This window comes from Shewanella sp. GutCb, from assembly GCF_002836135.1.
Taxonomy (GTDB): domain Bacteria; phylum Pseudomonadota; class Gammaproteobacteria; order Enterobacterales; family Shewanellaceae; genus Shewanella.
The window spans coordinates 1-57,671 of record NZ_PJBL01000006.1; the positions used below are offsets into that span (position 1 = coordinate 1).

General features: G+C 42.0%; 44 protein-coding genes and 1 pseudogene. 26 read left to right on the forward strand and 19 right to left on the reverse strand.

The window, feature by feature from the left end:
* Positions 1 to 161: 161 nt before the first annotated feature.
* The 13 genes and pseudogenes from CXF86_RS05420 (at position 162) to CXF86_RS05485 (ending at position 16,222) form a co-directional block, all read left to right on the forward strand.
* On the forward strand, positions 162 to 1,256 hold the full coding sequence (locus CXF86_RS05420; RefSeq protein ID WP_102038537.1) for a polysaccharide pyruvyl transferase family protein: 1,095 nt from the start codon (positions 162 to 164) through the stop codon (positions 1,254 to 1,256).
* 430 nt (positions 1,257 to 1,686) lie between these two features.
* Positions 1,687 to 2,808, forward strand: a pseudogene (locus tag CXF86_RS05425) (ISAs1 family transposase).
* Positions 2,809 to 3,541: 733 nt separating this feature from the next.
* Positions 3,542 to 4,309: a glycosyltransferase family 32 protein gene (locus CXF86_RS05435; protein ID WP_102038539.1), complete on the forward strand. Its 768-nt coding sequence runs from the start codon at positions 3,542 to 3,544 to the stop codon at positions 4,307 to 4,309.
* A complete protein-coding gene (locus tag CXF86_RS05440; RefSeq protein ID WP_219622721.1) occupies positions 4,306 to 5,496 on the forward strand; it encodes a glycosyltransferase in 1,191 nt (396 codons plus the stop codon). The genes CXF86_RS05435 and CXF86_RS05440 overlap by 4 nt, the downstream gene beginning before the upstream one ends.
* Positions 5,496 to 6,584 carry an EpsG family protein gene (locus tag CXF86_RS05445; protein ID WP_102038540.1) on the forward strand — a complete coding sequence of 363 codons (1,089 nt, stop codon included), beginning with the start codon at positions 5,496 to 5,498 and terminating at the stop codon, positions 6,582 to 6,584. The genes CXF86_RS05440 and CXF86_RS05445 overlap by 1 nt, the downstream gene beginning before the upstream one ends.
* Positions 6,585 to 6,593: 9 nt before the next feature.
* Entirely contained in the window at positions 6,594 to 7,649 is a 1,056-nt protein-coding gene (locus tag CXF86_RS05450) for a glycosyltransferase family 2 protein (protein WP_102038541.1), read from the forward strand.
* 3 nt (positions 7,650 to 7,652) lie between these two features.
* Positions 7,653 to 8,525 (forward strand): glycosyltransferase family 2 protein, encoded by an 873-nt coding sequence (locus CXF86_RS05455; protein WP_102038542.1) that lies wholly within the window; start codon positions 7,653 to 7,655, stop codon positions 8,523 to 8,525.
* Positions 8,526 to 8,534: 9 nt separating this feature from the next.
* Positions 8,535 to 9,680 carry a glycosyltransferase family 4 protein gene (locus tag CXF86_RS05460; RefSeq protein WP_257985294.1) on the forward strand — a complete coding sequence of 382 codons (1,146 nt, stop codon included), beginning with the start codon at positions 8,535 to 8,537 and terminating at the stop codon, positions 9,678 to 9,680.
* A 32-nt stretch (positions 9,681 to 9,712) separates the two neighbouring features.
* Positions 9,713 to 10,309: a sugar transferase gene (locus CXF86_RS05465; RefSeq protein WP_102038544.1), complete on the forward strand. Its 597-nt coding sequence runs from the start codon at positions 9,713 to 9,715 to the stop codon at positions 10,307 to 10,309.
* On the forward strand, positions 10,302 to 10,922 hold the full coding sequence (locus CXF86_RS05470; RefSeq protein WP_219622722.1) for an acetyltransferase: 621 nt from the start codon (positions 10,302 to 10,304) through the stop codon (positions 10,920 to 10,922). Before CXF86_RS05465 ends, CXF86_RS05470 begins: the two co-directional genes overlap by 8 nt.
* Before the next feature lie 166 nt (positions 10,923 to 11,088).
* Positions 11,089 to 12,270 (forward strand): DegT/DnrJ/EryC1/StrS family aminotransferase, encoded by a 1,182-nt coding sequence (locus tag CXF86_RS05475; RefSeq protein WP_102038545.1) that lies wholly within the window; start codon positions 11,089 to 11,091, stop codon positions 12,268 to 12,270.
* A gap of 229 nt (positions 12,271 to 12,499) precedes the next feature.
* Entirely contained in the window at positions 12,500 to 13,378 is an 879-nt protein-coding gene (gene galU / locus CXF86_RS05480) for a UTP--glucose-1-phosphate uridylyltransferase GalU (RefSeq protein WP_102038546.1), read from the forward strand.
* Between the two features lie 909 nt (positions 13,379 to 14,287).
* Positions 14,288 to 16,222 (forward strand): polysaccharide biosynthesis protein, encoded by a 1,935-nt coding sequence (locus CXF86_RS05485; protein WP_102038547.1) that lies wholly within the window; start codon positions 14,288 to 14,290, stop codon positions 16,220 to 16,222.
* Between the two features lie 453 nt (positions 16,223 to 16,675).
* Here the strand turns inward: CXF86_RS05485 and CXF86_RS05490 are convergent, their stop codons facing one another.
* The 13 genes from CXF86_RS05490 to CXF86_RS05550 all read right to left on the reverse strand — a co-directional run bounded on the left by CXF86_RS05490 (position 16,676) and on the right by CXF86_RS05550 (position 33,839).
* Positions 16,676 to 18,148, reverse strand: a complete 1,473-nt coding sequence (locus CXF86_RS05490) for an MBL fold metallo-hydrolase RNA specificity domain-containing protein (RefSeq protein ID WP_102038548.1) — start codon at positions 18,146 to 18,148, stop codon at positions 16,676 to 16,678.
* Positions 18,149 to 18,608: 460 nt separating this feature from the next.
* Positions 18,609 to 19,880: a CDP-glycerol glycerophosphotransferase family protein gene (locus CXF86_RS05495; protein WP_102038549.1), complete on the reverse strand. Its 1,272-nt coding sequence runs from the start codon at positions 19,878 to 19,880 to the stop codon at positions 18,609 to 18,611.
* A gap of 12 nt (positions 19,881 to 19,892) precedes the next feature.
* On the reverse strand, positions 19,893 to 20,315 hold the full coding sequence (locus tag CXF86_RS05500) for an adenylyltransferase/cytidyltransferase family protein (protein ID WP_101089323.1): 423 nt from the start codon (positions 20,313 to 20,315) through the stop codon (positions 19,893 to 19,895).
* A 93-nt stretch (positions 20,316 to 20,408) separates the two neighbouring features.
* Positions 20,409 to 21,878 carry a sugar phosphate nucleotidyltransferase gene (locus CXF86_RS05505; RefSeq protein ID WP_102038550.1) on the reverse strand — a complete coding sequence of 490 codons (1,470 nt, stop codon included), beginning with the start codon at positions 21,876 to 21,878 and terminating at the stop codon, positions 20,409 to 20,411.
* A gap of 10 nt (positions 21,879 to 21,888) precedes the next feature.
* Positions 21,889 to 23,931, reverse strand: a complete 2,043-nt coding sequence (locus CXF86_RS05510) for a WecB/TagA/CpsF family glycosyltransferase (RefSeq protein ID WP_257985295.1) — start codon at positions 23,929 to 23,931, stop codon at positions 21,889 to 21,891.
* 289 nt (positions 23,932 to 24,220) lie between these two features.
* The gene (locus tag CXF86_RS05515; protein WP_180961020.1) at positions 24,221 to 25,300 is read right to left on the reverse strand and encodes a glycosyltransferase family 2 protein; all 1,080 of its coding nucleotides are present in this window, start codon (positions 25,298 to 25,300) and stop codon (positions 24,221 to 24,223) included.
* Positions 25,287 to 26,816, reverse strand: coding sequence for an oligosaccharide flippase family protein (locus CXF86_RS05520; RefSeq protein ID WP_102038552.1), 1,530 nt, complete (start codon positions 26,814 to 26,816; stop codon positions 25,287 to 25,289). Before CXF86_RS05520 ends, CXF86_RS05515 begins: the two co-directional genes overlap by 14 nt.
* Before the next feature lie 593 nt (positions 26,817 to 27,409).
* On the reverse strand, positions 27,410 to 28,660 hold the full coding sequence (locus CXF86_RS05525) for an O-antigen ligase family protein (protein WP_102038553.1): 1,251 nt from the start codon (positions 28,658 to 28,660) through the stop codon (positions 27,410 to 27,412).
* Complete coding sequence (locus tag CXF86_RS05530; protein WP_180961021.1) at positions 28,615 to 30,027, reverse strand: GumC family protein; 1,413 nt, start codon at positions 30,025 to 30,027, stop codon at positions 28,615 to 28,617. Before CXF86_RS05530 ends, CXF86_RS05525 begins: the two co-directional genes overlap by 46 nt.
* 26 nt (positions 30,028 to 30,053) lie before the next feature.
* Positions 30,054 to 31,388, reverse strand: coding sequence for a polysaccharide biosynthesis/export family protein (locus CXF86_RS05535; protein WP_102038555.1), 1,335 nt, complete (start codon positions 31,386 to 31,388; stop codon positions 30,054 to 30,056).
* A 25-nt stretch (positions 31,389 to 31,413) separates the two neighbouring features.
* Positions 31,414 to 31,764: an STAS domain-containing protein gene (locus tag CXF86_RS05540; RefSeq protein WP_101089316.1), complete on the reverse strand. Its 351-nt coding sequence runs from the start codon at positions 31,762 to 31,764 to the stop codon at positions 31,414 to 31,416.
* A 421-nt stretch (positions 31,765 to 32,185) separates the two neighbouring features.
* Positions 32,186 to 32,578 carry an ATP-binding protein gene (locus tag CXF86_RS05545; RefSeq protein WP_101089315.1) on the reverse strand — a complete coding sequence of 131 codons (393 nt, stop codon included), beginning with the start codon at positions 32,576 to 32,578 and terminating at the stop codon, positions 32,186 to 32,188.
* Between the two features lie 13 nt (positions 32,579 to 32,591).
* A complete protein-coding gene (locus tag CXF86_RS05550) occupies positions 32,592 to 33,839 on the reverse strand; it encodes a SpoIIE family protein phosphatase (protein ID WP_102038556.1) in 1,248 nt (415 codons plus the stop codon).
* A gap of 382 nt (positions 33,840 to 34,221) precedes the next feature.
* Here CXF86_RS05550 and CXF86_RS05555 point away from each other — a divergent pair, with 382 nt between their 5' ends.
* The 5 genes from CXF86_RS05555 to rfbD all read left to right on the forward strand — a co-directional run bounded on the left by CXF86_RS05555 (position 34,222) and on the right by rfbD (position 42,393).
* The gene (locus CXF86_RS05555; RefSeq protein ID WP_374702326.1) at positions 34,222 to 35,052 is read left to right on the forward strand and encodes a phosphate/phosphite/phosphonate ABC transporter substrate-binding protein; all 831 of its coding nucleotides are present in this window, start codon (positions 34,222 to 34,224) and stop codon (positions 35,050 to 35,052) included.
* Positions 35,052 to 38,693, forward strand: a complete 3,642-nt coding sequence (locus CXF86_RS05560) for a PAS domain S-box protein (RefSeq protein ID WP_102038557.1) — start codon at positions 35,052 to 35,054, stop codon at positions 38,691 to 38,693. Before CXF86_RS05555 ends, CXF86_RS05560 begins: the two co-directional genes overlap by 1 nt.
* Before the next feature lie 137 nt (positions 38,694 to 38,830).
* Positions 38,831 to 40,330, forward strand: a complete 1,500-nt coding sequence (locus CXF86_RS05565; RefSeq protein ID WP_102038558.1) for a sigma-54-dependent transcriptional regulator — start codon at positions 38,831 to 38,833, stop codon at positions 40,328 to 40,330.
* Positions 40,331 to 40,421: 91 nt separating this feature from the next.
* The gene (locus CXF86_RS05570; protein ID WP_102038559.1) at positions 40,422 to 41,168 is read left to right on the forward strand and encodes a phosphatase; all 747 of its coding nucleotides are present in this window, start codon (positions 40,422 to 40,424) and stop codon (positions 41,166 to 41,168) included.
* Between the two features lie 151 nt (positions 41,169 to 41,319).
* Entirely contained in the window at positions 41,320 to 42,393 is a 1,074-nt protein-coding gene (gene rfbD / locus CXF86_RS05575; protein ID WP_102038560.1) for a dTDP-4-dehydrorhamnose reductase, read from the forward strand.
* A 163-nt stretch (positions 42,394 to 42,556) separates the two neighbouring features.
* Here rfbD and CXF86_RS05580 read toward each other — a convergent pair whose 3' ends face one another.
* Positions 42,557 to 44,023 carry a capsule assembly Wzi family protein gene (locus CXF86_RS05580; RefSeq protein WP_102038561.1) on the reverse strand — a complete coding sequence of 489 codons (1,467 nt, stop codon included), beginning with the start codon at positions 44,021 to 44,023 and terminating at the stop codon, positions 42,557 to 42,559.
* 654 nt (positions 44,024 to 44,677) lie between these two features.
* Positions 44,678 to 45,802, reverse strand: a complete 1,125-nt coding sequence (locus CXF86_RS05585; protein ID WP_374702325.1) for an alkene reductase — start codon at positions 45,800 to 45,802, stop codon at positions 44,678 to 44,680.
* A gap of 91 nt (positions 45,803 to 45,893) precedes the next feature.
* Between CXF86_RS05585 and CXF86_RS05590 the strand changes: the two genes are divergently transcribed.
* The 5 genes from CXF86_RS05590 to CXF86_RS05610 all read left to right on the forward strand — a co-directional run bounded on the left by CXF86_RS05590 (position 45,894) and on the right by CXF86_RS05610 (position 50,916).
* Positions 45,894 to 46,790: a LysR family transcriptional regulator gene (locus CXF86_RS05590; protein ID WP_102038563.1), complete on the forward strand. Its 897-nt coding sequence runs from the start codon at positions 45,894 to 45,896 to the stop codon at positions 46,788 to 46,790.
* A gap of 502 nt (positions 46,791 to 47,292) precedes the next feature.
* Entirely contained in the window at positions 47,293 to 48,072 is a 780-nt protein-coding gene (gene cysQ, locus CXF86_RS05595; RefSeq protein WP_232775183.1) for a 3'(2'),5'-bisphosphate nucleotidase CysQ, read from the forward strand.
* Between the two features lie 174 nt (positions 48,073 to 48,246).
* A complete protein-coding gene (mak, locus tag CXF86_RS05600; RefSeq protein ID WP_102038565.1) occupies positions 48,247 to 49,152 on the forward strand; it encodes a fructokinase in 906 nt (301 codons plus the stop codon).
* Between the two features lie 183 nt (positions 49,153 to 49,335).
* Positions 49,336 to 50,073, forward strand: coding sequence for a YdcF family protein (locus tag CXF86_RS05605; protein WP_102038566.1), 738 nt, complete (start codon positions 49,336 to 49,338; stop codon positions 50,071 to 50,073).
* 105 nt (positions 50,074 to 50,178) lie between these two features.
* Positions 50,179 to 50,916 (forward strand): DUF2982 domain-containing protein, encoded by a 738-nt coding sequence (locus CXF86_RS05610; RefSeq protein ID WP_180961022.1) that lies wholly within the window; start codon positions 50,179 to 50,181, stop codon positions 50,914 to 50,916.
* 108 nt (positions 50,917 to 51,024) lie between these two features.
* Here CXF86_RS05610 and CXF86_RS05615 read toward each other — a convergent pair whose 3' ends face one another.
* From CXF86_RS05615 to galU (CXF86_RS05630), 4 genes are all read right to left on the reverse strand, one after another.
* Positions 51,025 to 51,441, reverse strand: a complete 417-nt coding sequence (locus tag CXF86_RS05615; protein ID WP_102038567.1) for a bactofilin family protein — start codon at positions 51,439 to 51,441, stop codon at positions 51,025 to 51,027.
* A 185-nt stretch (positions 51,442 to 51,626) separates the two neighbouring features.
* Positions 51,627 to 52,103 (reverse strand): ferredoxin-type protein NapF, encoded by a 477-nt coding sequence (gene napF, locus CXF86_RS05620; RefSeq protein ID WP_102038568.1) that lies wholly within the window; start codon positions 52,101 to 52,103, stop codon positions 51,627 to 51,629.
* 63 nt (positions 52,104 to 52,166) lie between these two features.
* The gene (gene galE / locus CXF86_RS05625; RefSeq protein WP_101089300.1) at positions 52,167 to 53,180 is read right to left on the reverse strand and encodes a UDP-glucose 4-epimerase GalE; all 1,014 of its coding nucleotides are present in this window, start codon (positions 53,178 to 53,180) and stop codon (positions 52,167 to 52,169) included.
* A 50-nt stretch (positions 53,181 to 53,230) separates the two neighbouring features.
* Positions 53,231 to 54,136, reverse strand: coding sequence for a UTP--glucose-1-phosphate uridylyltransferase GalU (galU, locus tag CXF86_RS05630; protein ID WP_101089299.1), 906 nt, complete (start codon positions 54,134 to 54,136; stop codon positions 53,231 to 53,233).
* 456 nt (positions 54,137 to 54,592) lie between these two features.
* Here galU (CXF86_RS05630) and phhA point away from each other — a divergent pair, with 456 nt between their 5' ends.
* The 3 genes from phhA (at position 54,593) to tyrR (ending at position 57,646) form a co-directional block, all read left to right on the forward strand.
* Positions 54,593 to 55,384: a phenylalanine 4-monooxygenase gene (gene phhA, locus CXF86_RS05635; RefSeq protein WP_101089335.1), complete on the forward strand. Its 792-nt coding sequence runs from the start codon at positions 54,593 to 54,595 to the stop codon at positions 55,382 to 55,384.
* Positions 55,385 to 55,418: 34 nt separating this feature from the next.
* Positions 55,419 to 55,760: a 4a-hydroxytetrahydrobiopterin dehydratase gene (locus CXF86_RS05640; protein WP_101089298.1), complete on the forward strand. Its 342-nt coding sequence runs from the start codon at positions 55,419 to 55,421 to the stop codon at positions 55,758 to 55,760.
* A 341-nt stretch (positions 55,761 to 56,101) separates the two neighbouring features.
* A complete protein-coding gene (tyrR, locus tag CXF86_RS05645; protein WP_101089297.1) occupies positions 56,102 to 57,646 on the forward strand; it encodes a transcriptional regulator TyrR in 1,545 nt (514 codons plus the stop codon).
* Positions 57,647 to 57,671: the final 25 nt, after the last annotated feature.

Consider the following 57,671-nt stretch of genomic DNA (forward strand, 5'->3'; position numbering starts at 1 on the left):
ATAGCCTTTTGGATTTCGTTATCAAAGGTAGTATTTTTACATTACTATTTTTTATTACGCTATTGTTTTATATTAGAAATAGGTTTATGGGTTGGTTCAATATAAATAACCAAGTTAAGTTAAGTTAAAGTATAACGTCAAATTAAATATTGTAGGAACACATGAAGATAAAAACTATTACCTGTCACGATGTATATAATCATGGTGCTACTTTGCAGGCATATGCACTCATGACTTACTTAAGTCAGCAGGGGCATGATGTGGAAATTATTGATTATAAGCCAGAGTACCTTTCAAGGAATTATAAACTTACCGTTGTAAACAATCCAAGATTTTCAACAAATTTAGTGATTAAGTGTTTATATTTATCAGCAAAGTTGCCATCGCGCTTGAGGTCTCGAACTAGAAAGTGGGCATTTGATGTATTTAACAAAAAACATTTAAAGCTAACAGAAAGGTACTCAAGTCATCAATGTTTGCAAGCGAAACCACCAAGTGCTGATGCTTATATATGTGGCAGCGACCAGATATGGAATACCCTTCACGCTAATGGTAAAGACCCTGCATTTTATTTGGATTTTGGCTCGCAAGACGTAAAAAAAATTGCCTATGCCGCAAGTTTAGCTACTGATAAAATTCACAATGGGTATGAAGGGTTTGTGTTTTCTAAAGTCAGTAATATAGATCATATCGCATGTAGGGAATCATCTGGCGTAGGGTTAATTAATCAATTAGGTATTAACAATGTAACACATGTTATGGATCCAGCTTTTCTGTTAGACGAAAAACAGTGGAATGAAATAGCAACTAAACAGTTCCCTGACAAGTATTTATTAGTTTACGACTTTGAATCTAGTGATAGAATTAAGGAAAAAGCACTTTCAATTAGTAAGGAAAATAATTGGAAAATATATACTGTAAATCCAGGGAAGTTTGCGTATGCTGATAAACGTTTTGATAATGTGGGGCCTGATGTTTTTTTGTCATTAGTTCGAGATGCCCAGTTAGTTATATCAAACTCCTTCCATGCTGTAGTATTTCCATTGATTTTTAAAATACCATTTATTATCGAGCACCGAAGTGAAGGTATTAACGCAAGGATGGAAGATATATTCAAAACAATAAATGAAGAGAGTAAATACCATTCAGGTGATGTTGTAAATTACACAAATGAAATAAATGAAATATTGTTAAAAAAAATCAAAGTGTCCAGAACTTATTTGTTAGAATCAATTGCTTGTTGTAAAAGAACATGAGCAAACAACAATTTAATCTAATAAAATGAATAGCAATTACCTTTGTGCTGATGCTACACTTATTTAATGCTTATGATTACCATGATATCTATGCGCCCTACCTGTTAATTAACGGTACACCGTTAACGTTTTATATGTCACTATTTACTGATTGTTGTGTATTGTTATTTCTATACTGTAGTGGCGATGGCCTTTATTATTCTTATAAAAAGCAGAATAAACAGAACCATATAAAAATTCCCCAAAAGATTAAAAGGGTCTGTATATAAAGTGTTGGGTGATACTCATATTGTTTTGTTTAATACAGGGGCCGTTATTGGGGGGGCGTTATCCAGGGCAAGATCGTGAACGTATTTTGACCAACTGAATAGATCGATTTGACGCACAAAGCTACCTGTGATCTTATACTCCCTTTTGAAGGAGAGTATTCATGCATATCGAGAGCTTCAAGGCCCATTTTCAACCAATTTCTGACCAACGCCAAAGTGCTAAAGTGACTTACACACTCTTTGAGGTCTTGTTCGGCTCCCTTTGAGCTGTTATTACGGGTGCTAAAGGTTGGTTTGACATTAGAGAGTATATCTTCGGTCACCACCAGTGGTTTAAAGGCAATGGCATGTTTATAAACGATATTCCCGTTGATGACACCATTGCCCGCATTATCTCGACAATTGAACCAGAGCAGTTCCAACAATGCTTTTTAGCCTGGATGCAATCGATTCATACTCTGACAGAAGGTCAAGTGATCGCTATTGATGGGAAAACACTTCGTGGTTCGTATAACCGCGAAGACAGGTCAAGTACTATTCACATGATAAGTGCCTACGCCTCATCAAATAAACTGGTGCTTGGTCAGGTAAAAACTGCCCAGAAAAGCAATGAAATTACAGCTATTCCAGAACTGCTTAGGATGCTCGATTTACGCGGAGCCTTAGTAACAATTGATGCGATGGCTTGTCAGACAAAAATAGCTAAGACGATTGTAGAGCAAGGCGGCGACTATTTACTCGCGGTTAAAAATAATCAAGGAAAGTTGCGACAAGCGATTGAAAAATCATTTAAACCGACACGCTCAGCAGTATTGAATAACGTGGATTTTGAAAAAGGTCATGGTCGAATTGAGTCTCGACAATGCACAGTGTTAAATGTGCAAGAGCTTGACGGCAACTTCACTCGTTGGAAAAACTTAAAAAGTATTATAATGATAGAAAGCTTCCGATACAAACACGATAAGTCCGTAGGGCTTGAGTATCGTTACTACATCAGTTCAAAGGAATTAACAGCTAAGCAGGCAGCGTCAGCAGTACGTGAACACTGGGGTATACGGTCAATGCATTGGGTACTCGATGTCAGTATGCATGAAGATGCGTGCCAGATTTATAAAGAAAACGGTGCAGAAAACTTAGCATGTTTACGACATATGGCGTTGAATATGTTGCGCTCAGAGCCAACCAAACTGAGTATTGTCGGTAAACAGAAGCGGTGTTTAATGAATCCAGCGATGCTTGAAAGCGTTTTAATTGCAGGTTTGAGTGCGACGGTTAAAAACTAAACACTCATGCGGTTGCCCTGGGGCGTTATCCCGGTAGTTGGCAAGTAATACTGTTAAATTTAACGGCACCTGACACTAGTTATAATGGTGCCTGGTGGTTCTTTACCACATATATATTCTGTTTGTTGCTTTCACCAATTTTGTTTAAGTTGATAGATAGTTACATTGTCACAGTTATCATTCTTCTATTTTTGTTATTTATACAATTGGATATATTCAGCGGTTTAAAGCCATTTTAGTGCAGAGCAACCCTATTTAGAGTGGTCTGTTACATAAGCCGCGTTACTAGGTAATAGCTTGCTACTTTTCGTAATAGGTGCATATTTTGTTAAATTTGGCATGTTAATGTAATTAAAAACATGCTTGAAAAAACTCAATCGGTTTGTTATTAATCCGTTAATGCTTGTAAGTTTAGTTTATATGTTTATTGTAAAAACATATGTGCCAACTCTATATGCAGCTGTTTTTACAGGTGTTGGCTTGTTCGTTTGCTATTTGCTTATTGATAAACCCAAAATTGTAAACTCAACTCTAGCTTATTTAGGACATCATTCTTCTAATATATGGCTTTCACACATGTTCCTTTATATGAATTTTGGTGCCTTTAGCCAATCTGTGTATTTAACTAATGACCCAGTAATGATTTTTAGCACGCTGTTATTTATGTGTATTCAATTTTCATATTTCATTAATTTTCTTGAAAGTAAGTTTCAACGTATAGGTTCGAATTCACATGACTAAAATACCTAAAATACCTAAAATACCTAAAATACCTAAAATACTCCATTACTGCTGGTTCGGTAATAATCCTAAACCAAAATCAGTTTTAAAATACATCGAAGGCTGGAAAATAGTTTTACCTGATTACGAAATCAAAGAGTGGAACGAGTCAAACTTCGATATTCACTGTTGTGATTACACTTCACAAGCATATACCGCCAAGAAGTTTGCTTTTGTTGCTGATTATGCACGACTTAAAGCTCTTTACGATTATGGTGGTATCTACCTAGACACTGATGTGGAAGTAGTTAAATCATTAAATGGACTTATAGATAACGCTAAAGCCGATGTTATTCTGGGCTTTGAAGAAGAAAATTGGGTTTGTACTAGTTCGATAATCGCGGTAAAAAAAAATGCATTTATAAAGGAGTTTTTAGATTCTTACCACTCTAAATCCTTTCTTACCGATACAGTTATCAACACTACAACTAATGTGAATATGCTATCTAATTGGTTATTTAGGCTAGGGCTTAAGCAAGTAAATCAAACTCAACTAATATATTATAAACGTTCAACTATTAAAGTACTTGAACAGCAATATTTATCCCCACTGGATTACATTAACCGTATTGATAATAGAACTGAAAAAACGTACACAGTGCATCATTACGATATTACCTGGGGAAATAAAAGAGATTACCTAATCCGTTTTGTTAAATTAGCTTTTGTAAAATTGATTGGAAAAAATTTAGCTACCAAGTTTTGGAGTATGGTGCGATGAAAAAGCGCGTTCTAATAACTAACTACGATATGGAAATTGGCGGAGTTGAACGTAGCCTTGCTAGTATGCTTGCAAATTTCGATTATGGTCACTTTGACCTTGATTTGCATCTACATAGCCACACTGGTCCACTGATGAAGCTTATCGATAATCGTGCAAAGCTGTTACCAGAAAAGGCAGGCTGCAAAACTTTCAGAAAAGGTATTATAGATACTCTACTGTCGGGTTATCCAAGTCTTGCTACTAGAAGGTTTATAGCTCGTTTAGCAGCAAAAAAATTCGCGAAGCGTACACAAACGAATGATGCCGGATACTTTCAGTTTCAATACATTTGGAATACTTGTTACAAATGCGTTGAGCCCATTCAGCAAGAGTATGATATTGCAATCAGCTATTTATGGCCACATCATTTTACGGCATTTAATGTCAATGCAGATATTAAAATTGCTTGGATTCATACAGATTACTCTACTATCGATATTGATGTAGCAAAAGATTTAACTGTTTGGGATAAATTTAATTACATTATTAGTATCTCTGATGCCTGCACTGATTCATTTTTAAAAACGCATCCGAGCTTAAGAAATAAAGTCCATGTGGTTGAAAACCTTACAAGCCCCGATTATGTAAAGGCGATGGCATGCGAACCACTTGAACAACCATTAAGTGATGGCTTTAACCTCGTCAGTGTAGGTCGGCTTTGTGATGCCAAGGCCTTTGATCGAGCGGTTGGTGTGTTAGCCGTACTCAACAACCGTGGTTACAAAGATATCAACTGGTACATTGTGGGTGAAGGAGGTGACAGACCATTGATTGAAGCTAAAATTGCAGAACATGATCTGCATAATCGTTTTATCTTGCTGGGGAGTATGATTAACCCATATCCGTATATGAACGCAGGTGATATTTACGTGCAGCCCTCACGTTATGAAGGCAAGGCTGTTACGGTTAGTGAGGCATTAATATTAGCTAAACCGGTCATTATTACAAATTACCCTACGGCGCCAAGCCAAATAAACAGTGGTGTGAATGGGATGATTTGTGGTCAACCAGTCGATGATATCGCTGATGGGATCGAGGAGCTTTACCATGATGACTTACTAAAGTTGAAACTAGTTGACTATAATAAGCAAAAAGATCATTCAAACAGTGATGAATTATCCAAACTATATAGGCTGTTAAAATAGTGTTCCCATATATTATTGTTGCTTTTATTTCTTGCGTTTCCCTTTTCTTTGCTGTTTATTTAAAAGATAATAAAAGTTCAGGTTATCATTTTTTTATAGCAGTAGCTTTGTTTCCACTTGTTATGCTTGCAGCCTACAGGGGACAGTGGGTTGGAACGGATACGTATACTTACTTGGAGCTTTGGAACAATGTAGAGTTTAGGTCCTTTGAGAACAAATCGATATTATTTTCTGAACCTGCTTTTCATCTATTAGAAGTTATCACTAGATATATTTCAAAAAATACTTTTTTTGGACACGAGGTGTTTCTTGGTTCTATTTCAATATTAGTTTGCAGTCTTTGTTTATCTTCTATTCTAAAGCATGCTAATTTCAAATCATTTTCATGGTTGCTTTTTATACTTTTAGGGGTTTATACGTTTCATTTCAATGGTGCTCGGCAAGCAATCGCTATTGCATTATTTATGTTTTCGCTAAGATTTATCATCAATAGAAATTTTATATTATTTATTTTGGTCGTTCTATTAGGGTTTTTTTTTCATAAATCCATGCTTGTTTGTCTACCTTTTTACTTTTTGTATGGAAAAAAATTAGATTATAAACAGGTGCTCCTTATTGTAGTGTTATCGGTATTAGTCGCCATTTCAATTACTAGTATTGTTGAAGTCGCTTCAGAGTATGATGCTAGGTATAAAAGTTATGCTGATGGTAATAGTTCTGGGGGAGGTTTAGTCACGGTACTGTTTAATTCTGCCTTACTTGTTTGGTTGTGGATGAGTAAAAGATTCTGCTCTATTGAAGACAGGATTTATGACCTTTCATTATTGATGATGTTGATTGCAGTTTGTATAGGTTGGATGTCGGTTATTCTTTCATTGAATCCGTCAGGAATTTTGCGCTTATCTATGTATTTTACACAGTTTGTTATTTTTTCTTTACCATTATCAGTAATGTATTATAAACGTGGAGGAACGAGGGCATTCGTACTCACTTCTGTTTTGCTAGTTTTGTTTGTTTATTTTTATTTGACCACCACTTCTTTTTCAGGTCTAGCCCCATATCGGTTAGGGGTTGAACTCTACTTTTAAGGTTTTAATATGGATACCCCTTTAATTAGTATAATTGTGCCTGTTTATAATGTGGAAGAGTATTTAGATAAATGCTTAACTAGCTTAATTGAGCAAAGCTATCAAAATTTAGAAATCATTTGTATTAATGATGGCAGTCCGGATAATAGCCAGCTTATATTAGACAGATATGCAAAACTCGACAGTCGTATCATCGTTATATCTCAGACTAATCAAGGCGTATCTGCCGCCAGAAATGCTGGTTTATCGAGAGTGACAGGTGATTTTACTATGTTTGTAGACCCTGATGATTGGTTAGATTTAGATTGTTGCCGCATCGTTATAGAGATAGCTTTAAAAAACGACTATGACGTTGTATTTTGGCCATATAATAAATTTTTTTCCGAAAGGATTGAAAAGCAATTTGTTTACAATGAAAATATAGCTTTTGATAATAAGGTTACCGTAAAAAAGGGGGTATTTAAAGATTTGCTTGGCCCCTCCAATTTAGACTTGAAACGTCCTCATATTCTAGATGCTAAAGTTACAGTACATTGTAAACTTTATAAATCAGGTCTCATGGTTGAACGGATTTCATTTGTTGACTTGAATATCATTGGGTCGTCAGAAGATTTACTTTTTAACCTACAGGTTTTTAATAATGTCGAGTCCGCATATTTCTTAAATACCCCTCTATATAATTACCTTAAAACTAATGAAAATTCAATTACGACAGTCTATAAACCTAACCTCCTAAAACAGTGGGAAAAACTCCATGAATATATTCGGAATAGTGTAGATCTCGATGATTTAGTAGATGAATATAAAAATGCGTTTTCTAATCGTATTGCTTGCTCAATTATTGGTTTAGGGCTTAATGAATTGAGTAAAAGGGATTCATTTTTTAATACTCGAAGTCGAATTTTGGCTATTGTGAGTGATAAAAAATATTCAGGAGCGCTAAATAAAATAACCACAGTCAATATGCCACTGCATTGGAAGTTGTTTTTTAGATGTGCAAAATTTAAATTAGTCACTCCCCTTACACTCTTATATTTCGTTATTCACCGTATTATTTTAAGGTAAGTTATGTCCATTACAGTTGCAATCCCAATTTACAATGCAGAACAATATTTGCCGCTTGCAATACAGTCGGTACTTAATCAGTCGTTTGGAGATTTTGAGCTTATTCTACTTGATGATGGCTCTACCGATAATTCTTTAGCAATAGCAAAAAGTTTTGAAGATCCCAGAATTAGAGTGATATCTGATGGTCATAATATGGGGCTGCCGGCAAGATTAAATCAAATCGTAGAACTTGCTAAATTCGATTTGATCGCACGAATGGATGCTGATGATATTATCCCTGATAATAGGTTGAAATTGCAATTTGATTACATAAACGCTCACCCCTGTAAGGACTTAGTTACAACCGGTACAGGTTATATCGATGGTAATTCTTATATGGGTCAATCTCTACCTAGCCCCCCTTCAGAAGTCTCATTGCCCCATATGATAGCTGGTCAACATGGTATTTGTCATGCATCCTTATTAGTCCGTAAATCATGGTATATGCGCAATCAATATGATGGTTCAATGGCGCGAGTAGAGGATTATGAATTATGGATTAGAGCTTTCCTTAATAATGATTTAAAGCTAGGTTACTTAAATGTTATTGGCTATTACTACCGTTCAGATAATACATTAAACCAGCATAAATTTATTACTAGCTATAAAGGAGGGTTGTTAGTAGCGAATAAGTTACCACTACCTTTCTTTATTAAATTTAAATTCAGATTGAAATTGTTAGCAAAAATCGTTTTAACGTTTAGTATTTTTAAACTTGGTTTGCAAAGGAAATATTTTTCTAAAATGAATAAGAGTGATATATCAAAAAGGGAAAAGAAAATTTTCTTACAACAATTAAGAAAAATAAATGACAAATTAGGTATATTCCATTGATATATGCGCATGATTAAATTAGTAATTATTACAACAGTTCCTATTACTTTAACTGGCATCTTAGCAGATCAACCTAAATTTTTAGCTGAACACTTCGATGTTGTTATCATTAGTAGCCCCGAAGAAGAGTTGAAGCAGGTAAGCAGAAATGAATGTTTACCTATTCATTCTGTACCTATGCAGCGTGGTATCAGTCCTTTTAAGGATTTAATATCATTATTTAAAATGATTAAGGCACTCAGGAAGTTAAAGCCAGATATTGTACATTCTTATACACCTAAAGCTGGTTTTATTACCATGCTTGCTGGCTTTCTATGTAGAGTCCCTGTTCGAGTGCATACTTTTACAGGATTAATCTTTCCAACTACTACAGGGATAAAGCAAAAAATATTAATTTGGATGGACAGATTGATTTGTGCTTGTGCAACAACAATTGTGCCTGAAGGAAATGGCGTTAAGCAAGATCTTATAAATTATGGTATTACTAAAAAAGAATTAAAGGTAATAGGCCATGGCAATATAGCAGGTGTTAATACTGATTATTTTAATAGGGATGTTGTTATTAATGAAGGAACAGATTCAGCGCTTCGGACACAATTAAATTTATCCAAAGATGCGTTTTTGTTTTGCTTTGTTGGTCGGTTTACTCAGGATAAAGGTTTCTTTGAATTGCTAGAGGCTTTTAATCGCCTGCCAGAGAATGCACATCTATTGCTTGTCGGTGCAATGGATGAGCGCTTACCTTTACCGAAAGAGATAACACAATCGATAAAAAATCACCCTCGTATTCATGATATAGGTTGGCAAGACGATGTTCGGCCAGCGCTTGCTGTAAGTGATGTACTTGTTTTACCAAGTTATCGAGAAGGTTTTCCAAATACACCATTACAAGCCGGTGCGATGGCACTGCCTTGCATTGTTACTGATATCAACGGTTGTAATGAAATAATAACACCGGGTATTAATGGCTGGCTAGTTGCTGCAAAGAACTGTGATGCACTATTTGATGCAATGCTCAGCAGTATGAAAGCATCTAACCTTACAAAACTTGGGGAAAATGCACGATTAGCCATTGAAAATAAATTTGAAAAAACTGCGCATTGGCAAAAGATGCTCGACTTTTATAATGAGAAATTCAATTCTTTAAACAAATAATGCCATTACTTACTCTTTAGAGAATAATTTAAATGAAACGTACCTTTGATTTTTTTGCAGCTTTCTTTGCTTTATTAATATTATCTCCCGTTATGTTAATTACAGCCATATTAATCCGACAAAGATTGGGTAGTCCCGTGTTGTTTAAACAAGCTCGGCCCGGTCTACATGGCAATACCTTTAATATGCTTAAATTTAGAAGCATGAAAGATGCGGTTGATTCTAAGGGTAACCCTTTGCCTGATTCAGAACGCCTTACACCATTTGGGCAAAAACTACGTTCAACAAGTTTAGATGAACTTCCTGGTTTATGGAGTGTGCTTAAGGGTGATATGAGCTTAGTTGGGCCTCGTCCATTGCTAGTTGAATACCTTCCTTTATATTCACCCGAACAAGCTAAACGGCATAACATTCGCCCCGGCATTACAGGTTGGGCGCAGGTTAATGGTCGTAATGCAATTAGTTGGAAGCATAAGTTTGAATTTGATGCTTGGTATGTTGAAAATCAATCATTATGGTTAGACATAAAAATTTTATTGTTAACGGTTAAAAAGGTTTTTTTAAAAGAGGATATTTCAGCAGAAGGTCACGTTACCATTGAACCTTTTAAGGGAAATAGTAATGATTAAACGTTGCGCTATTTTAGGTGCTAGTGGGCACGGTAAAGTGATTGCTGAAATTGCAGATCTTAATCATTATACAGAAATTAATTTTTATGATGATCGTTGGCCCGAACTACAAAGTATTGAGAATTGGGATGTTTTAGGAAATACTCTAGACCTACTCTCACTAGTTCATCAATATGATTTAGTTGTAGTAGCAATTGGTAACAATAAAATTCGACTTGATAAGGTCGATTTATTAAAATCTGCAGGTGCGAATCTTACTGCTTTAATTCATCCCTCGGCAATAATTAGTCCATACTCCCAATTGGGAGAAGGCAGCGTTGTGATAGCTAATGCTGTTGTTAATCCTTTTTCAGCTATAGGCAATGCTTGCATAATTAATACTAGTGCAACAATTGATCATGATTGCATTATTGGTGACGGTGTTCATATAAGCCCTGGTGCAAACCTTGCTGGCGGTGTAAAAGTAGGAAAGAGTAGTTGGATTGGGATTGGTGCGCAGGTAAAACAATTGATTAGAATTGGCGAGAATGTTGTTGTTGGGGCTGGTGCTACTGTTTTACATGATGTTACGGACTCTAAGACTGTTGTCGGCTGTCCTGCTCGACCTCTATAAAACGACGTTTAAACTCGTTAGCTAAGTCTGATATTAAAGAGGTTTGTTGTAATTAGTATCAGTCGCTATTTCATCTATTGTATCTTCTTTTTGTTAAAAGCTTTTGTAAGAAATTCATTGTTTCATTTTTCAGGCTCACTAGTTATATTTCACTTTGGAATTATTAATGCTTAATACAAAATTCTCTCCTTGGCCTTCCTTTTCACAAGAGGAGGCAGATAAAGTCAGTCGTGTTTTGTTGTCAAATAAAGTCAATTATTGGACTGGTCAAGAAGGACGCGACTTTGAAAAAGAATTTGCGGCTTGGGTTGGCTGTGACCACGCTATTGCTCTAGGTAACGGAACTTTAGCTTTAGACCTAGCTTTAAAAGCTCTAAATGTCGCTGTAGATGACGAAGTTATTACTACTCCACGCACATTTCTAGCTTCTGTCTCTTCAATTGTGACAGCAGGCGCGACGCCTGTTTTTGCTGATGTAGATTTAAATAGTCAAAATATTACAGCAAAATCAATTGAAGCTGTGTTAACGCCACAAACCAAAGCTGTGATTGTTGTTCATCTTGCTGGCATGCCTGCAGAGATGGACGCTATTATGGCGCTGTCTGAGAAGTATGGCTTTAAGGTCATTGAAGACTGTGCTCAAGCCCATGGTGCAAAGTACAAAGGCCGAAGTGTAGGTTCTATTGGTCATATCGGTGCTTGGTCATTCTGTCAGGATAAAATCATGACCACCGGCGGTGAAGGTGGCATGGTTACAACGAATGATAAAGAGTTATGGTCAACAATGTGGTCTTATAAAGATCATGGTAAAAGCTTTGACGCCATATATAATCGTGAACATCCACCTGGGTTTCGTTGGTTACATGAAAGCTTTGGCACTAACTGGCGCATGACCGAAATGCAGGGCGCGATAGGCCGTATTCAGTTAACTCGTATGCTAGATTGGACCGCTAAACGTCAATCCAATGCCAAAGCGATAGACGAAGCTGTTGCTGATATAAATGTAGTTCGAACTGTTCTTGTACCTGATTATATCGAACATGCAGAATACAAGCATTATATGTTTGTTAAGCCTGAGAATTTAGCCAAAGGTTGGTCACGAGACCGTATCGTAGATGAAATAATGGCTCTTGGCGTACCTGCTTTTCAAGGGAGCTGCTCAGAGGTATATCTTGAGAAAGCCTTTGATAATACGCCTTGGCGCCCTGAGGTACGATTACCAAATGCGGTTGAGTTAGGGGAAACCAGTTTAATGTTCTTGGTTCATCCAACATTGACTAAAGCAGAGATAGATAAAACATGTGAAGTCATTCGCAGTGTTTTATTGTCAGCACAACAGCAGGCCTAATTTAGCTATCTATTCGGGTCTATCGCTTAGTGTATTGATTTCATTGTAATGTCAGTTGGTCTTTTCGTCTCAATAACCCATTTAGACGAGATCAACTGACTCACCAAGCTTTTTTCTTCGTTTTTACTTTTAGTTTATTTCCTACTGTATGGGTCTTTATTCAGACCGCCTACAGTGATAGCTAATAGTCAAAACCTACTTAATAATATTACACGTTTTTGGATAATTTATGAAAGTTGTTATTCCGGTTGCAGGTCTGGGGACTCGTATGTTGCCCGCAACAAAAGCTATCCCTAAAGAGATGTTGCCGATAGTTGATAAGCCGCTTATTCAATACATTGTGAATGAGTGTATTTCGGCTGGCGTTACAGAGATCATTTTGGTTACGCACGCGAGTAAAAATGCGATTGAAAACCATTTTGATACATCTTACGAACTTGAGTCGACCTTAGAAAAGCGTGTTAAACGTCAGTTGCTTGATGAGGTGCAGTCTATTTGCCCTAAAGGCGTGACTATCATGCATGTGCGTCAAGGTGAGGCTAAAGGGCTAGGTCACGCGGTTTTGTGTGCTAAGCCTTGTATTGGTGATCATCCGTTCGCCGTGGTATTACCTGATGTTATTCTGGATGAGTATACCGCTGATCAAAAGACTGAAAATTTAGCTGCGATGATGGCGCAGTATAAAGAAAGTTCTGCTAGCCAAATTATGGTCGCTCCAGTTCCAAAGTATGAAGTGAATAAGTACGGTATTGCTGATTGTGGTGGAGTTGATCTTGCCGCAGGTGAGGTGGCTAAAATTACTGCTATGGTTGAAAAACCTGCTGTTGATGTCGCACCTTCTAATCTTGCAGTCGTTGGTCGGTATGTATTATCAGAGAAAATATGGGCTTTGTTAGCTAAAACGCCAGCGGGTGCAGGTGATGAAATACAGTTAACTGACGCTATTGATATGCTTATTGAGCAAGATACAGTAGAAGCATTCCATATGACTGGTGAATCACATGATTGTGGTGACAAATTGGGTTATATGAAGGCATTTGTGTCGTATGGTCTACGTGATAAAAAACTGGGCAGCGAATTTAAAGCACTTGTCCGTGAATTACTCTAGTTAGCTCTTTTTAAACAAAAAACCAACTCTTGATGAGTTGGTTTTTGCTTTATGGTTTTACGTATTAACTAAAGTAGACTGTTAAATTCAATTAGTTGCTGCATAATAGAATCGAAAAATTTGAACTGTGACCAGCTTATACCACTACGCTACACCTTCATTTTGCTTTAAAGTATCAAATGCACTCCCATCTCTTCGTGATGCATTAGCGGCATAGCGAGCATATACCTCAAACAGTAAGTGCGTCTCATTGTGTCCTTGTCTTTGCGAAATATATAGCGGGTTTTCATGTGCTGCGATATAAAGCATGGCTGCAGTGTTACTTGTTTCATAAGGGCGGCGAAGTTGAAGTCCAGCAACTTTGAGTGTTGGATACCATAATTTTAGATTGACATAATCAGTTTACAGTGGTGTGCCTATTGGACCGATAAAGACAAAGTTAGAATCAGCGTGTTCCCATGTCATGTACTTCACAACTGCGCATACCCGTCCAAAATTGAATCATGAAGTCGTATTCCATAGTGTGTCACTTTTGCCGCTAGAATAACTTAAAGCCGCGTGCTGTGTTCTTGCACTAATAGATGAATACCGCGGGCTCTATGACGGTTAAAGGGATATCATATTTTACGGTCGAAATTTAAAAAGTAACACGGCAATACAACAACGCTTCATAACTTACAGCTTGCTGTTTACAAATAATCACGTGTAACTCATAACGCGCTTTATCATCGATTAATTGGCATCATTGCGAATATGTGATATTTACCTCAAATAGACTTAACTGCCAACTATTTAACACTAGTCAATCTCTTGACTTATGGTATTATTCTACCCTAATTAATCTGCTTTTATTCTGTCGAATACTTAGACGGATCTGTAGTTAATGTTTAACCTAAATGGATGTTCTTAATGGATGCTTTACAGTTGTTATTCTCACTAAAAAGAAGCAATAAGCGTATTTTTAGTGTTTGTATGGATATGATTTCATTAGTATTTGCATTTTGGTTCGCAATGTTAGCAAGGTTAGATTCATTCTCTGTTCTAGTGGTACCTGAAAACTGGCTTTTAATTTTGGCATGTCTGCCTATTAGCATATTCGCATTCGTTCGCTTAGGGCTCTATCGAGCGGTGTTGCGTTATATGGGGCTGCAAGCCCTATCGGCCATTATTATTGGGATCTTTATTTCTGCAACCTCGTTAGTTATTTTGTCTTACTACTCCAATTGGGCGATCCCTAGAACGGTTCCTGTCATTTTTGCTTTCTTTGCTTTTGCGATGATAGGTGGTTCGCGCTTTTTTATTCGCTCTGTGATTGGTAATGGAAAGAAGAAACAGGGCGAAGCCGTTATTATTTATGGCGCTGGCGTAAGTGGAAGACAATTGTTAACTTCACTCAATCAAAGCCCTGAGTATTACCCTTTCGCGTTTGTTGATGATGATGAATCTTTGCACGGTATCGTGATCCAAGGCGTGCACGTACACTCGCCGACTATTATCAGGAAGCTGATTAAACAAAAGTCAGCAACTAAAGTATTACTTGCGATGCCGAGTGCGAGTAGGAGCAAGCGACAAAATATCCTTAAAAAACTAGAACCCCTAGCCGTGCAAATATTAACGATCCCAGCTACTGCTGATTTGGTCTGTGGGAATAAGCTTTACTCTGATATCAAGGAAGTCGAGATCGATGATTTGCTAGGCCGCGAATCAGTGTCTCCTCGTCATGATCTTTTGACCAGTAATATTGCTAATAAAGTGGTCATGGTGACGGGTGCTGGCGGCTCAATCGGTTCAGAGCTTTGTCGACAAGTACTGCAGCTAGCGCCAAAGAAGTTAATATTATTTGAACTATCAGAGTATGCACTTTATGCCATTGACAGAGAGCTTTCTAGTCTTGCAGCATCTTTGAACATAGAGTTAGAAATATTGCCATTAATGGGTTCTGTTCAAAAACAAAATCGTGTGCAAGCCGTTATGGAGTCTTTTGGAGTTCAAACTGTTTATCATGCTGCTGCATATAAGCATGTACCATTGGTTGAGCATAATGTGGTAGAAGGTGTGCGTAACAACGTATTTGGTACGCTTTATACCGCAAAAGCGGCGATAGCGGCTAACGTTGAGACGTTTGTACTGATTTCAACGGATAAAGCTGTTAGGCCCACAAATGTGATGGGCACCACTAAGCGTATGGCAGAACTTGTTTTACAAGCATTGGCAAAAGAGTCACACAATACCCGTTTTTGTATGGTGCGCTTTGGTAATGTTTTAGGCTCTTCTGGTTCTGTTGTTCCTTTATTTAAGTCTCAAATCGCAAAAAATGGCCCTGTCACTGTGACTCATCCGGATATCACGCGTTTCTTCATGACGATACCTGAAGCGTCGCAGTTGGTTATTCAGGCTGGCGCTATGGGGAAAGGTGGAGATGTGTTTGTGCTTGATATGGGGCAATCGGTTAAAATTGTCGACCTAGCGGTTAAAATGATCCATTTAAGCGGATTTACAGTCAAAGATGAAAATAATCTGGACGGTGATATCGCTATTTCATATACGGGATTAAGACCGGGTGAGAAATTATATGAAGAGTTACTTATTGGTGATGATGTAGTCGGTACTCACCATGAGCGGATTATGACCGCCAATGAAGTATGTTTACCTTGGAGTGTTTATTCGCTGATTTTGAATCGACTAGATCATGCCTGTCATCGTTTTGACCATCAAGAGATTAGAGATATTTTACTGTCAACCCCGGCTGGATTTGTGCCTAAAGATGGTATTTGTGATTTGTTGTTTAAGCAGTCTAGCCTTAATAAGGCTAACTCTGAAAAAGTCCTGGGTTTTGCGTATTAATTAGAGCGATTAAAAGCCGGTTAAGAGCCGATTAAGAGTCGGGAAAAAAGAGAGTTAAAAGCCGGTAAAAGCAGGTTTAAAGCCGATTAAGAGCCGGGAAATCGAGAGGGTTTAGAGCCGATTAAAAGCAGGTTTAAGGCTGATTAAGAGCCGGAGAAGCTGAGAAGGTTTAGAGCCGATTAAGAGCCGGAGAAGCTGAGAGGGTTAAAAGCCGATTAGAGCAGAGACGGTTAGAAGCAGGTTTAAGGCAGATTAAGAGGCGGACATTCTGAGTTGGTTTGCTTCGTCTTAGCTAGTATCGGCTTGGTTTACTCCGTCTAAGGTTACCTCGTCTTAGCTTACTTCGTTTTAGTTCACTTCGTCTTGGCTCGAACCGTCTTGGTTTGCATCATCTTAGGTCACTTCGTCTTGGCTTACACCGTCTTAGCTTGCCTCGTCTTAGCCCATTCAATCTTAATTTTTACCTATCTCGATTTTCGCATTGGGGAGTAGTTTTTTATATTCCTCGGCGAGTGCTGCTTTAGCGTCGTTATCGCCGTGGACTATGCGGATGAGTGTTGGTTTAACGCGCATGCCTTTTACAAAGTTAATTAGGTTGTGTTGGTCTGCGTGGGCTGAATAGCCACTGACGGTGTGGACTCCTGCTTTAATGGTGATTTTCTTGCCATCTATTATGCTGTAACCTCCGCGAGATCCGTAGGTTTGGATCTCTCGTCCTGTTGTTCCTTGTGCTTGATAACCTGCAAATATGATGTCGGTTGTTGGATCGCCGAGCAGCCTCGCTAAATAGTTTTGAATTCTTCCACCAGTACACATGCCACTCGCGGCAATGACTATCGCCGGTTTATTACGTTTACACAGGTAATCTATTGTTGTTAGGTGCTCTTGATGGCTGCCGACGGTATAAAGCTGCTCGAAGTCTAACGGGTGCCTGTGTTGAGTGAGCTTGCGTTTGGCTTCGTTGTCCCACAGCGCTTTAAACTGTAGGTAGTGCTCGGTAAACTTTGCGGCCATTGGCGAATCAATAATCACTTCAATATGTTGCCACATCTCATTTTTATGCTGATATTGATGGATCAGCTGTTCTAGTTCATAAAGTAACTCTTGTGTTCGGCCAATACTAAAGGCTGGGATAAGTACCACGCCATTATCTGCAACAGACTTTTCTATTACCTTTCTTAAACTTTCACTCCGCTGTTTACGTCCTTGATGGTTCTTATCGCCGTATGTTGACTCTATAACTAAAGTGTCTGCTCTATAAGGGCTTTTGGGACTTGCAAGCAACGGAGTATTAGTCGCCCCTAAATCGCCGGAAAATACCACTCTGTGCTTAGCTTTGTTCTTATTTGTGTGCTTATTTTTAGAGGCAGCACTATTGTATAGATCTATCTCTACATAGGCGGAGCCAAGAATATGACCCGCGGGTTTAAACTTTGCGTTGGCTTGGTTATAGGTATTAGCTTGATGGCCTGGGTTCGCGTTATTCACTGCGTTGTTGCTGAGAGGAGCGTTGAGCTCTAAGGCAAACCATTGATTATATTCAATCGGTGTGATGAGTTGTTGCAGTTTTTTTAAGTAGAGCTTTATCATACGGTGGTTTTGGGTCACACCAATTTTTAGTGCGTCTTCAATAACCATTGGCAGTAGCGCTGCTGTGGCCACGGTGGCGTAGATAGGTTTGTTAAAGCCCGCTGCAAGCAAGTAGGGTATTCTGCCAACATGGTCGATATGGCAGTGAGTCACAATTAGCGCTTGGATATTGCTGAGTTCGAACTCTATCGGCAGTTGTTCAATGGCGCTTTTGCCTGCGGTTTCAGCCCCCTGAAATAATCCACAGTCAATCAGAATGCTTGACTGAGTGTTGATATCAAGTTGGTGGCAAGAGCCTGTAACTCCGTTGACTGCGCCGTGATGGATTATTTGCATTTTTAATCTCCGTATTTATACACAAGCCATTTGGATATACCCTTCCATGGATTAAACTAGAGTAATGCAAATATAATAGGATGCAAATATAACGCTTCGCTTAAGGCAAAACTAGAAAAGCATAAAATCTTAGATGAACGGCCTACGGCCTTACGGCACGCTTCGCTTACGGTACGCGACTGCGTCACTACGGCACGCTTCGCTTACGGTACGCGACTGCGTCACTACGGCACGCTTCGCTTACGGTACGCGACTGCGTCACTACGGCACGCTTCGCTTACGGTACGCGACTGCGTCACTACGGAACGCTTCGCTTACGGTAAAACTAGAAAAGAGACGGTATAAATGCCGACCTTCTCAGCTTGTTCGGCTTTTTCCCTGCTCTTGATCGGCTGTTAACCGGCTTTTAATCAGCTTAAACCTCGGCCTTTACCCTGCTTTTGATCGGCTCTTAACCGGCTTAAACCGTCTTAGCTTGCACCCACTCTTCTAATGCACTAAACGATTCGGTTTCATCTCCCCAAAGCATCTTGTTAGCTGTTTGATAGTTTGCGCTATATTTATTGGTCAGAGCGTTAACTGAAGCAGGTTCTATCTGAAGTAATAACTCGTTGAACGTCAGGCATTCTGGTCCTAGTGTCGGTATTGAACTGGAATACTCATACATTTCGCGGCAGTTTTGTTGATATTGCGCTTTATCAAATCGGTAAAAACAGATGGGTATATTCAGTGGTAGTACATCAATAAACAGTGATGAATAGTCGGTGACCAACAAATCGACTTCATGCAATATGCCATACACGTCTTCCATCGCACTGATGTTCAATATGTTAGGTAGAGTTGCAAGATTATTGCCCAGCTCGGCTTCGTTCGGGTGTAATCTCAGTAAAAACAATTGATTATTTTTCTGCAGGTGTTCTGATAGCGCTTGCCAGTTAAACGCGGCTGTATAGGGCGTTTCATCTTCAAAGCGCTTACTTTCAAAAGCATCACGCCATGACGGGGCATACAAAATGACTTGTTGATAGCCTTGGCGAATACTTTCACTCTCAATTTCAGCGCCTCTTTCGCTACACTTTACATTTTTCAGTAGCACGCCTGTTTTGATGGATTGCGCCTGATGTGGGGTTAATCGATAGTAATCAGTTCTGGGATATCCGCAGCGAAGTAAGTTGCTACTTTTGAGTCTAAATGCGCTGTTAAACAATTTATCAACTAGCGGGCTGGGGCTGAGCATGAGGTCGGGTTTAATCCGTTGTTGATGTGCATGCATGCTCTGCATAAATGTTTGAAATCGTGACGTTGGATTAAATACCTTCGCCATTGGGCCTGACGTAATATCGAACTCAATTTTCTTCATCGGCAGACCATGCCATAAGTTTACTTTTACAGCGCCCTTTGCCAGCCATTGATTGATGTCACCTATATAGCTGTTGTAAAAATAGTATTTGGCGGTTAATGCATGATACGCGCCTTGGATTGACCAGCGGTAATAGACTTCACAACCATCACCTTGGAGCTGCTTGATAATATCTTTGTTAGCAGTGATCCAAATACAGCGGATGAATTGACTCTGTTGCCAGTGTTTATAAAGGTATTTACTGTTATCTGAAAATAGCTCTTTATAGCTGCCAAATAAGGCTTTATTGGCATTTCGAGGCGCAAGCGCTGATAGTTTATAGATCAGCTTTCTTGTCGCTGCTTTAGCCCACTGTAAAGCCGAATTCTGCATTGTTTTTGTACCTTATTTTTGTACCTTATTAATGTCATTGTTTGGCATTTTGGCCGCGAGGCTATTTTTGATCTCGGTTGAGGAGATCTCTCCAGTGCGACTTAGATAAACAACATCGCACAGTATTGACAGTTCATCAAATTCTCCCTGCCAATCATCTCCCATCCCAAAAATGCTGATATCGTGTTTACAGATATCTTTGGCCTTTTGCTGCCAATGGGTTTCAGGCACCACCATGTCGACGTACTTACACGCTTCAACAATTTCAGCCCGCTGCAGGTAACTAAAGAATGCGGCTTTACCTTTTAACGCATTAAATTCATCCGTTGAAACGGCCACTATCAACTTATCACCGAGGGCTCTAAGGCGTTTGAACAGACGTACATGGCCAAAATGAAATAGATCGAAGGTGCCGTAAGTAATAATCGTTTTCATAATGTTCTCTCTTATATTCTCTAGGTGAGCGCTAAATAGGGACTCGTTATCAATCGACATTAGTTTCAGTTGCTGATGACTCGCTAATGATGGTTATTGCTTAACCGTGTTTATTGGTGTTTTGTGTTTAACAGATTTGGTAAATATGGACATGCTGACTAACGACCAATATTTACTGCGCTGGTTAATACAAAGGTATTCGGCTTCAACAAATTCACGCTCTTCTATCGGTGCTGCAGCGTCGATAACTAATTGCAATGGGCCGTATAGCCCTAATGATGTTGCCAAGCCGATTGGGTTATGCTGTTGAGTTGTCTGTACTTTGGCCTCAAATGGTGTCGCGCCAAATAGGGCGAGTCGGCCGGTAAATACCCAATAAAGCTGTGGTAGACGGGCGATAAATAACGGGCTTAGATTCCAACGCCAAGTTGCTTTTTTTCCACCTTTGATAAAAATATATTCTCTGATCAAAGGTTGCTTAGGCTGGGTGATTAGCGATATCAACATTAATAACGGGGCAAAAAATAAGCCGATAGAGAACATGACCAATGCTTGTAATCTATCCAGTGTGGAGACGTGTTGTAACGGCTTCAAACGGTTAGCGAACTTGCTATTGTCAGAGATAATACTCGGGTCTGTGAGCGTTAAGTGACCGCCATTTTCTGGCATTATCAATAAGTCTTCACAGACAATTGCGTTACTGACATTGAGCCCTTGACCAATATAAGTATTATCTAAAATAAGGCAGTTATTTAGGCTGCAAGCTTTCTCAACTAAGCAGTTTTTGCCGACGATAATGCTTTGCTGCAGATCAACACTTTCATCTATCCAGGTATTTTTACCTATTACACCCCATGCGTCGTGCATTCTAAGTTGGCCGGTTTTGGTTTTAGCACCAAGGTAAAAACCCTGTACCTTGGAAGCACTGCTAAAGTATCGTCCTTTAGGGGTTATGCCTGTGAGCTTTGCTGATGCAATCGTTTGGTTGGCACTCATGTAATCTTGCAGAGAATCGAGCATAAAACAGTCGCCGTGCAGAATTTGAGTGACACTTTGCGATTGCTCGGAACTCTGGTTAGTATTTTGGCTATTAGCTAATGGCCAGTTGAGATCTTCAGTAAAATGCTTGGCGCCAGGTAGCATCATTAGGCCTGCATTATTGTTCGCTATTTTTGCGACTACGTGGCTAGTGCTCATCTGTCGACTAAATTGCACAAATGATTTGATGCAAGGGCTTCTCAACATATCGGCTCGCGCCAGTAATATTGCCTCATTTGGGTTAAGCGCTAGCCGTGGCAGAATGTTGGATACTGCTTCTTGCTCACGACTTAAAAAGTACTCAACGTCTAATCCCCATTTCTCGCCATTACCAATGAGCTTTTCTATTGCTGCAGATTGAGCTGAGATAACAATTCTCACTCGGTCAATTTGGGCTTCGGCTAAATCTTCCAAGGTAAATTCAATCACTGCCTTATTACCGACTGGCAAGAGTGCAGGGCAATAATGCGCATGCAAGGGGGCGAGTTCATTACCATTTCGATTAGCGAATATGATTGCTTGCATAGTCAGCTCCTTAATATGCGCCACGAGCAAATAACACGGCTGGAATGGTTTTAATCAATAGCCAAACATCGGCGGTGATTGATTGCTGGTAGATATAGTCAATGTCGAGTTCAACTTGCTGCTCAAAAGGGATATTTGAGCGTCCAGAGACCTGCCAAATACAGGTGATCCCAGGTTTTACCAGCAGTCTGTTTCTATCATGCTGGCTGTATTGCTTCACTTCACTTAACAGCGCGGGGCGCGGACCGACTAACGACATATCGCCTTTTAAGACATTCCAAAGTTGTGGTAGCTCATCGATTGATGCTTTACGAATAAACTTACCTATCAGGGTGATTCTTGGGTCTCGCTTCATCTTAAACAGCACGCCGCCTTGCATTTCATTGTCTGTTGTTATCACTGCGAGTCTTTGCTCTGCGTCCTGATACATGGAGCGTAACTTCCACATGGTGAAAGGTTGGTTATGTTGTCCTGCACGCGTCTGGTAAAACAACACAGCACCTTTCGACTCAATGCGGATACAGAGTGAAATGAGAATGAACAAAGGCATAAGTAACGTAAGCAAGGTGACTGATACTGAAATATCGAGCATACGTTTAGTGCCGCGGTTTAAGCGTCGACCTAAGTTATGTGCTGCGCGACGTGCATTTGCTCGCTTAGCATCAAAATTTGGGGTGTAGTGAGTATTTGTTTTAGCCTTTACCTTTTGCGGCTGCGTCGGCTGCATTTTTCTCAGTTGACGGTTTTCGTTCCAAACACGTCGCAAAAACCTTGGATTGCCGATGATATAACGTTGCCACATTCTGCTAGGCTCTTGCAGCAATCTGTAGGTCCACTCCATTCCCATTTGTCTTAACCATAAAGGGGCTCGTTTGATCCGATTTGAATAGAAATCGAACAAACCACCGACACCGATGCCCACATGGCAGTTGAGTTGGTGCTTGTTCTCTTTAAGCCATTTTTCTTGTAGTGGTGCGCCCATCGCGACCAACAAAATATCTGCTTGAGATTGGTTTATACAATCAACAACGGCCTTGTTTTCACTATTATTAGGCTCTTTGCTATTGGTGGTGTTGCCTCTGGTGTCGGCATGTTTGTTGCTCATATTGAAATAACCGCTATGAGTGCCTGCAATTGTTAGATCTGGGTAGCTTTTTTGCATATTGCTGGCAGCATCAATGGCCACTCCATCAGCTCCCCCCAGTAGAAAAATAGACAACTGCTGCTCGGCTGCGAGCTGGCACAATCTTGGGAACATGTCGGTACCGTTGAGATTGTCTTTCAGCGCATGCCCTTTTGTTAAGCAAGCCAATCTGACACCCATTCCATCAGCAAATACGCGCCCGCTTTGTTGTAAGCACTGACGATAAGCTTCATTTTTCATGCTGATGTTTAAACCGTCCGCATTCACAAAGCTGTATTGTTTCATTACAGATGGAGTATCACTTTGGCACTGTTGCTGTAAATCACTTAAAAGATCCGTCATGGTCCAGTTATCTAACGCTATGCCAAACACAGAGATTGTTGCGGTTGTACGTTTGGTTTTTGGCATAAATATACCGGTGATAATCAACACGAATAGGGCTCTTACTAGTGCTGATATGTAGTTAACCACGCTGCTGTGGGCTTTGTTGAGAGAGCGGTGTGCAGCTTCAAAGCCAAGGCCTGTGGCACAGTTTATCTGCTCAATCGAGGTGATCCCGGGGTTTATGGCGTAATTTTTATCTGTTTGATGGCAAGCTTGTTTAGCATCAAATGCAAATTCGATTTTGCTACCCAGTAGGCTGATGTCACCCTTGAGCAGGTTCAATAGCATAGGCAACGATTTAAAGTGTCCAGCGTAAGTAAACTGATATAGCGCGATAACACTATTGTTAGGTCCAGAAATAAACACCGACTCAAACGTATGGCTCTGCGCGACAGTACTTCTGAGCATGGCATAAGCAAGTAATGGACTGGTGAGTAATATCATCAAGATTGCGGCAAGTGCATCGACAACACGGATGGCGAATGCCGTAGTGCGGGGAGCGCGCGTTTGTGTTTTCGTCATCATCGGCCTCGTTGTCATCAATCGTGGTTATCAATCTAGGTTATAAAGAGTTATTGCAGGTAATAGGCCAACACTCATATACACTTTGTAATCATGTGTTTACGGTGTTTCTTGGTGGGTTTTGTTGTGTGTGTTTTTAAACGATTTGCAACTTGCATCGCGTGCTGCAAACGATTTATGACGCTTGATAGGGCAATTGTTGGGCGCTGAAGAGGGGATATACGGGTATATGGCTATAGATAGACTCTAGCAAGGCTTTTACAAGCCATTACTAGAGGAGAGTCGTTCTGCTTTATAAGCTGTTCATTAGCTCGGGTGTCACGCCGTCTTTAGATATTCGCGCACGTTGCATACGCCCAAGAACGGCTTGAGCAGCTAGCTCAATGCCTTTATAGGCGCTGGGGGGCAATATCTTTAGCAGGTAGGCAGCGGCAAGCGTTGCCAGGGTACGACCGGTTTCATGCTTAAGAATCGACGGTGATGTTTTTAATGCTTGGTTTATGCGTACTACCGCTTCTTTACCATCATTATTACGAATGGCTTGTCTCGCTAAGTATCGCAGTTGATACGCACGGGCGCGATTTTCGTGTTGGGCTAATAACTCAGGAGCGTAGCGACTGGCTTTGTTTATCATGTTTTCCCATGAAGCATATTGTTTATTGGAGTCCGCTGATAAGCCCTGATTATTGAGGCGGTAATAGGTGAGTGGCGCCGGTAGCCCCTCCATTTTCCAATGGGTGGTTGCAAGGATCCTTAACCAGCATTCGATATCTTCTGATTGACGAAAGTTTTCATCAAAATAGCAGCTATGAGGATGGCTTTTGTTCAGTGCTTGGTAACGGATATCAGCTAGCGTTTCTCGGCGCAATACGGGAGCCGAACCGTTACCAACAGGATTGCGACACAGCAGATCACTGGCGCTGATATCGGTTAACTGTGGCATTTGGAACACATTAATGGCATTACCTTGGTAATCAATAAACAGTGAGCGAGAAAAGCTAATGCCCACCTCAGGCGCATTATCCAAGTGCTCTACATGCTGCGCTAACTTCTCAGGGTGCCACATGTCGTCAGAATCAATAAAAGCGACGTAACGGCCAATAGCGTGGCGGATCCCGGTATTTCTGGCGGCAGCCAGCCCTTGATTAACGTCATGACTAATAATACGAATACGTGGGTCGCTAAACGATTGGCACAGGGCAAGGCTGTTGTCGGGTGAACAGTCATTGACCAATATGAGTTCAAAGTGGCTAAATTCTTGTGCCAATACTGAGTTGATAGCGTCTTTTACAAAAGCTTCAACATTGTAGATGGGCATGACAACAGAGACTTTTGCAGTCAAAGGTTTGTGATATGGGTTATGAGAAGTCATAGCGTGTCTCCCGTGAGCCAACGGTTATCGGCTGTGTCGGTTGATTAGGATTATGAATGCTGGATTGCGGGCTGGCTGTCACTTGAGCTGTCACTTCTGTGCTGATGGCCGCTGAAGCTGTATCGGCTTGTTGAACCGTAATCTCGCCGTTGTCAGCTTCAGGCTCAGGTTCGGACTTTTGGGTTAACTGTAAGTAAATAGTGAAACCGGGCATCATGAATAGATGCACCAGCAAAATGCCCAGTGCTACGGTTGTGAGCCCTGAGAAACTGCAGAGGGTGATCGTCACTGCGAGTACTAAGGTAAAAATACTATTGCAGATAAGGTTGAATCGACTTTGTCCTGAGCTAATTAAATATTGGCTAGCGGCTTCACCAAGTGGCCTGACTAAACCACTGAGACAAAGCAAAATAAAAATCGGTAGTGCGCCAGCTTCAAGCCATTTTTGACCGTAAATTAGCGGCAGGTAAAAAGGGGCGAGTGCAGCTTGCACGGTAATGATGGGCACCGTGAGTAACATAATAAATTTGAGTGATTGAAAGTACTTTTGCTGCTGTGAAGTGTTTTTTTGAGCATCGTTGGATTGTTTCTGACATAGATGCGAGTAAAGCGCAGTGCCATAGCTTTGTATCAAACCAAGACTAATGCCTAAACTGGCATTGAAAGCAAAAAAGTAGATCCCCAGTGCTTCTATGCCAAGGAAATAGCCAACAAGTATATAGTCGATGTTCTGGCGCATGGCGATTGCCAAGTCACCTAAACCTACCTGTATACCAAACCTTAAGATCTTAATTGCTTGTGGGTTTAAACCCAGCTTACGCTCTTTGGGACTCGTTTCGCATTGACCGGCGTTAATCGCACTCGATGCTGATTTGAGTGTCTTTGATAAAGCCTCGGGAAGGGGATTGTGATATCGATGAACCCCAATCCAAATAAATATCACAATAATCTTAGGCAAAATAATTGCCCAGATCCCTAGCCCGAGTAAAGCCAATGTTGCGGTGAGTAGTCCATCAAAAACGGTCTGCCAAAGTACCGCTCGTCCTACTACCCTCATTCGGTTGAGGCGTAGGTTCTTTGCGGCGTAAAGCATGCCTAGCGGCAGCAGTAAATAGCTTGTTGCCATGAGTATCATAGGAGGTATGAGCTGCAAGTCATCGTAATAGAAAGCAAGCGGCAAACTGAGTAAGCTCATGGCAACGAAGGCGGTAATCGCAGCTAACCAGTTAACTTGATTAGCACTGGTGAGTGCATTGTTAAACTGTTCATCATCCATCTGTATTAATGCGGCGGATGATATTCTGCGGGTGGGAGTACAGATAACTTCAAAACTGGTGAGAATGATGGCGACCAGACCAAATATTTCAGGTGTGAGTAAGCGAGCAATGATAATGCTAGAACCTAAACGCACAATACGACCGAGTACTTGAGCGGAGCCGAGCCAAAATAGACTCTTGCCCAGCGCACTCCCAAAGAGGGTAGTTAGGGTGCTTTTAAGTTGTGAAATAGCTTGCATGCAACCACCTGTTATTCAATTCGAGAGGCGCTAGGATTAAGCTGTTAATCGCGTCGTCACACTCTGCTTCTGTCATCTGTTATCTACTCTTAGCGTTAGATCTATTGTCTTTGGCTAAGGGTTATTGGAGGTGACTTTTCCTTTTGTCATATACAGAGGGTTACAGATATCGTGCCAACCTTGTGCTTTAACGCTGGAAGAATGTAAGTGTTTGAAGTGTATTGTGATTGATCCGTTGGGATAAAAGAGCTATCGGTGTGCCGCTATGTTAGGACAGGTTATGTCTGTGGATTTTGCATATTGCGAGTCAGAATGGAAGCGGGGTGGAAACGGATGAGAGCCGGTAAGAGCGGGGTGGGGCCGGATCGAAGCAGGGGTGGAGCCGGATGAGAGCCGGAATAGAAAAGGGATAGAGCCGGGGGAGAGCGGGATAGAGCCGGATGAGAGCGGGGTGGAGACGGATTAGAGCCGGAAAGGAAACGGATAGAGCCGGAAAGGTAACGGATAGAGCCGGAAAGGTAACGGATAGAGCCGGATGAGAGCAGGATAGAGACGGGTAAGGGCCGGGGTAAAGCCGAGGTGGAGTCGTCACTTTAGCTTGTTGATTTATTTTGTTTCAGTGCTATGCCAATAATGATCAGTCCTGGCCAGAATAGGTAGGCGAGGATCTCTAAGTTTTCACCAAAAGTGTATAGGAACATCTGCAACAGAATGGCAACGGCGACTGCTGAAATCGCGTTGCTAAAAATAAAACGCAGTAGGCTAATGAAAGTGACTAACATCGCTGAGGCTAGCGCTAAAGCACCCACTAGCCCTTTAACAAACAACAACCCATACCAAGTATGGTGAGAACCAATGACCATGTATTCCACTAAATGCGGACCTTTTTCAACAATGCCATGGCCCCAAATAACGGCTTCGTTAGCCCAACGTTCGAGTGCAATGTTGCCCAACTCTTGTCTAACTCGGGTTGAACCTGCGCGTGCGTTCTTAAATGCGTCGACACTTTGTTGTACTTTTTCAAGCACGCTATAGCCAGAGAATCCGAGAAATAGCAGGGCTGGGCTAGCAACAAAGTACAGCCATGGCGAACGGTACCAACGTATGAACATGAAAAAGCCAATGAGTAACAGGTAAGTCACCAGCGCAAGCCGAGATTGAGACAACAAAATCATGCTTAAGCTGCCAGCGAAACCATAAAACCGATACCGCTTTGATTGCTCTTGGGTGGTAAAGATAAAAAACAGATTTCCCATCATGCCTAATGCTGGTGCCCACGGAGTGAACAGGCGCCATCTGGGGATCCCACTTGCTGGATCGAGTTCATATAAACTGACGCTGAAAATTTCAGGTCCAGGTCCACCAATAATACTCAGCGGTGAGGTATAGAGCGTAGTGGGGAGTTTTAGTAGCCAGGCGAGCATAAAAATAGGCAGTAGAATAAGGGTGTGTTTACAGACGATGCAACAGGCACGATAGATGATTTGTGGGCGAATATTAAGTGAGCCAATTAAAGGGAAAATAGCTAACAGCGCCCAACCTTTGGCCCAACCAATACTCGACTTAATTAATTTGGCAACACCCAAGCCTTCAGTGAGATGCGCAACGACCAGTGCGAGTAACATCAATGACATGGCCACGATCCAGAATTTTTGCGTATTGGAAACAACAAAGTGCTGCTGGTTCACAAGGATTCTTTTGGCAAACCTTAGCAATAAAATCCAGCCAATCACCGGCGCGACTACATACATGGCACCCAATAACCAAAATAGGTAGGTTCCAGTGATGGAGTACCAAACTAGTCGTTCATCAGAATTTTCTGGAGTATAGGCTTGCGGATCCATAACATTCCCATCCCTGCTATTAATGATATCGATGCGGCAAATCCGCCAACCAATGCCAACAATATTGCTAACTTATCTGATGCCTCTGGCATTGTTGGTGCCGACATTAACTGTATCAAAGGAAATGACGAATATATATCAGCTTTACCAACATCCATTTTAGCCAGTGCTGAGGTGAATACGGCGGTGGCCACCTGGTGTTCTCTTTGTAGATCTTCTAGCTTTGCAGCATCATCGTTACTGTCGTATAAACGGTGATCCCAGTCATGGATCTGCTGCGTCAGCGAGGCAATTCGACGATTGAGTCCTTTGGCCTGAGTGTCGAGTGTTATTAGCTGCTGCATTAATTGCGCTCGGCCATCAAGATCATCGACTGATATCATCAACATTAGGCGTTTATCAGCATAACCAAGCAGTACTTTACAGCGCTTTGATATCGCCGCTAGTATCGATTTTTGCTCATTTCTATGGGTAACCACCTGTGGGTGGCGCTTACCATATCGACTTGAATATTCAGTGAGTTTTGCCGTTACATTGGTATAGCTTACCAGTAATTGCTGAAACAACTGGTCATTTTTAAGGGTTAGTAAACCGGCAGCTTGTTTTGGTGACAATGACAGATGTATTTCAAGCATTTTTTGGCTTGCGATAATGCCTTGATACTCAGATACCAAGGTAACTTTACTATGCTTTAGGCGCTCCATTGTCAGTGCTAGCTCTTTAAATTGGTCAAGCGAGACCAGACCATGATCCGACTGAAACTCAAGTAACTTGCTTTGAGTAAAGCTGACTTTATTGGCAAAACTCGCCATACCTACGCGGATAGCATCTTCTCGTTGCTGTACTTCATCGTTACGCAGCAGCGACAACAATGCTTGTAAGCTGTGATAGTGCGCCCATGCTCGTTGTTGTGCGTCTTGAGCCGTGGCTGATTTTATGCTGAACTGCATCAAGCCAGTTTGATTTGGCAATTTTAGCTTTGGCTTGGTAAATGCGCTATTTTTTATGTTCATGGTTTTGGCTGCAGCATTGAGTATGGTTTTGCTGGTGGCGATTGACTGGTAATTGATTCTAGGATCAATAGCAGTGCTTAAATAGGGTGAACTCGCGCTACTATTGGCTTGGCCAACACTGTCTAAGCTCACTACGGCGCCTGCCCCTGCGCCGGGTAAAATGAGAGTCCATTGGCTTACATAGCGGCTAGGGGTCATGAGAATAAACAGCAGCACCAGTAGCCAAATACAAGCGACAAGGGTAAAGGTCAGCTTCAGATAAGCACTTTTTCGCTGCTTAATGGGTATCATGCTACCATTGACGAACAAACGCTTCATCCACAGTAGAGGTCTTATTGATTGTTTTTTTTCCATCATAGCCTCCTTTCCGTTAAGGACGATTAAAGTAATTCAAGTAGCGTTGCAGGGACTAATATTTCGGTCATAGTCCGCGCGATTTCCCGCATATTGGTCACACGTGAGTCATAACAAGCAATGCCGTCACCGGGCATTAATATTGGATTCATGCCCGTTTCCCAAGAGTGTCTAATTAACGAATCCATAGAGCGTTCAATCACATCCATTTCAGATGTTAAAGGATTTTTAGTGATCAGCAGTAAGTGTCGACTGGCATTGGTTGACTGCGCGCCGCCGACACAGTTTGCCGCTATTGCACCACTCAGCAGGCGCGTACCATAGGGAAAACGAGTGGCGTCGGTATCGACTGCAGATTGCGAGTTACTGCTTGCTGGCTGCGTGAGGTTAGATAGAAACACCCGGATCCCAGGCGCTGTTATTTGCGAGGGTCTAGCCAGTGCATCATCAAAATAATCGTGCTGTGGTACATGAATATGGTCACCTGACATGAGGGTCATTGATGGTACTGGGTAACCGTGGATCACCCCCGAAAGATCGAGCTTGAAACTGTGCTGATCACGAATAACAATAATTTCGCTTATATTCGCGTCGGGGCGAACTCCACCAGAGGCTCGAAGCGCAGCAGCAATGCTTCTTTCTACTGCTTGGTCGCCACTGTGGCTGCCGCTATCATCGATAATGACGGTATCGGTTTTCTTGTTGATTTTGTGCTGTCCAGGTTCAAATACGCCACCTGAAACGGTGACCTGCACTGGCGCCCACTTTAATGGGGTAATACTGATCCTTACGCTGTCTTTGAGCATAAAGTCTTGCTCAACCAAATGTTGTGCAATGGCGGCTGATAATTGCTGAACATCAAGCCCTTTAGCATGGATGGGGTGCAGGTAGGGTAGATAGATATAACCGTCGTTGTTGACTTCGATTTTACCACTGAACTCGAGTCCATTTAAGACGTTCACGTTTAAACGATCACCGACCGATAAACGAATATTTTGCGGCAAGTGTAGCGCTTGCTGTGCTTGACCCGTTTGCATTAACCAGGTGGTTCCCATTGGATCATTTGTCCTTTGATTTGTATTTTTAGGCGCTCGTTCGCTGGTTTTGCTGCGCATGTAAGGGGTGTCGTTATCGTAGAAGTGGCATTGGGTCATGTCATCTTCTATGTTGTCACAGATGTCTGCTTCTTCTGGGTGATGGGGCAGAACGCATCCCGATAATACCGTCGCTATGGCGATGATGAGTAGCCCAGATAAAGCACTCAATTGTTTTACCTTACTCACTGGACTCAGCTGTATATTCTGCGGCAATGCTGAGTGTTGGACTGTGGCGGATAAGTTTAAGCAGTGATTGGGGTTCATAGCGTCTTCCTTAATACCTGGCTTGTTAGCTAACAAGTTCATTGCATATATAGTCAATAGCGGCTGTTTCATCTTCATAGATAGAAAAAACGTGATGCAGACGGGTCAGCTCGATCAGTGCCCGCACACCAGCAGTGGGTGACAGTAATACAATTTCGCCACCTTGCTCCTCGACTTTTTTAAGCGCTGAAATCAACACTGAAAGGCCGCTTGAGTCGATGTATTGCACTTGATGTAAGTCGATAACTAATTGAATCATCCCGCTGTTGATTTTCTGCAAAATGGCGGCACGAAGAGTCGGAGTCTGTGTCATCACCATTTCGACAGGTAAGGTGATTTTGCAGGCATTATTCTGTGCTAGTGGAGAGAATTTCATAGGAAGCTCCTTAATATGCTTTGGGCTGGTTGCTAATGAATCGTTGCTAATGAAGACAAAATAACGGTTTGTTTTGTCATTCATCTTTATTGGGTAATATAGATATTTGCAACTCTGGTGCCAACTTTTAAGTGCTTGTTATTAAGGGGGTTAATCTGCTTTGGTGGTTTTGGCTGGGGTATGTTTGGAAGGGAGTCTTAATATGCAAAGCAAAATGAGCAATCTGCGAATAACTCAATGTGATGTAAGAAACAGCTTAATGTCGTTGACTATTTAACAACGAAAAACAATACGTTGTGTTATGCGCGGGACACTGACTTGACTGGTTAGCCAAAACACAAGGTCGTTTTCCAGAACCCTAATATTGGGCTTGAGTTTAAGGCTCAGTTTAAAGCTAAGTTAGCTTGCAAATATGCCAGCGTTATTGGATTGATAAACTCAATTGCAGATGAGTCCCAGCGACAGATTTTTGCACCCTCACGTTATCCATCCAGCTATGCATAATCCACAAACCTCGACCCGACTGAGCATCAGTATCAGGGCATTGCTGTGGTGCTTTACTGCAATGTAATGTGGAGTGGTCCAGCAGGTCGACAATCACTTTATTATCGCGATTGTGTAAAATGAGGGTCATATCTGCGGATCCATTGTTAGCGTGATCCATTACGTTTGCGACAGCTTCGAGTACACAGGTAACAATCTTAAATCGTTGCGAGGAGCTTATGTGGTTCTGCAACATAAACTGCTCTATTTCCAGGCAAAGAGAGTGTTTGGCGAGTACGGATTTATTGAGGTTGATCTGGATGCTATTCATGTTCTTTCCTTGGTTAATTTGATAGGCAAGTGAATGCGTTATTGGTCGCAGATTGTGTGGAGATCAGCATTAATGAAATATCATCCTGAGCTTGTTTCTGTTGCCAAAGATCACAGCTATGGGTTAGGTGATGCAGTAATGAATCTGGCGTTAGTGTTCTGGCATCATTGATTATCTTTAGCAGACGCGGCTGGCCCAAAAAACCATGTTTTGGATGACGGCATTCATATATGCCATCGGAATAGAGTAATAAATGTTCTTGCTGTGCTAATGAAAAATAACTGCTGTTATATTGGACATTCTTGCGGATCCCTACCGGCAGTTGAGTCGCAACGTTGAGCTGAGTTTTATCGACAAAGTAAGCCTGCTGCGAGTTAATCACAATGGGTGCTGGGTGACCCGCGTTAACTAATTCAACTGCGCCAGTGACAGTATTGGCGATGCCTATCACCATCGTCGCGAAGCAGCCGCTATTTTGTGGGTCATCAAACTCATTGTTAAGCGTGTTGATGAGAGTGCACACATCTAATGCTCGCCAGGCATCTTGGTTGTTCGTTAAATGCTGTGCCAAGGTGAAGCTTTGCATAGAAGCCGCTGTACCATGGCCACTGACATCAAGTAGATAAAAGCCAATATGCTGCTCGTCAATATTAAAGCATTGAAAAATATCTCCAGCCAAGTCGTGTGCAGGTTTAAACTCACAGGTCACCTGCCATTGTTGATTGAGCTGACCGTTGTCTGGCAGCAGCGCTTGCTGCAGTTGGGCTGCCAACGCAAGATCTTGTTTGACTAAACGGAGGTATTGTTGCTCTTTTTCAAGCAAGTGGTTGAGTGACTTATTTTTTTGTGCCAGTTGGCGCTGCATCTCTATTATTCGCAGTCCGGCATTGATCCTCGCTTTGAGCACGGCACTATTAAAGGGCTTAGCAACATAATCATCTGCGCCGGAATTTATCCCCTCAACAATATGGCTATTATCACTGTTCCCGGTGAGTAGTATGGTATACGGGTTATTGATTGAGCATTTGAGTATTTTGCAAAACTCGATGCCGTTCATGTTTGGCATCATCCAATCTGTAATAACGAGATCGATATCGTGATCGCTCAGGTAATCAATAGCAGATTCGGCATCGGAGAAATCAACGCTATTGAGTCCCATCGCGGTGATTAAAGCGCTTAACAAGCAGCGTTCGCTATCACAATCTTCGACAAGCATGATTTTAAACGGTTGCTTTGTTTCTGAAGCGGTCAACACTGTCATTACTCAATTCGCAAAATTGCTGGGCTATGCAGTGAGAAAGCAAAGGCTATGCCATCATCGACGATGCTTGGTTATCTCTTTGTATATATAGATTATTTGCATTTTTAAAGGTTTTGGTGGCTGCCTTCAGTGCTATTTTGCAATTGAGATTGTTGCAAATTGCGAATGGCTGTTCCATATTGAGGTCAAGCATTAATAAACAATAAGTCTTTGTCATAGAAAGAGATTTTAAATTCTCTGTTTGATTTCGCTTATTCTTAATCTTGGCGTACTTATTGCTGGTATTAGTAAAATGAAAATAGATTTAGCTCAAGGATGGAACGGCATGTTTTCACTCTTCTATAGAGAACAAAGGCTTTTGATGCATGGCTCAAAAATAGTGATGGTTAGCTTGCTACTATGCTTTGCACAGACCTGTATTGCTGAGGTTGAGAGCCGTCGCTCAACGGACATATTAGTCTTTGGCGTTGTGCCTCAGCAAGCGGCCAGTACACTCGCTAAAGCTTGGGGGCCGCTGTTGGCTGCAGTGTCGCAAAATGCAAAGCTTGATTTGCGTTTTGCAACTGCGCCCGACATTCCTACTTTTGAATCTAGGCTTGCAAGGGGGGAATATGACATCGCTTATATGAATCCTTACCATTATGCGCAGTTTCATCAATCACAGGGTTATCAGGCTCTTGTTAAAGAAAAAGATAAAAAGCTCAAAGGTATTATTGTGGTGGCTAAGGATGGGCCTTATCACACTCTGGATGCCTTAGCAGGAAAGACGATAGCGTTTCCCGCGCCAGGTGCATTTGCGGCCAGTATGATCCCAAGGGCGAACTTAAAGCAGCGAAATATCGACTTTACAGCTAAGTTTGTTGGCTCCCATGATTCTGTCTATTTGGCCGTATCACAGGGATTATTTGAAGCGGGTGGCGGCGTTGGTAGAACATTCAATAATTTACCCGTTGAAATTAAATCTAAGTTACGCATTCTTTGGACCACCCCGAAGTACACGCCTCACGCCATTGCTGTGCATCCGAGAGTGTCTGCAAGCACACGTAAAATATTGACGGCTGAGCTAGAGGCTTTGTCGGCGTCGCCGCAAGGTCAGGCCCTGCTCGACACGCTTGGTTTTAGTGCATTTAAAGCGGCTCAAAATAGTGATTGGGATGATGTTAGAGCATTAAAACTGGGTGAGTTATCCATTCCGCTAAAGGAGGGTAACTAATGTCTTTTAGATTAAAAACTATTCTTGGCATTGCGATTATTGAAGGCTTGCTGTTAATGCTTCTGGTGTATACCAGTATCGACTATTTAAAATCTTCTAATGAATCTGAAATAGAAAAACGTGCTCAATCAACGGCATTATTGTTTGCTGCCGCAGCAAAAGATGCCGTGCTCAGTACCGACTTATCAACGCTGAGTAATTTAGCCAATGAGCTTATTGCAACTAATCAGGTGTTGTATGTGAATGTCTTTAATAGAGATGACCTGTTAGTGACCGCAGGAGTGACTGATGGTGCTCATTTAGCGGCGCGTGATAGCAGCGTGACTTATGTTGATGATGGCATTTTGGATATCGAGGCCATGGTCGCCGAGTCTGGCATTGTTTATGGCAGAGTCGAGCTTGGGGTTGAAATATCAAAGCTTGATATTTTTATTGCTGATGCCACCAAACGATTTCTATTTATTGCCGCGTTGGAAATGCTGCTTGTTGCGCTTTTCTCTTGGTTATTGGGTCACTATTTAACCCGAAATCTACAGCAATTGAAATTGGCCTCAACACGTGTGTTTGCAGGGGAGAAACAAGTCAAAATACCGGTAACATCAGAGGATGAAATAGGCCAAGCTGCCCATGCTTTCAATCAGATGGTTGAACAGATCGATATTAAAACCCATGCGCTAGAGAATGCCAACACACGCCTGAGTACCATTTTAGGCACCGCATTAGATGGCTATATCATCATCAATACGCGTGGTGAGATAAGCGAAGTGAACCCTGCTGTTAGCCGCCTTTTTGGTTATAAAGACAGTGAGTTATTAGGCGAAAATGTATCGTTACTTTTACCTTTATCTGAAAGGCCCATGCATGACGGTTATATCCGTAACTATCTTGAGAGCGGTGACGCTAAAATCATCGGCAAAGGTCGGGAGTTACTGGCGCAACACAAAGAGGGGAAGCTGTTTCCCATTGAGCTATCAATCTCAAAAATGATGCTCGATGGCGAGCTACTGTTTTTAGGATTAGTCAAAGATCTTAGTGATGTAAAACGGGCGCTGGTGGCGGCGCAAAGAACAGAGTCTATTTTGTTAGCCACCTTAGAAGGCAGTAAAGATGCATTAGTCACCATCGATATTGCCGGTAATATTCAAGAGGTAAATGACTCCGCTTGTTTAATGTTTCATGCCCATCAGCTTGATTTGATTGGTGAATCGATGGAGACTCTATTGTTTAGAGGTGAGGCGAAAATCGCGTTTAGGGGCATGTTAGAAGAGTATCGTCGCACGGGTGCCGGCAAGGCCATTAAAAATGCCACCGAAATGCACGCGACGGACTTTAGTGGCAAGCCTATCGCAATTGAGCTGACTTTGATCCCGGTACAGTTAGGCGACGAAATGCTGTTGACCGCGTTTATTCGTGATATTTCAAGACGTATGGAGTACGAAACTCAGCTTAAGCTGGCAAAAGACCAAGCTGAACAGGGCAGTAAAGCAAAATCCCGATTCTTGGCTACCATGAGCCACGAAATTCGCTCTCCTCTTAATGCTGTGCTGGGAAGCGTTGAGCTGATGCTGGATTCACGGCTGAATAAAGAGCAACGTATCTATGCCAATACGGCAAAAGAAGCGGGCACGGCGCTGTTAAGTACCATTAACGATATTTTGGATTTTTCTAAAATTGAAGCTGGGCAGATGTTGTTAGAGAAAAGTGCCTTTTCGGCAGCAAAACTGGTCAGTCAAGTGCTACAGATTTTGTCACCTAAAGCACAAGATAAAGGGGTTACCTTAGCCAGCTTTGTCAATTCTAATATACCCGAAAGTCTGATTGGAGATGGTCAGCGATTACGCCAAGTGCTACAAAACTTAGTTGATAATGCGATTAAATTTTCATCCGGTGGTTGCGTGGCTGTCGAGATGTGGTTGCTTGAAGGTACCTCTAGCAAGGTGCAGTTATGCTGTACTGTATCGGACCAAGGTATTGGTATTCCCCAAGAAGCACAAGGCACGTTATTTAAGGAGTTCAGCCAGGTTCATGATGGCTACAATACCAACTATAGCGGCACGGGGCTGGGCCTCGCCATTTGCGCAGAACTTATCAACCGTATGGAAGGCAATATTGCAGTACGGAGTCAACAAGGACGAGGCAGTTGCTTTAGTTTTGATGTCAAACTTGAGTTGGACAACACCGAAGTGCTGTTAACGCCTCATATACCCGCTCATGCTCGTGTGTTGCTGGTACATCCCAATACGACCTATTGTGAATTGTTTACCAAACAATATAGGCAATATGGGGTAACCGCTATTTGTGTCGATAGCATCGACAACATCTTCAATGTATTAAAGGTGCAAGGTCGTTTTAATTTAGTGTTGATTGATGAACGCTGCTTAGTCGATCTCAAAGTGGAGCAGGCTAAAGAGATTAAACAATCATTTCTTTATGATGAGGCGCTAATGGCGGCACTCATGACGGTGGTTGTGCCTGAAGCGTCAAAATTATTGGCAGAGGTGGGCCTTGAGCAAGTGGTTAATAAACCACTAAGCAGAGACATGATGCTTGGCATGCTCAGTGGTGATCACAGCTTTAATACTGAGTTAAGCAGCGCTGAAGATATGTTGATGAATGAAAGCCAAACTCAATTACCGATTTTGTTAGCAGAAGACAGCCCTGCAAACCAAATTGTGGCCAGCGCGCTATTAAATAAATCAGGCTTTAAAGTTGAAATTGCTAATAATGGTAAAGAAGCCGTGGCTATGGCAGCGAATAAAGAATATGCGTTGATTTTAATGGATATGAGAATGCCTGAAATGGATGGTATTGAAGCCACTGAACATATTTTGCTGCAAAAGCCGCAGCAACGCATCATCGCAATGACGGCGAATGTACAAAAAGAGGATGTAGAATTATGCATGAATGCGGGCATGAAGGACTTTGTCCCTAAACCAGTCAATCGCGCACAATTAATTAAAGCGGTTAATCGGTGGGTGACAAAGGATCCATCGATGACTCGGGTGTCTTACCAAGCTAATCATCAAGTGAACGGTTATGGTCAATCTTTAGCGGCTGAATGGGATGATCCTGTTAGAGCTGAGTCCCCTCTGTATACGGCTTCTCCTCAAGCAGATAAAGATCCAATCGAGTGCGTATCAAAGAGGACTCCATCAATATCGAGTTCTGCGTCTACAATCAGTCAAGAGCCGAATAAAGATGGTTATCAAACTGAGGGACAAAGTTTGACTGAAAAACACGGACGAGATCAGGGTTCAGCAAGTGACGTTGTTGAAGAGATAAATAGTCAATTACTCGATGAAGCCACGCTTAAAGAGTTAACCAGTATGCTCGGTGAAGAGGCGATGACAAGAATGTTCAGCGTATTTATTAACGAGGCCGAGGAGCGACTCGGTATATTAAAATCACTGTTAAAAGCCTATCAGTCACTAGGTGAATGTGATCTAGATGAAGTTGACATACAGGCGCACACATTAAAAAGTAGTGCGGGCAGTTTTGGTGCTCAAGCGTTAAGCGTGGCAGCTAAAGGGCTTGAATTAAGTGCCAAAGAAGGTGATATTAATCAAGTAGTCCAGTTACTTAGTGATGTTATTGATATTGGTGAGAAAACCCTACAGGTGTTTAATGCCCGTTTAACGTAACGTCATCTGCGAGTATGTAAGAAAACTGACTGATAACTGCTAGACTTTACTCACTAACCTTTGTCTCTCTTAGCGTAATTGATACGATGATGACAACATATTAAGGTTTGATAATTTATTAAAGGTTGATTGTTTATATGGATATAACGAGCTCGTTCAGTGCATTACTCGTAGAAGATAGCATGTCGCTCGGAGCGCTATACACGGAGTACTTACGTGCGGACGGTGCGAAGGTTACTCATGTTAATCATGGTGAGGATGCGCTAAATGAGTTAAAGCAGTGGCAACCGGACCTGTTAGTGTTAGACATTAAACTTCCCGATATGTCTGGTATGGATATTCTTGATATTGTTCAAAAACAGTATCCTGATATTACCGTTATTATGATCACCGCTCATGGCACAATTGGTCTCGCGGTTGATGCTATGCGAGCTGGCGCCTTTGACTTCCTGGTTAAACCATTCGATGCCAAGCGTTTATCGATTACCGTTCGAAATGCCCTTAAGCAACGACATCTGGTTAACTTGGTGGCTAAATATGAAAGCAGTTTACCCAAACCTCATTATTTGGGGTTTATTGGTGAGTCGTTGGCGATGCAAACCGTTTATAAAACAATTGACTGCGTTGCCAATAGTAAAGCGTCTGTCTTTATCGTGGGCGAAAGTGGTACTGGTAAGGAAGTCTGCGCCGATGCTATTCATCATGCTGGTAGTCGCCGAGATGAAGCCTTTGTCGCATTAAACTGTGCCTCAATTCCGAAAGACCTGATCGAGAGTGAAATTTTTGGTCACACAAAAGGGGCGTTTACGGGGGCTATAGCACACCGTGATGGTGCGGCAACTCGCGCCCACAAGGGGACACTGTTTCTTGATGAAATCTGCGAAATGGATTTGGATCTGCAAAGTAAGTTATTACGCTTCATCCAGACTGGTGTTTTTCAGCGCGTTGGCGGCACTAAAGAGGAAAAAGTTGACGTCCGTTTTGTGAGTGCGACTAACCGTACTCCTTGGGATGAAGTCAAATCGGGTCGTTTTAGAGAAGACCTGTTTTATCGATTACATGTGATCCCAATTGAACTGCCACCATTAAGAATGCGCGGTAATGATATTTCGCTGCTAGCGAATAAGCTGCTCAAAGAGTACAACAAGGAAGAGGGCAAGCAGTTTAAAGGCTTTAGCGCCGAGACTAAGCAATGCCTTAAAAATTATCAATGGCCGGGCAATGTTAGGCAATTGCAGAATGTCATTAGACAAGTGGTGGTGCTTAATGATGCTGAAATGGTTGAGTTTGATATGTTACCGGTGCAGGTCACCGCGGATATTAATGTGAAACATATCGCGCCTAAAGTTCAGAGCGCTTCGACGACCTTTGCTGATGTTAATGCTGATGCCTCTTCGGTGGTTAAAGGGGCTGCAGAGGTTGAGGGGGATTTCTCTGAGCAAGTAGCAACACCTGCAGTGCCAGTTGATATTGTCCCGCTATGGATCACCGAGAAGCAGACCATTGAAGATGCGATTGCATTTTGTGGCGGCAATGTGCCTAAAGCGGCTGCACTGCTGGATATTAGCGCTTCGACAATCTATAGAAAAAGACAGAGTTGGGAAGAGGTTGAGGGTAGCTTAACTCAAGAGGGCTAGTGACTTTTTATATCGATAGAACATAGAGAAAATACTGCAAAAAGAGTAGACTTTGAGTCTACTCTTTTTGTTTTTTAGAACGAGATTAATCATGAAATTCCTAGTCGATACCCACGCTCATACCATAGCGTCAACTCACGCTTATAGTACTGTGCATGATTATATTCGTGTTGCGAAAGAGAAAGGCATCAAGTTATTTGCCATCACCGATCATGGGCCTGATATGGCAGATGCTCCTCATTTTTGGCATTTTGTTAATATGCGAGTATTACCCCGCATCATTGATGGTGTCGGTGTGTTACGTGGTATTGAAGCGAATATAAAAAATGATGCAGGCGATATCGACTTTTTTGGCGATTACTTACAAACGCTCGATATTGTATTGGCGGGATTTCATGAACCAGTGTTTCCACCATCGACTAAAGAGGTTCACACTCGCGCACTCATCAACTGTATTGAAAGCGGTAATGTCGACATTATTACTCACCCCGGTAACACGGTATATCCAATCGATATTAACAAGGTAGCTGCAGCCGCTGCCAAACATAATGTTGCACTAGAGATTAATAACTCCTCTTTTTTGACCTCAAGAAAAGGCAGTGAAGCAAACTGTACCGCCATTGCCAATGCTGTCAAAGAGGCTGGTGGACTTCTTGTTATGGGCTCTGATTCTCACGTCGCTTTTAGCTTAGGCAACTTTGAAAAAGCCATTGAGATAATAGAGGCGGTGGAGTTTCCAATTGAACGGTTACTTAACCGTAGCCCTGAAGCCTTGTTGTGCTTTCTATCGGCGAGGGGCCATGTATCCCTTGATGAGTACTCTGATTTAATTGAGTAAGCTTTTTTAACAATGCATTTTGTTGTCATGTATTCTCTCATTGAAACTCAAGTTGATATGGTCAATCTGCGCTACACACAGGGCATGATGTCGGTCATCGAGGTATACATGAAAATAGATTTTATGAACGTTATACGATGAACATTGTGCTATGAAAATATTGGTTACAGGCGGCAGAGGGCAATTAGCACATGCATTAGCATTAATCGCGGATCTCAGTGGTGCGCAGGTTAAAGTGAATCCGTTTTATGATCAAAGCACAGGATCTATTAACATTGGCGCGGAGCGTGAATTACTTCGTTTTTTACCTGAAGCGGCGAGCTGTTTAAGTGAACTAGATGAAATATACCTGCTCGCGCATCAAGAGTTAGACATTTGCGATCCCGTTTCAATTGATGCTGCTTTTAAACACATAAAGCCAGATGTGCTGATTAACTGCGCTGCATATAATGCTGTCGATAAAGCGGAGGTAGATGTTGATAATGCCTACCAGATTAATGCACAGGGGCCTAAGTTACTTGCTGAGCAATGTAAGCGAGACGAGGTTACCTTGATCCATATATCAACCGATTTTGTTTTTTCAGGAGATAAAGGCTCGGCTTATGATGAACAGGATCGTCCATCGCCTATTTCTGTGTATGGTAAAAGTAAGCTTGCAGGAGAGCAAGCTGTGCTGCAAATATTAGGCAATCAGGCCTATATCGTTCGAACGGCTTGGCTTTACAGCGCATGGCAACAAAATTTTGTCAAAACGATGCAACAGCTGTTTCGCAGCACAGATAAAATTAGTGTGATTGATACGCAAAGGGGCAGTCCAACCTGGTGTGAACCGTTAGCGGTAGTCATTTTTAAATTAGTTAAAATGGCCGTGAACGAACGCAAGCAAGATAACAAACACTGCTTAAGCGGTGATGCTTTATCTTGTGGCGACAATGTCTATCATTACGCAGGTCATGGACATTGCTCGTGGTTTGATTTTTCCAGACATATTCAGGACTTAATGGGTAAGGCTGGCAGCAAATTGCATTGCACTGTTACCCCTATATCAACGGAGTGTTGGCAAAAGCTGCACCCTAATCCATTGGCTGCCAGGCCGACGAATAGTGGCTTATGTTCTGATAAAATACTCGCTGAAATATCAATGGATCATGACAGTTTAATTCGCGCTTCATGGCAGCAGCAGTTACAAGTGATGTTAGCCATACAGGCATTGAGTGGCAAATAGGTATTATCGCGCTATTGCCACTAGTGTGGTGAAAGCTTGTTGGGTTGTGCTGTAGAGTAAGTTAAGCAATAAAAAAGGAGTAAACCTTAACGGTGTACTCCTTGTTCAGATATTAGCTTAAGGCATCGACATCAGTATCGGTTAAGCTAAAGAGGGTTAGCGCTTAGAAGCTTCGCTCCCAACCTGCATAGAGTGTCGTATCCCAGTCATTGCCGCCAGAGGTAACATATTGACTGTAACTCAAGGTTCCACCCACTTTTAGAGTGCCTTCATAGAAAGGTCTATGGTAGCTGGTGTCATATTGGTAAACACGCTCATATTCACCGGTTGACACTGGATTGCCACCTTCTGGTCGTCCATTATCAATGCCATCGGTATTAAGGCGTAACCAACGCAGTTTATTGGTAATATTTTGCCCGCCACCTAACTGGGTAATACCGCCGATAACGAATGTTTCAGAGTCATTATCATAAGTGCTACCTAGGCTACGGCCATAGTAACGATAGCCACTTTGGTAGAATCCATGCTCGTACAGACAGTTATACTTTTGCGGGTCAATACCGCAAGACACTTTAGTATCAGAGTACTCTAAGAATACGCGAGTGTTTAAGTCAGTTAATACAAAATCAATGCCGCCCATATTGGCCGCGTTGATTAATCGATTCTTCTCTGTATGGAAATCTTCATGGGTGCGCTCGTAATAGATCCCATAAGGAATACCAAAGGCGGTATCTGACCAACGGAAATCATATCCTGCTAACATGTTTTCTTGGCCGTTCTCAAGCTCACTTTCGGTTCCGCCGCCATTAAACAGGCCATCCCACCAATCGCCTAGGCCATTACCATAACCTTCGCCGCCCCATTGCATTGTCCAAGAAAAACCGACCTCGAGTTTTGAGATAGGTCTGAGGGTACCGCGTGCACCCCAGTGTTTAGTTTCTGGTACGTAACGGTCGCTTTCCATCTGACTAAATGCGGTGGTAAAGGTCCAAGGGCCAACCCAGCTGAGCCATGGCGTTTCAAATGCTTGGCTGTTATTACGGCTCAAAGTGACTCCAGGCATAGGTCTGGCGTTAGTGGTCTGAATTAAACCACTGTCCCAGCCAGGCCCCCAGTATTTTTGCTGTGCACCAGCACTGACTATCCAGTTACCCAACATAACAGCGGCAAAACTGTCATCTAAACGGGTACTGTTGCCATCAATAGGATCGGCATGATAGCTGGCTGAAAGTCGGCCACTGAACCAGTCCTGGGTGACTTCGGCGCTAACGGTTCCTTCGCCTTTATCGCGATAATCTTGGCCAAAGCCAATAAATCTGGTGGTGTCAGTAGCGCCTGCAAGTTCAACTTTGGTGCTAAATGCACGATGATCTTTATCGTAGGCACGATTAACTCTGTCAAAAGCACTGCGCTGATGATCTGAAAGTTGAGTTGGTTCGGCTTTATCTAAATCTTGTTTTAGACCATCCCACATCAATGGGTAGGTGGTAATGGGTTGGACAATAACCCCGGTATCAGAAAGTAGTTGAATGTCGGCTCTAAGTGCCAAATCTGTCGGTTCAACCCACCATGCTGCTTGCACTGAGCTACAACCGAAAAGAAAAAGTCCTGCTAATAATTTGAGTTTCATTGGGATCCCTTATGTCAATGAAGCGCATTCTAGTGTATTTCGCTAAAGGCTAACAGTGTAGAGTGATTTGTTATTCAATATAAGCGCTAATAACGATCAATTAGTTACTAAATTATTCATAATGTTGATTGTTATTACATAAGCAGTGAATAGGACGTTGATGATGAGGTAGACGAAAGGATTACGTCGCTGGATTTATGTGCAGAGGTAAAGGTTGTTAATCGCTCTAGCATTAACAACATTCAATATCTATTCTGAAGGGAGTTAATTGCTTGGATATATTCGGCTTACGTTTGAGGTTAACCTCTGGCGCTGATGGATATGTGCTTCTACTTTCCTTAGAGTTCGTTTCAATACTTTTAGTCTTTTATGACTAGAATGCGTTAAGAGTTTTTCGCTTAGATGGCTAAATCATCGCTCAAGCCTTGACCGAAAATCATTATTCTTTACGGGAAAGAGTCGAGCAAAAACTAAGTTCGAAAGATCAACAGCCCCTAGTATCAATATGTTTTTATATTAAGCTTTATTTTAAAATAACCGATAAACCCTCAATATTATCAGTAATATTGAGGGTTATGATCTGTCCGCAGCATGGTTCAAGTATTCTTAAACGATCGGCTTTAGGCTCATTTAGCAGATTGTTTTGATTTGGGGTTAAGCTGAGTATTCAGTGTAATCGGCATAGCCCACTTCTGTACCACCGTACATGGTTGTCGAGTCCGCATCATTGAATGACCACTCATTCTTGATGCGAGCGGGCAAATCAGGGTTAGCAATAAAGGGACGACCAAAACCAAATATATCACCGTAACCAAGATTAAGGATGTGCTTGGCTTTTTCTACCGAGTACTTACCTGCATACATGATGATGCCCGAAAATGTGTCACGAACGTCTTTATAGAAAGCGTCAGGTAAATCAGGTGCATTTTCCCAATCAGCTTCTGCCAAGGACAGGTAACCAATACCGATACTTTCGATAGTTTTAATGGCTTCGATATAAGTTTTATGTGGATTTTCTTCAACTAAACCAAGATAAACACGCACATCGTCAGTAGTGGCAAACAGTGGTGCAAATCGAACGCCTACATGCTCTTTACCCACTTCATCTGCAACTGCCTGAGTGATTTCTTTTAAGAATCGTAAACGGTTTTCTAAACTTCCGCCGTATTCATCAGATCGTTTATTACTGTGCTCAGAAATAAATTGATTCACTAAATAACCGTTGGCACAGTGTAATTCAACACCATCAAAACCGGCAGCCATGGCATTGCGAGCAGCTTGAGCATAAAGGGCGACAAGTTCTTTTACTTCAGGAGTTGATAGTTCACGTGGCATGCTTGGATCTGCTAATGCCCCTTCACCAGGACCTGTTTCAATGAACACTTTTACATTATCCGCTCTGATTGCAGAGGGGGCGATTGGTGCTGCGCCATCGGGTTGCAAGCTGGTATGTGAAACACGGCCAACGTGCCAAAGCTGAGCAAAGATAATACCGCCGGCATCATGCACCGATTTAGTGACTATTTTCCAACCTTCGATTTGTTCATCTGAGTAAATCCCCGGTGTCCATGCATAACCTTGACCACGAGGTTCAATTTGAGTGCCTTCGGTGACCATAAACCCCGCAGAAGCGCGTTGCGTATAGTACTTAGCCATTAATTCATTTGGAATATTGTGAGGCTGGGTACTACGTGAACGGGTTAATGGTGGCATTACAATACGGTTTTTTAAAACGTGATCGCCGAGTTTAGTTGGCGTGAATAAAATGTCATTGTTCATTAGGGTCTTTATCATGGTGTGGCGAATGAGTTGAACTATATCCTTGCTTAGGTACAATGAAAATCAAGTAAAGTGTGTATGAGAAACAAGTATGGCTGATATCAGTAAGCTGGAAATAAAACAATTAAGGGTGTTAGCGGCACTATTACAATTACATAGCTTAACTAAGGCAGCGGTTAAGTTAGGGATCACCCAGCAAGCGGTGAGTGAACAACTGAAAAAACTCCGCGATATATTCCAAGATCGGTTATTCATTCGTAGCAGTCATGGTGTTGTTCCAACCCCAAAAGCGCAAGAGTTAGCCCCTAAAGTTCAACAGATATTAATGGCCATTGGTGAATTAACTGAAGTGGCTGAGTTTGACCCACAACGCTTAAATGGGGTCTATAAAATCAGTGCCTCAGATTATGCGATGCGCGCTGTTTTACCGTCTTTACTGGTGGAAATTAGACTGCAGGCCCCGCATTTAAAAATAATCATTCGTCGATTTGAATCTGATAATTTAAATCAGCTAATGGCCACAGGTGAGATTGATTTAGCATTAACCTTCCCAGCGTTTATTCCGATAACTTGCCCTTCAATGTTACTGTATGAAGAACGTCATGTTTGTGTTGCCGCTAAGGGCATTGCTGATAAGTATCAGGGGCTTAGTTTAAAAGAAATCGCTGCAGCGCCACAATTAGTTATTTCACCTTCACGCGCAAGCCTAAAGGGCTCCGCAGACGAATGGTTCGCTGCCAAGGGTTTCCAGCGTAATATAATTATGTCATTACCGAGTTTTTCAGCCGCGCCAGATTGCATCGAGGCAATGGGGATTTTGGCATTTTTACCATCACGTATGTTACCAAATGATAAATTAGTTGAAGTCGCATTACCTGAGCCATTACCCCATTTTGAGGTTGTGGCCGCATGGCATCAACGTTCAAGCCAAACTCAGACTCATCAATGGATCACCGGTTTACTGTGCGAGTTATATCCGCAAGAATAAATTTACTTTAGTGTAAAAGTAGATCGCAAATGAATGTCGTCCAAACTAGAGCCCAGTAAGGCGTCAAACGCTAATCAATTATTTGATTTATCGCCCCCAAAAGCGAGGTCTCGATAATTCAGTTGTATGCTAACTTGCTGATTTTCATGGTGGCAGCTCAATTTATGATGGCATTGAGTTACAAGTATCAAAAGCGGGTGGCAAAATGATGCTAAGTCCAACAGGCGAGTTTGCTATTAAGCTTGATGTGGCGATAAATGGCAGGTATCGCGAGATGTAATTTGAATAAAGCGATTGAATACGAATGCAACATAGCGCTAACACTTTTTTTGTTTATGAGACTGGCTTAGTATCTTTTAGACCGAGATTGAGCAATTGGTTATTAAATTTTGTTTTGGGTCGATGGCATAATGGTCGGCTGGGAATATTAAGCATAAGAGAGAGCACCTTGAGTCGGATTGAAACAGAAACGTCAGCAGAACAACGCAACCGTAAAACAGCTATTTTCAATCCCGTTTGGTTGGAATCAATAGTCGATATTGCTGTCGCTGCAGGTGATGCAATTATGACGGTTTATGCGACAGATGATTTTACTATTGATGTTAAATCGGATGATAGCCCTGTTACCGCCGCCGATCTAGCAAGTCATAACGTTATCGTTGCCGCACTTGCTAAGCTAACGCCGAATATTCCGGTTATGTCTGAAGAGTCAACTACCATAGCATGGGATGAAAGAAAGCAATGGCAGTCTTACTGGTTAATAGATCCATTGGATGGTACCAAAGAATTTATAAAACGAAATGGTGAGTTTACCGTTAACATCGCCTTTATTCATCAAGGGCGAGCGATAGCAGGTGTTGTTTATGCTCCTGTTTTAGATAAATGTTACTTTGGCAGTCATGATGGTGGTGCTTGGTTGAAACAAGCAGGCACACAACGACCACTGGTTAAAATAGACTTGGATAAACAAACCGTGCCACGGGTTGTCGGCAGCCGCTCGCATATTAGTCCAGGTTTACAGACTTATTTGCAAGCACTTGGCGAGCATGAAATGAAGAGTGTGGGCAGTTCACTTAAGTTCTGTTTACTGGCTGAAGGCGAAGCTGATATATATCCACGATTAGGTCTGACGAGCGAGTGGGATACTGCAGCGGCCCAAGCCGTGTTAGAGAGTGCTGGTGGAAAAGTGCTGCAATATGGCAGTGAAACCGCACTGGATTACAACCAAAAGTCAGATATTTTGAATCCATACTTTATTGCTTATGCGCCGCACTGGGTCTAGGTAATATGATTTAAACATGAGTGTTTAAGTCATATGTTTGAGGGTTAGCTTTTAAGTATTAGAGTGTAAACAATAGCGTTCAATAAGATAGGCTTAAGGGTTTTGTGCACTAATGCATGTTGCCTCAATATCATCATTAGAATGATGATCACTACGATTATGAGAGAGGGTTAAATGTTACGGATTGGCGTCGATCTTGGTGGTACAAAAATTGAGTTGGTTGCATTGAACCACGAAGGCGAAGAGCTTTTTCGTAAACGTGTCCCTACGCCCAAAGAGTATGTGGCGACCTTAGATGCGATAGAAGCCTTGATTAATGAAGCCGAGTCTCAACTTGGCGAAACTGGCACTGTTGGTGTGGGGATCCCAGGTGTGGTATCACCTTATTCTGGTTTAGTAAAAAATGCCAATTCAACTTGGATCAATGGCCATCCACTGGATGCCGATTTAGGTCAACGCCTCGACCGAGAGGTGCGAGTTGCTAATGATGCTAATTGCTTTGCTGTGTCTGAAGCTATGGATGGCGCAGCAGCCGGTAAAGGTGTTGTTTTTGGCGTAATTATTGGTACTGGTTGCGGAGGAGGGCTTGCCATCAATGGTAAAGTTCATGGTGGCGGTAATGGCATTGGTGGTGAATGGGGGCATAATCCTCTGCCATGGATGAGTGCTGATGAGTTTAATTCGACCCTTTGTTTTTGTGGTAATCGAAACTGTATTGAAACCTTTATCTCTGGTACCGGATTTGTACGTGACTATAAGCAGGCGGGCGGCGATGCGACAAGCGGAATTGAAATCGCTGCAAGAGTTGAAACCGGAGAGGTACTTGCTAAAGAGGCATTTGAGCGGTACATCGATAGGTTAGCGCGTTCACTGGCCCATGTGATTAATATTTTAGACCCTGATGTGATAGTGCTTGGTGGTGGTGTCTCTAATATTGAAGCACTCTATCCATTGCTGCCAGATATGCTATCTAAATATGTGCTTGGCGGTGAATGTCGAACGCCTGTAGTGCAAAATATGTATGGCGGATCATCTGGCGTTCGTGGTGCAGCTTGGCTTTGGAGCAAGCACGAGATATAGAGCGCGCGATGTTTTACCGCCAAAGCTCACGACGAAGTCATATCGAATATATGGCTTTTTTATCTCTTACTACATGCTTTATGTTGCCTTTTTGAAGGTGACGGCCAAGAATAATCGCTAACCTTACCACTTGAGAAGCATGCTAAGCTTACAGTTCTGTTCAATCCTTTCTGGTTTTATCTCATGTTTTTGTTAAAGAAGATCGTTTCTCAGCTATTTATGCCAGTGCCCTTGGTGATCATCTTTATTGTCCTTAGTTTTGTTGTGATCCGTAATCGAAAGTTAGCAAAAAGCCTGTTAGCGATGGCGGGGGGGATATTAATTATTCTGTGCAGCAGTATGGGCAGCAACACACTATTAGCCCCGCTAGAAGATAAGTACCCTGTGAATAATGAGCCTATAGGTAAAGGTTGCTTAGTGATGGTGTTAGGCAGCGGTCATGACGAGGCTGACAATCATACTGCGGTGCAACAGTTATCAAATACTGCATTGGCCCGTTTGAGTGAAGGGATAAGACAACTCTCTTTAGGTGAAGACTGTAAGCTGGTGGTCAGCGGCTGGAGCGGAGGGACTAACAAAAGAGCCCATGCCGATGTTATGTTTGATGCTGCGGTAGAGCTTGGAGTCAACCCAAATTCTATTATTAAGTTTCCGCTAGCAAAAGACACCATAGAAGAAGCACAGTATATGCAATGGGAAGTGGTGGATGCGCCTTTTCGCTTGGTGACCTCAGCAAGTCATATGCCGCGTTCTATGGCGATATTTGAACATGCAGGATTAAATGTAACAGCTGCGCCGACGGATTTCGCTCAACGAAAAACCTATTGGTGGTATTTTGATGCCAAAAGTTTGTTATCGTCACAGCGTGCTATCCACGAGTATCTCGGTTTACTTTGGTTTAAACTAAAGCGTGTAATTTGAGTCGCGATGTAATCCATAGTAAGGCTACTCATCTTAGTGTCGGGAGTGAATATTAAGGCCTGATATTTTGGCGAGATTGTTACTCGTCATCCCGACGAGCCACAGATGGCTCTAAAGTCATTTTATGTTAATCAACTTATAGTAGACACCACTTTGGAAGTATTGAATTTAGAACCGCTGCTCATTAAACCCGAGAATAAACGTAATGGATTTACGCTGACGTTTGCCGGTATCACTGGGCTTACTATCGGGATAGGACTCTTTATTAACGGCAGCCATCTATTTGCACCTGGTATTGTATGTTTCGCTTTTGGTGCTATTTCAGCGGTGCTAGGTGTCTCTAAGATATTTGAGCCTGAAGTGACGGTAAGTATTGATCCCGATGGGATCCGCTACTTTCATCGCCGTGGTGAGGTTAAAATAGATTGGGATAATATTCAAAGGTTTGATCAGCCAAGGGTGATTCAAGGCGTGGAGACACTCACTTTGCCCTATGTAGGGATAAAACTTAAATTAATAGGTCCAATCTTAGACTGCATCTCATTGCGCTTAGCTTCGGGGTTGCTGACCGAGCAAAGGCCGCTATTGATGACTGCGTCGGCGCAAGATGAAGATCTATCGACATTAGAAAACCAAATGAGTGAAGAGTTCACCCCTTTTATTGAAGACGATAGTCGTTATAAAGGCGTACTGGCTATGTTTGGCCATCGATGCCGTATATTGGGCAGTCATTTAGGTTTTCATCTTTATATCGCTACAGATGCTTTAGATAGGCCTGCGGACGAGTTTATGGCGCTACTGCGCGAGTATCAAAGGTTGGCTTTGGTCAATAGAGCTAATTGAAGCGGATAAATATTCAATCTATAAAAGGATAGAGCTAAAACAACTAATAATATAAAAACTAAGTTTATAAAGCCTTGTTGTTTTATAAACTTAGTTCTTAGCTCATCATCAGCTAGTGGATAATTGTGCATCTTCAATTTGTGCTGGTTTAACGGCTTCTTGTTTGTCTACTGAAGAGGCGGGTAAAAAGGCTATTTCGTCACGAACACGCATTCCTATAAACTGGCCGCCTTCAAAAATTTCCATCGATTGACAAGCCACTTCACCGTCAACAACTCCAGTACTGGTTATATTGAGCTTATTGCAGTTTAATTTGCCACGAAAGGTGCCTGATACTCGCAGTTCTTGGCAATTCAATACGCCATCGATTAGGCCATCTTGTTCAATGGTGATGTTACTTGTGGATTGGATGTCACCATAAACTTCACCAGAGACTAATGCCTCGGCGCTGAATTCACTTTCTCCCGTCAGTTTGGTTCCTTGGGCAATATAAGTGAGCCCACCGCTTCTTTTTCTTTTAAACATAAATGCGTCGCTGTTAGTCAAGGTAGCTTGATGTTACCTTGAAAAAAAACATTTAAAAACCACTTATATTTGGCACTCGCTGTCATTATTTTGGCTCTACAGCATGGGAGAGGGCTAAGCTTTAGTGTTCATTGGAGAAAAGGATTTATGGCAAGGGATATTAGTATGAAAAATATCCGTGTTAATTAGATCTTAATCAATATTGCATTTGATGGACAAGGCGCAACGCAGGCACCGCAACCCGTGCAAGCATCAACATCGATGTTAGGTTGAGGCGCTTTACCTATCGCCATGGTAAAGCTAATAGCGCTTACATCACAAGCGTCTTTACAGCTTTGGCACCATATGCCTTGATAGGCCATACAAGTGTCTTGTATTGAGGCGGTGACTTCCCAAGGCGCAGCGCTGGTGTCGGTAAATAAAGGTTCTGGGCAAACATCAACGCAGCGCTGACAGAAAGTACATTCATCGATGTTAAAATCGACTTCGGGAAAACCACCATCACCTTTGATGATGATGTTGGTTTCACACGCTTGAATACATTTATTGCAGCGGGTGCATTCATCGGTAAACTCGATGTCTTTTTTCACCCAAGGAAGATGAACAGCATCATTCTTTTTACGATTAAAAAGACGACGTCGACTTTGATTGATACTGTTCATCCGCTGTACTCTTGGTTATGTCGATAGTGCGTTAATGCACAACTAACTAAACGTATTGTTTGCTTAGCTGCTATAGCCATTAGGGTTACTTGACTGCCAATGCCAACTACTTTGTGCCATATCATCAATATTATGCGTTGCCTGCCAATTAAGCTCCGTTAAGGCTTTTTGTGGATTAGCATAACAAGCGGCTATATCGCCGGCTCGCCTTGCAACCAATTGATATTTTATGACGGTGCCGCTGGCTTTTTCAAATGCTTTAACCATTTCTAGCACACTATAGCCTTGACCAGTGCCGAGGTTATAAGTCACTAGACCCGGCTGGGTGCGGAGTTTATCAAGTGCTCTTAAATGACCAATAGCTAAGTCAACCACGTGGATGTAATCACGCACACCAGTGCCATCAACGGTATCGTAATCATTACCAAATACACTGAGTTGCTCTCGTTTTCCTACCGCGACTTGGGTAATGAACGGCATTAGGTTATTGGGAATATCATTTGGATCTTCACCAATCAAACCACTGTCGTGAGCGCCAACAGGATTAAAGTACCTTAGTAGGGCAATATTCCAACTCGGATCTGAGTAGTGTAGGTCAGTGAGTATATGTTCAACCATCAATTTAGATTGCCCATAAGGGTTAGTGGCACTGGTTGGGAAATCTTCCGTTATCGGCAAGGATGCTGGATCGCCATAAACCGTTGCGGAAGAGCTAAAGACTAAATTCTTGACGTTAAACTCGTGCATTACTTGGCATAAAACAATGGTGCCAGTAACGTTGTTTTCATAGTAACGAAGCGGTTGCTCTACAGATTCACCAACCGCTTTAAAGCCTGCAAAATGAATGACAGACTCAATTTCATGGTCGGTAAACACCTTTTGTAGAAAAGGTTTATTCAGAATGTCGCCTTGGCAAAAGGTTACCGATTTACCCGTGATTGTCTCGACGCGCTCTAATGCAGTGACACAAGAGTTACTTAGATTGTCGACGATCACTACATCGCTGCCGCTGTTAAGCAGTTCGACTACTGTATGCGTGCCGATATAACCAGCACCACCTGTTACCAAAATTGTCATCTTAATATCCTTTACTACTTTGTTTTTTTACTCATGAAGTGAAATAAGTATTAAAGACTTTTCACTATGTCTTTTAAATACTTGGCAAACTCTGGGCCAATATCTTTATGGCGCAGTGCATGCTCTACGTTGGCTTTCATATAGCCCAACTTATTACCGCAGTCATGACTTTTACCTTGCATGTAATAGGCATTAACCGTTTGATTTTCCATTAGCATGGCAATCGCATCGGTTAATTGAATCTCGTCACCAGCACCCGCTGGAGTCTTTGCTAGGTACTTCCAAATGTCAGCTGGAAGGACGTAACGGCCAACGACACCCAAATTAGACGGTGCGTCATCAACATCTGGTTTTTCAACTAATTGGGTAAGCGGAAGTGATTGACCTGGTTTTAACTCTTTGCCACCAATGTCTGCAATACCGTATTGATCGACTTGATCGTGTGGCACGCCTTCAACCATTATCTGGCCGACTTCGGTTTCGTCATATAATGCAACCATTTGTGCCAAATTGTCTTTGGCTAAATTACTGCTGGCGTCATCGACAATAACGTCAGGTAATAACACTGCAAAAGGGGCATCGCCAACAATGGTTTTAGCGCAAAGAATGGCATGGCCTAAACCTTTTGCTTGTGCCTGACGCACACTGATAATGGTCACATCAGCAGGGCAGATTGATTGCACTTCTGCTAGTAACTGTCTTTTCACTCGGCGCTCAAGGTGCGCTTCAAGCTCAAAACTGGTATCGAAATGGTTTTCAACGGAATTCTTACTGGCGTGGGTGACCAGAACAATTTCTTTAATCCCCGCTGCGATAGCTTCTTTTACAACATATTGGATAAGGGGTTTATCCATAACGGGCAGCATCTCTTTAGGCATCGCTTTTGTTGCTGGCAACATCCGTGTACCAAGACCTGCGACGGGGATAACTGCTTTTAGAATCTTATGTTGTTTCATTATCTTCCTACTTTTCCTATCAATGGATTAGTGCTGTATCACTATTCTATACTGAATTAATATCATGTGTGCTTTGATTTTGGCGCTGCTGATTGATATTTATTAAATTTGACGCTTGTAAGGCGATATTTTCATCGTATATTGTTTAGCGAGTATTCAATGTCCTTAATGCTCTTTGCTCAGCAATTTAAGGCTGTACAGGGTTAAAGCTCCCTTCTACACTTTTTAGTGAAGTATTTTATGGTTTGGCTTTATAAATCCAAGCAAGATGTAAACATAGGCGTACATTAAATACACTGTTAATAAAAGCATTTATTGGCGTGGATAGAGGTGTGTAATTTATTCGTTACATTAAGTAGGCCGTAACGCGTAAAGAATAAACTGTGATCTAGTTAACAAAAAACCGAGTTTGGTTAACTATGGAGGCAGGCAATAGTTACGAGTGTTTTTATCACCATGAGCAAACTAACGAAGTATATCGCTCACTTGCCTGATGCAAGTGGCCGTATCCAGTACCCACAAGACGAACATGATATCTGGCAAGAGCTTTATGCAAGACAGCTTGTCAATTTACCTGGCCGTGCATGCCAAGCTTACATCGATGGACTTGAGCGCCTGGCATTACCAAGCGATAGGATCCCGCAGCTAAGTGAAATTGATGCTGTTCTACAAGAAACGACAGGATGGAAAACGGCGGCAGTACCGGCGCTTATCTCTTTTGGTAAGTTTTTTGAACTGCTAGCGAATAAGTCTTTTCCTGTAGCGACCTTTATTCGAAGTCGTGAAGAACTCGATTATTTGCAAGAGCCTGATATTTTTCATGAAGTATTCGGACATTGTCCATTACTGACCAACCCATCGTTTGCCCATTTTTCGCATCTTTATGGCCAATTAGGATTAGCAGCAAGCAGAGAGGAACGTGTTTTCTTAGCACGACTTTATTGGTTTACTGTTGAGTTTGGCATCATACGCGCAACTAATAATGACCTGAGTATTTATGGTGGCGGTATTATAAGCTCGCCTGGTGAAACACTCTTTGTGATGGGCAATGAGCCTGAAATTAGACCGTTCGATCTGGTCGATGTGATGCGAACCCCTTATCGTATCGATATTATGCAACCCATCTATTATGCAATAAACAGTATTAGTGATCTCGATGGTATCGCTGAAATGGATATTATGGGCGCAGTAAAGAAAGCCCAGCAGCTTGGATTATTTGCAGCAACGTATCCTGCTAAAGCGGGCTAAATACGATTTAAATTACAGAATTAAAGGAAAGATAATGACTGAATTAGCCCAAATGAAGTGTGAAGCCTGTCAAGCAGATGCGCCTAAAGTGAGTGATGCCGAGCTGGGTGAACTTGTACGTATGATCCCTGACTGGACTGTAGAAGTACGTGACGGCATTATGCAGCTTGAGCGTGTGTACAAGTTTAAGAATTTTAAGTTAGCAATGGCGTTCACCAATAAGCTCGCCGATCTTGCTGAGGCTGAATTTCATCACCCAGGCATTTTGACCGAGTGGGGAAAAGTGACGGTGACATGGTGGTCTCATTCAATTAAGGGGCTGCACAAGAACGATTTTATTATGGCTGCCAAAACAGATGGATTATTAGCTGACTAGTTTTATGCCGTGCCAGCGTTGCTGGCACGCTTCTTTTTTCTTTATGTTACAAATCTGCTGTAAACAAGCCTTGCCACAACCCTCATAACCTTTTAACGTATAGGCGAAATATGCTTAACAGTTATCTGTTCTTCTTATTGGATCAGAGCTTAGCGTCGCTTAATGCTGGTTACTCGCTTCTTATCAGTTTTATTAACTATTTGATTGTCTGCGATTCGTCGAAAGTGGGTCGGTGTTTGTCCATTGATGCTGCCACTAAATTAGCTTCAAAGGCCATTAAATAGTTAATGCAATTAGTTTTATCCCAATAACAATTATTTAGAAAAGGGAACTGCAATAGTATGCGCTTGGAAGTCAGCTGTTTGGACCGAGTCGGTCTAGCGAAAGATATATTATTGATAATGGAAGATTATGGGATCAACTTGTTTGCTATCGATGCTAGCAATCAGGGTTTTCTGTATCTGCAATTTGCTGAGGTTAGTTTTGATATGCTCAGTGAGTTACTGCCGCTCATCCGCAAAGTAGAAGGTGTACATGATGTACGAACCGTCTCCTTTATGCCTTCAGAACAAGAGCATTACGCGTTAAAAACCTTATTAAAGACGTTGCCTGATTCTGTATTTTCCCTCGATATAAAAGGGCGTATTCGTATTGTGAACGAATCGGCTTTGCATATTATCGGTATGGCTGAACATGAGGTCATCGAAGAATCTATTGGTCACTGGGTACAAGGCTTCAATTTTAGCCGTTGGTTGAGTGAATCAACCGTGCTGGCGCAAGCGACCCGGGTCAATATTGGTGAGAACGAATATCTGGCCGAAATGTTACCTATCTATTTACCGGACGGTAGTGAAAACCCGATTCTTGCTGGTGCTGTGGTGTCTTTAAAGTCACCGGCCCGTTTAGGTAAACAGTTTAATGCGTTGCAAAACCAAACAGCAGGTTTTGAAAATGTATTAGCCACAAGCGATAAGATGAAAGAGGTGCTTGTGCAGGCCCGTAGAATGGCTCAGTTAGACGCGCCATTATTGATCACCGGCGAAACAGGGACCGGTAAAGAGTTGATGTCACGAGCGTGTCATGACGCCAGTATGCGCCGTGATCAACCTTTTATTGCGATTAATTGCGCCGCTATGCCAGACAGCGCAGCCGAAGAAGAGTTATTTGGCTATGTGAGTAATGGCAGTGTGGTTAAACGCGGCTTTTTTGAAGAAGCCAAAGGCGGAACGGTCTTTTTAGACGAAATCGCTGAGATGTCTCGATCTGCACAAGTTAAGTTATTACGCTTTTTACAAGACGGTACCTTTAGACGTGTTGGCGGCGATGAAGAGGTGCGTAGTGATGTTCGGATTATCTGTTCGACGCAAAAAAATCTAGCTGAACTTTGTCAAAGTGGTGAATTTAGAGAAGATCTTTACTACCGTATCCACGTATTAGGCTTTCATGTGCCATCTTTGCGCGAGCGAAAAGTTGACGTTATTCCACTGACAGAAATGTTTTTGGAGCATTATAGCCAGCAATTATCTATTCCTATTCGTCGTATTTCAGGTGCGTGCCGTGAACATCTGCTGGGTTATGCTTGGCCTGGCAATATACGTCAGCTTAAAAATGCCATTTTTAGGGCTGTATCAATGTGGGATGGCAGTGCGGAATTGACGGTAGACCAGCTTAAATTACCATCATATGCTGAAGGTTTTGGCTATTTTGATCATCAATTCGAGGGCAGCCTTGAACAAGCGATGAAGCAATTTGAAGCCAGTTTACTGCGTCGATTATATCCTGCTTACCCAAGTACACGCCAATTAGCTAAAAAGTTAGGAGTGTCTCACACTGCTATTGCGAATAAGTTGCGTGAATACAAAATAAGTAAGCAAAAAACCTTGTAACAGCGGGTTGCCAGTCATTGCTTGC

Excerpts from the sequence above, each read along its gene's own strand:
- CXF86_RS05435 (WP_102038539.1), top strand. The coding sequence starts at position 3,542 with ATGACTAAAATACCTAAAATACCTAAAATACCTAAAATACCTAAAATA.
- CXF86_RS05590 (WP_102038563.1), top strand. The coding sequence starts at position 45,894 with ATGGCTGATATCAGTAAGCTGGAAATAAAACAATTAAGGGTGTTAGCG.
- CXF86_RS05610 (WP_180961022.1), top strand. The coding sequence starts at position 50,179 with ATGGCTCTAAAGTCATTTTATGTTAATCAACTTATAGTAGACACCACT.
- CXF86_RS05515 (WP_180961020.1), bottom strand. The coding sequence starts at position 25,300 with ATGACTTCTCATAACCCATATCACAAACCTTTGACTGCAAAAGTCTCT.
- CXF86_RS05475 (WP_102038545.1), top strand. The coding sequence starts at position 11,089 with ATGCTTAATACAAAATTCTCTCCTTGGCCTTCCTTTTCACAAGAGGAG.
- rfbD (WP_102038560.1), top strand. The coding sequence starts at position 41,320 with ATGAAAATATTGGTTACAGGCGGCAGAGGGCAATTAGCACATGCATTA.
- mak (WP_102038565.1), top strand. The coding sequence starts at position 48,247 with ATGTTACGGATTGGCGTCGATCTTGGTGGTACAAAAATTGAGTTGGTT.
- CXF86_RS05555 (WP_374702326.1), top strand. The coding sequence starts at position 34,222 with ATGGTTAGCTTGCTACTATGCTTTGCACAGACCTGTATTGCTGAGGTT.
- CXF86_RS05605 (WP_102038566.1), top strand. The coding sequence starts at position 49,336 with ATGTTTTTGTTAAAGAAGATCGTTTCTCAGCTATTTATGCCAGTGCCC.
- phhA (WP_101089335.1), top strand. The coding sequence starts at position 54,593 with ATGAGCAAACTAACGAAGTATATCGCTCACTTGCCTGATGCAAGTGGC.
- CXF86_RS05490 (WP_102038548.1), bottom strand. The coding sequence starts at position 18,148 with ATGCAAATAATCCATCACGGCGCAGTCAACGGAGTTACAGGCTCTTGC.
- CXF86_RS05440 (WP_219622721.1), top strand. The coding sequence starts at position 4,306 with ATGAAAAAGCGCGTTCTAATAACTAACTACGATATGGAAATTGGCGGA.
- galE (WP_101089300.1), bottom strand. The coding sequence starts at position 53,180 with ATGACAATTTTGGTAACAGGTGGTGCTGGTTATATCGGCACGCATACA.
- CXF86_RS05460 (WP_257985294.1), top strand. The coding sequence starts at position 8,535 with ATGATTAAATTAGTAATTATTACAACAGTTCCTATTACTTTAACTGGC.
- CXF86_RS05420 (WP_102038537.1), top strand. The coding sequence starts at position 162 with ATGAAGATAAAAACTATTACCTGTCACGATGTATATAATCATGGTGCT.
- CXF86_RS05550 (WP_102038556.1), bottom strand. The coding sequence starts at position 33,839 with ATGACAGTGTTGACCGCTTCAGAAACAAAGCAACCGTTTAAAATCATG.
- CXF86_RS05580 (WP_102038561.1), bottom strand. The coding sequence starts at position 44,023 with ATGAAACTCAAATTATTAGCAGGACTTTTTCTTTTCGGTTGTAGCTCA.
- CXF86_RS05565 (WP_102038558.1), top strand. The coding sequence starts at position 38,831 with ATGGATATAACGAGCTCGTTCAGTGCATTACTCGTAGAAGATAGCATG.
- CXF86_RS05510 (WP_257985295.1), bottom strand. The coding sequence starts at position 23,931 with ATGATGACGAAAACACAAACGCGCGCTCCCCGCACTACGGCATTCGCC.
- CXF86_RS05530 (WP_180961021.1), bottom strand. The coding sequence starts at position 30,027 with ATGGAAAAAAAACAATCAATAAGACCTCTACTGTGGATGAAGCGTTTG.
- CXF86_RS05540 (WP_101089316.1), bottom strand. The coding sequence starts at position 31,764 with ATGAAATTCTCTCCACTAGCACAGAATAATGCCTGCAAAATCACCTTA.
- CXF86_RS05495 (WP_102038549.1), bottom strand. The coding sequence starts at position 19,880 with ATGCAGAATTCGGCTTTACAGTGGGCTAAAGCAGCGACAAGAAAGCTG.
- tyrR (WP_101089297.1), top strand. The coding sequence starts at position 56,102 with ATGCGCTTGGAAGTCAGCTGTTTGGACCGAGTCGGTCTAGCGAAAGAT.
- CXF86_RS05500 (WP_101089323.1), bottom strand. The coding sequence starts at position 20,315 with ATGAAAACGATTATTACTTACGGCACCTTCGATCTATTTCATTTTGGC.
- CXF86_RS05520 (WP_102038552.1), bottom strand. The coding sequence starts at position 26,816 with ATGCAAGCTATTTCACAACTTAAAAGCACCCTAACTACCCTCTTTGGG.
- napF (WP_102038568.1), bottom strand. The coding sequence starts at position 52,103 with ATGAACAGTATCAATCAAAGTCGACGTCGTCTTTTTAATCGTAAAAAG.
- CXF86_RS05585 (WP_374702325.1), bottom strand. The coding sequence starts at position 45,802 with ATGAACAATGACATTTTATTCACGCCAACTAAACTCGGCGATCACGTT.
- CXF86_RS05570 (WP_102038559.1), top strand. The coding sequence starts at position 40,422 with ATGAAATTCCTAGTCGATACCCACGCTCATACCATAGCGTCAACTCAC.
- galU (WP_101089299.1), bottom strand. The coding sequence starts at position 54,136 with ATGAAACAACATAAGATTCTAAAAGCAGTTATCCCCGTCGCAGGTCTT.
- CXF86_RS05560 (WP_102038557.1), top strand. The coding sequence starts at position 35,052 with ATGTCTTTTAGATTAAAAACTATTCTTGGCATTGCGATTATTGAAGGC.
- CXF86_RS05470 (WP_219622722.1), top strand. The coding sequence starts at position 10,302 with ATGATTAAACGTTGCGCTATTTTAGGTGCTAGTGGGCACGGTAAAGTG.
- CXF86_RS05455 (WP_102038542.1), top strand. The coding sequence starts at position 7,653 with ATGTCCATTACAGTTGCAATCCCAATTTACAATGCAGAACAATATTTG.
- CXF86_RS05450 (WP_102038541.1), top strand. The coding sequence starts at position 6,594 with ATGGATACCCCTTTAATTAGTATAATTGTGCCTGTTTATAATGTGGAA.
- CXF86_RS05640 (WP_101089298.1), top strand. The coding sequence starts at position 55,419 with ATGACTGAATTAGCCCAAATGAAGTGTGAAGCCTGTCAAGCAGATGCG.
- CXF86_RS05505 (WP_102038550.1), bottom strand. The coding sequence starts at position 21,878 with ATGCAAGCAATCATATTCGCTAATCGAAATGGTAATGAACTCGCCCCC.
- CXF86_RS05465 (WP_102038544.1), top strand. The coding sequence starts at position 9,713 with ATGAAACGTACCTTTGATTTTTTTGCAGCTTTCTTTGCTTTATTAATA.
- CXF86_RS05525 (WP_102038553.1), bottom strand. The coding sequence starts at position 28,660 with ATGGATCCGCAAGCCTATACTCCAGAAAATTCTGATGAACGACTAGTT.
- CXF86_RS05485 (WP_102038547.1), top strand. The coding sequence starts at position 14,288 with ATGGATGCTTTACAGTTGTTATTCTCACTAAAAAGAAGCAATAAGCGT.
- CXF86_RS05545 (WP_101089315.1), bottom strand. The coding sequence starts at position 32,578 with ATGAATAGCATCCAGATCAACCTCAATAAATCCGTACTCGCCAAACAC.
- CXF86_RS05615 (WP_102038567.1), bottom strand. The coding sequence starts at position 51,441 with ATGTTTAAAAGAAAAAGAAGCGGTGGGCTCACTTATATTGCCCAAGGA.
- galU (WP_102038546.1), top strand. The coding sequence starts at position 12,500 with ATGAAAGTTGTTATTCCGGTTGCAGGTCTGGGGACTCGTATGTTGCCC.
- CXF86_RS05535 (WP_102038555.1), bottom strand. The coding sequence starts at position 31,388 with ATGAACCCCAATCACTGCTTAAACTTATCCGCCACAGTCCAACACTCA.